This window comes from Streptomyces sp. NPDC050085, assembly GCF_044460595.1.
GTDB lineage: Bacteria > Actinomycetota > Actinomycetes > Streptomycetales > Streptomycetaceae > Streptomyces.
The window spans coordinates 1-57,671 of record NZ_JBITJZ010000013.1 but is presented as its reverse complement, the minus strand read 5'-3'; the positions used below and the strand labels follow the sequence as shown (position 1 = coordinate 57,671).

Genomic DNA, 57,671 nt, shown 5'->3' with positions numbered 1-57,671 from the left:
GACCGTCCGCGCTCGGCTTGGCTCGCTGACCCCGAGCGCCGATGAGACGGTCCTGTCGCTGCCTGGTACGGCGAATTCGGCCGTCGCCATCCGCTACAGCAAGGAGAGCAAGCGCTGGCAGCTGGCGCTCAGCGAGCAGGACACAACAGGCGCGGTCCTCACTCAGTCGGTCGCGACCGGGTTCATTCCTCGCACCGAGGGCGACGGGGACCATTTGGCGCTCGCCTATAACGCCCTGTTCGGCGAGGTGCGGCTGTTCGTCAACGGCACCTGGACCGGCCAGGTGATCAACTGGCCCAACAACTGGGACCTGTCGAAGGCCGGGCTGCAGGTGGGCCGTTCCGGGGTCGGAACCGGCGGCTCCCAGTACTTCTCCGGTGCGATCGACGAAGTGCGTGTCTTTGAAGGGGCACTGGACGAGCAGCTGGCCTCGATGGTGGCCGGCCTGGAGTCCGGCACCAGCATCGTCGGGACGACGTAGCGGCCCGCTTGCGGGCGGGCGACCGATGGGGTTCGCCCGCCCGCAGCCGACACCGCCGTGCACCGAATCGCCTGTGTTCCCAAAGGAATCCGCTATGACTTCACCCCGTTGGCTTCGCACGTCGTCCCGTCTGAACCGCCGTGGACTGCGCCGCGGCATCGTCACCACGGTCGGCGTCGCGCTCACGGTCGGCCTGCTCCCGCAGTACGTCCCTGAGGCCGAGGCCGCCGACAAGGGCCGTACCAGGCCCGAAATTCAACACGAGCTGAGCGATCCGGTGGAGGGCAAGTCGCTCAAGCCGAAGAAGCACCGCGCGAATCCAGTGGACAAGGCCAAAGTCACCTCACCCGCCAAGGTCACCTGGCCTGCGCCGGGCAGCAGCCAAGTCAGCCTGAGCAGCACCAAGCCGGTCGCGGCCAAGAGCCTGCCCATAGAAGTCGGACCACCCAAGAAGCGGACCCGCTCCAGACCACCTGCCGAAGCCGTCCGTGTCTCGGTCGTCGACCGTAAGCGGACCGAGGCGGCAGGCTTTGACGGTGTGCTGATGACCGTGGCACCCGCCAGCGACGCGAACACGGCTGGCGCTGCCCGCCTCACCATGGACTACGCGGGATTCGCCGACGCCTACGGTGCGGGCTACGGCTCACGCCTCCGCCTGGTCCAGTACCCGGCGTGTGCGCTGACCACCCCGGACAAGGACGGCTGCAGGACCGGCAAGCCGCTGGCCACCGTCAACGACACGTCCGAGCAGACGCTGAGCGCCGATGCACCGGTGGCCGCGACGCGGCAGGGCGAGACCGCCCCGATCACGGTGCTCGCAGCCGAGGCCGGCGCCTCCGGCGACCAGGGCAGTTTCGGCGCGACTTCGCTGGCCGCGTCCGCCGAGTGGAGCGTGTCGAACTCCTCGGGTGCTTTCAACTGGTCGTACCCGCTGCGCACTCCGCCGGCCCCGGGCGGCCTGGCCCCCTCCATCGCTCTGGGCTACAACTCCCAGTCGGTGGACGGGCAGACTGCGGCCACCAACAACCAGGGCTCGTGGATCGGCGAGGGCTTCGGCTACGAGCCGGGCTTCATCGAGCGCCGGTACAAGCCGTGCGCTGACGACGGCCACGACAAGGCCAACGGTGACCAGTGCTGGGCGTTCGACAACGCCACCATCCAGCTTGCGGGAGGTCCGTCAGGCCAGCTGATCCTGGACGACACCACCCACGAGTGGCGGCTGAGCAGCGACGACAACTCGAAGGTCGAGAAGCTCACCGGTGCCGCGAACGGCGACAACAACGGCGAGCACTGGCGGCTGACGACCACCGACGGAACCCAGTACTACTTCGGCCTGGACGACCTCCCCGGCTACACCTCCGGCAAGGAGCAGACCGGCTCCACCTGGACCGCGCCCGTCTACGGCGACGACCTCGACGAGCCCTGCTACAAGTCCACGTTCGCCGACGCCTTCTGCGACCAGGCCTGGCGCTGGAACCTGGACTACGTCGTCGACCCGCACGGCAACGCCATGTCGTACTTCTACGGCAAGGAGACCAACTACTACACGCAGGGCCTGAAGACCACCGAGAACGGCAAGCCCTACGTGCGGGGCGGCTACCTCAAGCGCATCGACTACGGGCAGCGCGACGGCAAGGCCTACGACACTCCGGCCTCGGCCCGCGTCAACTTCACCACCGACGAACGATGCCTGGCCGCGGCCGCCGACTGCGAACCCGGCGACCTCACCGATGCGACCGCGACACGCTGGCCGGACGTGCCCTGGGACCTGAACTGCAAGGTCAGCACCAAGTGCACGGGCCAGAACTCCCCGACGTTCTGGACCCGCAAGAAGCTGTCCAAGGTCACCACACAGATCCGCAGCGGCACCGGCTACACGGACGTGGAGTCCTGGACCCTGGGCCATCAGTTCAACGACAACGGGGACAGCTCCAAGTCGCTGTGGCTGAAGACCATCAAGCAGACTGGGTACTCCGGTTCGACCAGCGCTGACATGCCGATCGTCGAACTGCTCGGCCAGCAGTTGCCGAACCGCGTCGACAAGGCGGGCGACAACATCCAGGCGATGAACCGCTTCCGCCTCTCCGGCGTCGACAACGACACCGGCGGCACTCTGGACATCATCTACCGGGACGCGGATTGCTCGGCCGGCAGTCTGCCCGCCACCGACGCCTCCACCAAGGCCTGCTACCCGGTCAAGTGGAGCCCGCCGGGCGTCACCGACCCGATCACCGACTGGTTCCACAAGTACCTGGTCCGTAAGGTCACCCAGACCGACCTGACCGGTGGCGCCCCCGACATGGTCAGCGAGTACGACTACCTCGGGGACGCGGGCTGGAAAAAGGCCCGCGCGGACGGGATCACCAAGGACGAATACCGCACCTACAGCGACTGGCGCGGCTACGGAAAGGTCCGCGTCACCAAGTCCGCGGGCACCGTCAGTGACGCCAACCAGCGCTCCGAGCACACCTTCCTGCGCGGGATGGGCGGTGAAGTCACCGACTCCGAAGGCGTCAAGCACACCGATGCCGACGAACTCTCCGGCCAGGAGTTGGAGACCGCGACTTACAACGGTGCTTACACCGCAGACAAGATCGTCGACAAGAGCATCAGCACGACCTGGCAGCACACCACAGCCACCCGCAAGCAGGACTGGGGCACCAGTACCGCCCGTTACGTGCGCCCGGAGACCACCTCCTCGTACACGAAACTCGAAACCGGCAGCTGGCAGGTCAGCGCCTCCACCAGCCGCTACGACGACACCACGGGTCGACCGACGCAGACGGACGACTACGGCACGGTCGGCGACGGCAGCGACAACCAGTGCACCCGTACCCAGTACGCGGACAACGCGGCCAAGAACATGTTCGCTCTGGTCTCCCGCGTCGAGAAGGTCGCGGTCTCCTGCGGCGACACCCCGGACCGCAAGTCCCAGGTGATCTCCGACGACCTGACCTTCTACGACGGCAAGGCCCTGGGCGAGGCACCCACCAAGGGTGACACCACCAAGGTGCAGCGGCTGGCGTCGCACGACGGCACCACGGCCACCTACGAGACGGTCACTTCGGCGGCGACCACGGACTTCGACGCATACGGTCGACCGCTCAAGGCCACCGATGCCGCAGGAACCGCCACCTCGACCGCCTACACCGAGACCGACGGCCTGACCACCAAGAAGGTGGAGACCAACGCTCTGGGCTGGAACACCACGACGGAGTACGCCCCCGCCTGGGGTTTGCAGAGCGCCCAGACCGACATGAACGGCAAGCGCACCGACCTCGCCTATGACGCGCTGGGCCGCCTGACCGCCGTCTGGATGCCCGACCGTCCCAAGTCTCTGGATGCCACGCCGTCGATCAAGTACACGTACCTGATCCGCAGCAACGCCGTCACCGCCGTCAAGACGGAGAAGCTGGAGAAGGACGGCCAGTCCTACGGCACCGAATACGCCCTGTACGACGGCCTGTTGAGGCCGCGCCAGCAGCAGGCGGAAGGCCCGGACGGCGGCCGGATCATTGCCGACACCTTCTACGACGGCCTCGGCAATGTGGTCGATGCGTACACCGACTACTACACAACCCAGGCACCGTCCGCGACCCTTTTCACACCCACCGCCGAGGTGCGGGGCGAGACGGTCAGCCAGTACGACGGCGCAGGCCGCAAGTCCGCCGAGATCTTCAAGGTCGCCGACGAAGAGAAGTGGCGCACCACGTACACGTACGGCGGTGACCGCGTCCACACCGACCCGCCCGCCGGCACGGCGCCGACCACGACCATCACCGACGGCCGCGGCCAGACCAAGGAGGTCCGCCGCTACAAGGGCGACAAGCCTCTCCCGTCCGGCACCACCAGCGACTACGAGTCCAGCACTTACACCTACACACCTGCCGGCCAGCTCAAGACCTTCAAGGACCCGGCAGGCAGCACCTGGACGTACGACTACGACCAGCGAGGCCGCAAGACGTCGGCGACCGACCCGGACACCGGTAAGTCCACCCTCACCTACGACGTACTGGACCGCCTCACCAGCACCACGGACGCCCGAGGTAAGAAGTCGTCGACCAAGTACGACGTGCTCGGCCGCCCCGTCTCCACCTGGGAGGGTGAACCGGACACCGGTGTCAAACAGACCGCCACGGTCTACGACCGCGTCGCCAAGGGGCAGGTGTACGGAACGTACCGGTATGCGGGCGGAGTGGCGCAGTCCGCTGCGCTCAACGTTCAGCTCGACGAGCTGTACCAGCCCACGATCACCCAGGTGGTGGTGGACGGATCCGAGGCGACGGAACTCAAGGGCGTTTACGAGTTCGGCACCCAGTACAACGAAGACGGAACCGTCAACTCCGTACGTATGCCGGCTGCCGGAGGCCTTCCCTCCGAAAACCTCACCTATGCATACGATGATCTGCAACGGCCTACGTCGCTGCGGTCCTCACTGGGCACGTCCTCCTACTACGTCAGCATCGCCAGCTATTACCCGACGTCCCAGCTCCAGGAGCTCGTGCTGGGACAGCTGGACAGCGACGGTCAGGAACCCTGGCTCGAGTACGAGTACGAACCAGGCACCGATCGCCTGACCAATTCCCGGGTGGAACTTGACGGCAAGCCCCCTGTTTACGACGCGCACTACACCTACGACCCTTCCGGGAACGTCACCTCCATTGCCGATGCCCCCGTCGGCGGCCCGAGTGACGTGCAGTGCTTCACCTACGATTGGCAGCAGCGCCTGAAGGCGGCCTGGTCCACCTCCAACTCCTCGGACGGCGCTGCCGGTTCGGGCAAGCAGAACGCCGCCTGCGCGAGCGGGGCGACCAGCAGCACCATCGGCGGCGAGGCACCGTACTGGCAGACTTTCGACTACGACACCGCGGGCAACCGCAAGTCCCAGGTCCTGCACGGTAAGGGCGGCAGCCCGGACACCACCCGTACCTACACCTACGGCAAGGACGCGGCCGGCAATGGTGGTCCGCACACTCTGACCAAGGTCGTCCAGAACACTCCGGCCTCCGGCACCGACCCGGCCGTCACCCGCCAGGACACCTACGCGTACGACAAGGCCGGCAACACCCAGCAGCGCATCCTCAACGGCACCACCCAGGACCTGACGTGGAACGCGGAGGGCCAACTGGCCACGGCAGGCGGTGACGCGTCCTACGCATACGATGCCGGCGGTAGCCGCCTGCTGCGCAAGGAGAAGGACAAGCAGACTCTCTATCTGCCCGGTATGGAGCTGACCCTCAACACGGCCACCCGGGCGGTCGAAGGCACCCGCTACTACAGCTTCGGAGACCAGACGGTCGCCCTGCGCACACCCAAGGGCGTTCAATTCCTGGCCGGTGACCACCACGGCACCATGTCGGCCGCCGTCGACGCGAAGACCGGGGAAGTCACGCGGCGCCGCATGGACCCCTTCGGCAACGAACGGGGCACTGCCACAACACCGTGGGTCGACGACAAGGGCTTCCTCGGCAAGCCCAAGGACGCGAGTGGCCTGACACACATCGGGGCACGCGAGTACGAACCGGAGAACGGCCGCTTCATCTCGGCCGACCCGATCCTCGACCTCACCGACCCTCAGCAGATCAACGGCTACGCGTACGGGGCCAACAACCCGGTCACGCGCAGCGACCCGAGCGGCATGAAGCCCGACGGCTGCATGCTGATGGGCGTCTCTTGCAGCATGAAGAGCAACGGTGGTTGGGACGTCAAGGCGACCAAGACGTACTACACCTACTACCAGGTCTACGACACCCCGGCCCAGAAGAAGGCCACCGCGGCCCGCGCCAGGGCCGATGCCACCGAGACCCGGATGAAGCGTGCCGCCAAGGAACTCGCCGGCATCATCGCCGACGAGCTCGGCATCACCGACGCCCTGGACTGTTTCACGACCGGCAGCCTCGGCGCATGCGGAGCGACCATCACCAACATCGCCACCAGCATGGTGGGCGGCATCCTCGGCAAACTCGCCAAGAAATACGGCATGCCCTGGAAGTGGAAGAAGGGCGTCGCCCTGGCCAAGAAGGTCGGTGGCCTGGTCAAGGGCTTGTTCAATGACTTCAAGGCCTGGCTGAAGCTGGAGAAGAAAGCCGACGACCTGGCGGAAGCGGCCGAGGACGGCGCCAGTTGCGCCCTCAAGAACAGCTTCACACCAGATACCAGAGTCCTGATGGCCGACGGCACCACCAGAGCCATCAAGGACATCCGGATCGGCGACAAGGTGATGGCCACCGACCCCAAGACCGGCAAGACGTCTGCGCAGACGGTCACGGCCGAGATCAAGGGATCCGGGGTCAAGCACCTCGTCAAGGTCACGATAAAGACAGGCGATCAGAAGTCCAAGGCCAGTGCCGACAAGGAGCGGACGGCCTCGGTCACCGCCACCGACGGACACCCCTTCTGGGTCCCGGAGTTGGGCAAGTGGATCGACGCCACCGACCTGCAGGCGGGCGAGTGGCTGCGCACCAGCGCTGGCACGCACGTGCAGATCAGCGCCGTCCAGCGGTGGACGGTCCCACAGGCAACCGTCCACAACCTCACCGTTGCTGACGCCCACACGTACTATGTGGTGTCGGGGGCCACGCCAGTTCTGGTACACAACTGCGGCGGCGGGGCTGCCGACCTAGGTCATCTGACCGATAGGGCCGACGACTTGCATTCTCTGATTCCGTCAGGCGGCCAGCGGTACAGGACTACCGGGGTGTTGCACGCCGACGGCGTTGGTGGAGGCATTGATCTGTCTGCTGTTGGAGCGAGGAGTAACCTCACTCTGATCCAAAGGGCTGATTCTCTTGACGCTGGAGAATTGGCTATATCGATGAGTAATGGTGCGCATGCTGAAGTGAAGCTAGTAACTGCAGCTCAGCATCTAGGTCTTAGTCCTGGTGGGATTGCAGCCAGTAGGCCTTTCTGTCCTGCTTGTTCTCAGTTCCTGACAAACCAGGGTGCGACGCTTGTGAGCCCTAGGGCCGCTCTCTGGCTTCCGCCCGGCGTAAGGTAACTCTCGATCGTGGCGGCATCGGAAGGGGTGCAAATGCTCACAAAGGAAGAGATTGGCCGGATCGAGGCAGCGTGTGGCGAGCTGGCCCTGGAGAGAGTCTTCGTGCTCTCTCTGGCCGCAGCCCACCGGACTCTTCCCGTCTATCAGGCGTACAGCGAGGCCCACGCCGAGCTGGAAGGATACGGATTGGTTCACGATGGCCTGGTGGGGGCGTGGCGAGTTCTGCGCGCCAGGCCGGGCGCCTCTGTCATCGAACTTGCTCCCAGGCTTGAGGCTGCGATCAGGAGTGCAGAGTCAGACCTTGAGTCGATCAACACGGTTGATGAATTTGGCCTCGCGCAAGCTTTGACTGTGGAGTCAATTTCTGCCGCGACTCTGGCGTTGCGCGCCTACCTCGAAGAATCGCGAAGTGGCGCATTCAATGCCGTTATTGGCGCTCTTGAGGTTGATTCTGTTTGGGCGGAAGGCGAGGCCGAACGTCCAGGCGCCGAAGGCGACGTTTCGTGGGACAGGTTGATGACTCACTACCGGCAGCAAGTGCGGGATATTGCCCTCCTGTCTGGTGCTGATGAGTCTGACAAGAAGCTCCTGTTCCGTGATGTTGCGATGCGCGCCGAAAGGGAAGGTATGCCTTTCCTGGTCCGGATGAGGGAATTGGTGTCGACCGCGACCCCTTGATCTCATAGGGGGTCGTGAAAGACCGCGCATTTCATCAACAAAGTGCCCCGCCGGATTGATTCCGGCGGGGCACTTCGGCTGTTTGATGGCAACGGTGACGGCAACGTCAGCGGACGACGGCTGTGACGGACGGGTTGTCGGGGGCGTCGTCGGTTGATCCGAGGACGCCCCCGAGGGTGTCGATGGCTTGGCGTTGGAGGCGGAGTCGGACGTGGGCGTAGACGCCGATGTGGGCGTGGCCGAGGAGTTCCTTGATGACGACGAGGTCGACGCCCTGTTCCAGGAGCAGGGTGGCGGTCGAGTGGCGGAGGTCGTGGAAACGGATCGTCCGGAGTCCTGCCTCGTGGAGGAGGCGGCGGAAGCGGCGGGTCAGGTTGCCGGGGTCGAGCGGCCTGCCCTTCGGGGTGGTGAAGATGAGTCCGTTGTCCGTCCAGCCCGTTCTGGCCGCCTGGCGCTCTTCCTGCTGCTGTTCCTGGTGGATCTTGAGGGAGCTCAGGCATTCGGTGGGCAGGGCGATGCGCCGCTCGGAGGCCAGGGTCTTGGTGTGCAGGACGGTCAGGCCCTGACTGCGGGTGCGCTGGAGGGAGCGGTGAATGGTGGCGGTGCCGCTGTCGAGGTCGAGGTCTTCCCAGTGGAGGCCGAGGAGTTCGCCCTTGCGGAGTCCGGTGCGCAGGGCCGAAGGAGAAGACGAAGGCCAGGGCCGCGATGACCGCCATGATCACGGTCACGGTGCACCGGGTGAACCGTTCCTCCGCCATGTCCTCAACCTCCTTGCCGGTGTGGGCTTTCGGGGCTACTTGGCGAGCGACGGCCGGGGTGCCGTGGTCCGGCCGGTCGAGGCGAGGAGGGCGTCCAGGCACAGGTCCGGATCGGCGGTCAGGTGCGAGGTGGGTTCGGCGACGCGGGCGGCCTCGGCGTCGGAGACGTAGGGGGGCGGATGCGGGCGTAGCCGGGGCGGCCCTGCATCGCCATCACCGCGACGCCGACGTAGGCGGGGTCCTGCAAGGTGACCGGGCTGGCATCGGGCCAGTTACGGATGTCGTCGCCCAGCGCGGCCACCGCGGCTTCCACGGTCTTCTGCGCGAATGACAGCCCGATGGGGCAGACGTCACGGATGAACGTGGGGATTGCGTCGCCCGTGGTCTTCTGGCTGATCAGGATCACCAGGATGCCGATACTGCGGCCCTTCTTGACCAGGTCCTCCACCAGCCGGGCGTTCTCCGCCGTCAGCGCGGCCAGCCGTTTCGTGGCAGGGTCGCTGCCCTTGTACTCACGGAAGTACGTGTGCGCCTCATCAATGATCAGGACCGTGAGCGGCCACTGCGGCGAGGGCCCGACGTGCCACATGTTCTTCACGCCCAGCACATCCCGGATGGTCGCCGAACGCCGCTTACGCAGCTCCACCAAGCGCTTGAACAGCGCGTTCGCTTCACCGAGATCGTCTCCGCAGAACGCGAACATCCGCTTCACCAGGGCGGCGTAGTCGCCCTCCGAAGCCCGCGACACCTTCCCGTCCGCCGTCACGAACTGCACGGACGCAGACGGCGCGAAGTCACAGACGAACTTGCTGACCCCCGAGGTCTTTCCCGCACCCGGGACGCCGGCCACCGTCACACCGGGCACGTTGGCCAGGGACACGCACACCTTCGCGGCGCACTCGTCGATGCCCAGCTCCCAGCGCGTCAGGTCCACGGGTGGGAGGCCGGTGGGTCGGTGCGTGGTCGGCGTGGTCAGCGGGTCGGAGCGCATGCCCCGGATCACCACCCTGCCTGGGCCGTCCGGCAGCACGGAGACCCGCGTGCACTGCCAGGCGTCGGCGAGGAACCGCGCAGACTTCTGGTACTCCTCCAGCCCCACCTTCGGCAGCGTGCGCGCCCGCACGACCACGCCGAACCGGTCCGGCGTCACCTTGATCCGAGGTGTCAGCACCCGGGGCGCGGGGGTGGGGCCGTCCTTGTGCGCGGTGATCTGGGCGAGCAAGCTCGGGGTCTTGTCGGTGACCGTCAGTCCGGCCATCCGCGCGAGCCGTACCCAGCCCCAGCGCACCCGCACTGCCTGCTGCATGCTGACCCGCGTGCCCCGGTCGGCTCGCACGTAGCGCACCACCGTCACCAGCAGCCACACACCGACCAGCGCAGTAGCGATCGGCAGCGCGTACGACGCGTATCCCGTGATGGCTTCCACGTTCATGCCCCCTCTTCGCATATCAGGCGGAACACGTGGCCCAGGTCCAGGCGGGCCGCCTGCTCCGGGCTCAGGCCGAGCAGATCGAGTACCGCAGACGAGGCGGAGAACGTGGCCTTGCCCTCGGTCCCCGGCAGGGGCCGGAGCGAGTGCAACTCCCGCTCTGGAGCGGCGTTTTCGAAGCGGATCACTGGGCCGCCTCCACCGTCACCAGCTCCAGGCGGGCGGCGCGGTAGGCGACGCCGTCGGAGAGCTGACCGTTGAAGATCCGCGCCCACGGGGTCGCGAACAGTTCCACCGGCCGCACCATTGCCCCCGGCTTGAGCCCGGCCGCCAGGCCCGTCTCCGGGACGGTGATCTTCAGGACTTCGGCGCGGCCGTCCTCCATGAGCATCACGGTCACCGTGTAGAGCGACGCGCCGGTCTTCCTCCGCGTCCGGCTCGCGGTCGGGCTGGAGCGTCCAGGTCTCGTAGCGCAGGACCGAGCGAGGGGTCACCGTCCCCACCTCCGGTTGGCCACGGCCACCTTCGCGCTCAACTCCTCCGTCGGAGTCGGTGGACGTACGTCCTCGGGCGGCACGTCCCACTCCCGGCCACCGCGCGGCGGCCGAAGCTGCACGTACGTCCCCACATGCCCCATCACCACGCCCACCTTGCCGTTCCGCCGGTCGACCACCAGGGCGCCGGCATCGGGCGAGACGGTGTGCCCGTCGGCATCAGGGGTGGGGGCCGTCATCGTGACCACCCCGGCGAGGCGGCTACGCTCCCCTCGTTCTGCTCGACTTGCACCCTGAGGGCGGGTTTGCTCCCCCTGGGGAACTATCAGCAACTAACTCGCATTCTCATCTCATTGGTGAGCTTCTAGAGGGGTTTCCGCTGATGAGTTCGCAGGAGGTATTTGGCCGAGGGGGCGGACTAGCGCTCTGACCTCCAAGCCGGGGCCAGGCTGCCTCGTAGCCGGCTCCTGGGGGCAACGGGCGCGCCGCTATCGCTACCCGCTGTCGGAGCCGTTCGGATCCGGTCGGAATGCTGGATCCGTTGAGCCGGCGAGCGAGTAGATCAACCTTGTCGCAGCGCCCTTCGGCGGGCAGCAGCCCGTTCGCCCCGCCCGCCGAGACGACGCTAACGTAGGGACTTAAGTTCAATCGCCGGGCACCGGTTCATGACCATGTCCACCCCGGCCGCCCGCGTGCGCTCGTACGCCGCCTCGTCGACCACGCCGAGTTGGAACCAGACCGCCTTGGCGCCGATGGCGACCGCCTCGTCGGCGACGTGGCCTGCCAGGGAGCTGTTGACGAACACGTCCACGACGTCGACCGGAAAGGGAATGGCGTCGAGCGAGCTGTACCCCTGCTCGCCGTGGACCGTCTCGGCCTTGGGATGTACGGGAACGACGCGTTTGCCGAAGCGCTGCAGGACCTCGGCGACCCCGTAGGCGGCGCGCTCGCGGTTCGAGGACAGTCCGACGACCGCCCACGTGTCTCCCGACGTGGTGAGGATCTTGCGGACGATCTCCTGGTCGGTCTGCATGGTGGTCTCCCTGTGTTCCCGTCTGCCTGTCTCGGTGGTCGGTGGTCGGTGGTCGGTGGTCGGTGGTCGGTGTCTGTGTCTCGGTGTTCGTGGCTTCTTGCGACTGCTGATGACATCAACCGCGCCGGAACTCCCCGAATTTCCGCGGGGCGAGACGTCTCGCGAAGGGTGTGATCAGGCACACCTTCAGCAGCTCCCCGCCCGGTGCTAGTGTGTCGCTCGATCGATCCCGATCACAGGATTGTTACTCCCCACGAGGACGTCACGAAGACGTCGCCGTCGTCGTGTGGCGAGGCAAGGCCTGGGTAGCGCCGTTGGCGCGACCCAGGCCTTTTTTGTTGCCCCGAGCCGGGCGGGACCGATCGCGAACCCATGCGAGACAGCAAGAACCGAAGGATGCGAGGAAGCATCATGAGCACAACCGCGCCGGGCCCCGATGCGCTGGCGGAGGACATCCTCCGTGGCGTCGGCGGACCCGAGAACATCGAGAGCCTCACGCACTGCGCGACGCGGCTGCGCTTCCAGCTCCACGACGGGGCCAAGGTCGATCAGGCCGCCCTCGACGCCCTCGACGGCGTCATGGGCACCGTGCCCCAGTCCGGTGACCGCTTCCAGATCGTGATCGGCGGGGCCGTCTCCCGGGTCTACTCCACGATCATGAACCTGCCGTCGATGAGCGGCGGCGGCACGCCCCGGCCGCAGTCCGACGCCGAGGTCAAGGCCGCGATCCGGGCCAAGGGCCGGGGCCGCTTCGCCTGGGTCGACAACTTCTTCGAGTACCTCTCGGACTCGTTCCGCCCGCTCATGGGCGTACTGCTCGGCTCCTCGCTGATCATCGCGATCGCCTCCATGCTCGACGCCTTCGGCGTGATGGACTTCCGGGCCACGGACAAGTCCGCCACCTGGGTCTTCGTCGACGCCATGTGGCGCTCGGTGCTGTACTTCCTGCCGATCTTCGTCGCCTACAACGCGGCCAAGAAGCTGAAGATCGACCCGTGGGTGGGCGCCGCCGTGATGGCCGCGGTGATGACCCCGAACTTCACCGGCATGCTCAACAAGGACTCCGGCATCCCCGGCGTCACCTGCTCCACCAACGCGACCCTGGGCACCCAGGAGTGCGTGGCGCACGTCTTCGGGCTGCCGATGCAGCTGAACGACTACGGCGGCCAGGTGTTCGTGCCGCTGCTGATGGTCGCCGTGCTCGCCCTGGTCTACAAGGGCCTGCAGCGCGTCTTCCCCGAGAACGTGCACATGGTCTTCGTGCCGTTCTTCAGCATGCTGGTCATGATCCCGGTCACCGCCTTCCTCATCGGCCCGATGGGCATCTGGGCGGGCAACGGCCTCGGCGAGGGCCTGTCCTGGCTGAACAACAACGCCCCGATCGTCTTCGCGATCGTCATCCCGCTGCTGTACCCGTTCCTGGTGCCGCTGGGCCTGCACTGGCCGCTGAACGCGCTCATGCTGCAGAACATCAACACCCTCGGCTCCGACTTCATCCAGGGTCCGATGGGTGCCTGGAACTTCGCCTGCTTCGGCGCGACCGCCGGCGTGCTGCTGCTCTCGCTGCGCCACCGCGAGAAGGAAATGCGCCAGACCGCGACCGGCGCCCTGGCCGCGGGCCTGTTCGGCGGCATCTCCGAGCCGTCCCTGTACGGCATCCACCTGCGCTTCAAGCGGATCTACCCGCGCATGCTCGTCGGCTGCCTCGTGGGCGGCGTGATCGTGGGCGTCCTGGGCGGCGTGGACACCAAGGCCTTCGCCTTCACCTCGCTCCTGACCATCCCGGTCTTCTCCCCGGCCGTCGTGTACGTCATCGCGATCACCGCGGCCTTCTTCACCTCGATGGCGCTCGTGTACTTCTCCGACTTCCGCACCAAGGAGGAGCGCGCCGAGGCCAACGCCCAGCGCGATGCGGCCGAGGCCGCGGCCCGCGGCGAGGACGCGCCGGCCGACGACCGCGAGCTCGTCTCCGTCGGCGCCGCCGCCGCACCGGCACCCGCCAAGACCGTGGCGGCCGCGAGTGCCGCCGCCGGGTCCGGCTCCGGTGCGGGCCGTGAGCTCACGGCGCCGGTCGCGGGCCGTGTCGTCGGCCTCGACGAGGTCGGGGACCCGGTCTTCGCCTCCCGCGCACTCGGCGAGGGCGTCGGCATCGAGCCGCTCGACGGCCACGTCGTCGCCCCGGTCGACGGTGAACTGGTCACCGTCGTCGGCACCGGCCACGCCTTCGGCATCCGCACCGAGGACGGCATCGAGGTGCTCGTCCACGTCGGCATCGACACGGTGCAGATGGAGGGCAAGGGCTTCGACGTGCGCGTCGAGTCCGGGCAGCGGGTCTCTGCGGGCGACCTCCTCGTCGAGGTCGACCTCGACGCCGTGCGCGCCGCGCAGCACCCGACCGTCACCCTCATGACCGTCACCAACACCGCGGACCTCGCCTCGGTCGAGCCGCACACCGGGACGGACGTCGCCACCGGCGACGCCGTGGTGACCGTACGGCGGTGACGATCCGCGATCGGTCCGGCGCGCGCCCCTCTGTGGGGCGCGCGCCGCGCGTCGGCGATGACGAGGATGAGGCGCGCATGGCGGACAATACGAGATCATCGGGCCGGAATCGGATCACTGACGGGAAGGGGCGCTGACGGTGGAGGCGCTGCGTGTCCTCAACAACAACGTGGTCCTCGCGCGCGACGACAAGGGCCAGGAGGTCATCCTCACCGGGCGCGGCATCGGCTTCAGCTCCCAGCAGGGCAAGCCCATCGACCCCGCGCTGATCGTGCGCGTCTTCGTCCCGGCCGACGGCCGCGACCCCGACCATCTGGCCGAGGCCCTCTCCCTCATCGGCGAGGAGGTCCTGCGGGCCGTCGTGATCGCCCTGGACGAGGCCGGCATCGAGGGACGGGAGTCCACCCGCCCCACCCTCGCCATCGCCGTCGCGGACCACGTCGCGGGGGCCATCGACCGGGCGGGACGGGGCATCGTCCTCGAGTATCCGCTGCGCGCCGAGACGCAGACCCTGTACGCCGCCGAGTACGCCCAGGCGCAGCGCCTGCTGGCGGCCATCAACGAGCGCGTCGACCCGAAGCTGGACGAATCCGAGGCGACCGCGCTCGCGCTGCACCTGGTCAACGCGGGATTCGCCTCGGGCGACCTGTCGTTCACGTACACGATGACCGGGGTCATCCAGCAGATGCTCGCCGTCGTGGGGGAGAGTTACGGGCTCGACGTCTCGCAGGAGTCCGTGAGCGCGGCGCGGTTCATCACGCACGTGCGCTACCTCTTCGTCCGCATCGAGCAGCATCGGCAGCTGAAGGGCCACGAGTCCACGATCGGCAAGGGCATCCGCCTTCACTATCCGGAGGCGACCCGCACCGCGCAGAAGCTGGCGACGATCGTCGAGCTGCGCCTCGGGCAGCAGCTGAGCGAGGACGAGGTGTCGTACCTGGCGCTGCACGTGGCCCGCATGACCATGGAGGTCGACGGCACCGCCGCGTGAGACCGGCCCGTGGCGGAAGGTGCTGCCGCAACCGTTGACGCGCAAGGGGTTCGATTCTACGGTCCCGTCCGAAGTTGCGAATGGCATTCGAAATTTCGGACATGACGTGACCGTCGTACCGTCCGCCGTCCCTTGAGGAGCCTTGCGTGAGCCGCACCTCCCGCCGCACCGGGATCACCAGCCGCACCCAGACCACCAGCCGCACCCGGATCACCCGCCGCACCGCACGCCGCACGCGCACCACCCTGCTCGCCGTCCCCGCGGCCGTCGTGCTGGCGCTGATCCCGCAGACCGCGTCCGCGTACCCGAATCCGGGCCGCGTCACCGGGGACACCGTCGTTCACGATCCGACCATGATCCGTACGTCCGCCGGGAAGTACCTGCTGTACGCCACCGGCGGCGGCCTCGCCGAACGCTCGTCGACCGACCGGGTCGCGTTCACGGCGGGCAGCGACGCGTTCACCACGAAGCCGTCGTGGTGGTCGTCGTACGCGACCGAGGCGTGGGCGCCCGACCTCTCGTACCACGGTGGCAAGTACCTGATGTACTACGCCGTTTCGACGTTCGGCACCAACAAGTCGGCCATCGGGCTTGCCGGTTCGAGCACCGGTGAGCCCGGCTCGTGGACGGACTACGGCGTCGTCTACACCTCCACCACGTCCAGCGACTACAACGCCATCGACCCGAACCTCTTCGTCGACGACGACGGCAAGTGGTGGCTGTCGTTCGGCAGTTGGTGGACCGGGATCAAGATGATCCGGATCGATCCGTCCACCGGGAAGGGCTACGCGGGCGACACCACGCGGTACGCGATCGCCGCCCGGCCGACCGGCACCAAGGCCGTCGAGGCCCCGTACGTCGTCAAGCGGGGCGGCTATTACTACCTGTTCGCCTCGTACGACGTGTGCTGCTCGGGGACCAGTTCCACGTACAAGGTGAAGGTGGGCCGGGCCACCTCCGTCACCGGCCCCTATTACGACAAGAGCGGCGTCGCGATGACGAACAACGGCGGCACCGCGGTCCTCGAGTCGCACGGCAGCGTCATCGGCCCCGGCGGTCAGTCGATCATGAACGACAGCGACGGGGACCTGATCGTCTACCACTACTACGACGGCGCCGACAACGGCACTCCGAAGCTCGGCGTCAACCTCCTTGACTGGAGCAGCGGTTGGCCCGTCGCCTACTGAGTACGAACGGCGCGTACGAACGGTGCGTACGAACAGTGCGTACGAACGGCCGCTCTCAGCCGACGTGCACCCGCGGCCTGCGCTCCGGATCGGGCTCCGCGCGCCGCAGCACCTCACGCGTCACCGGGGCCACCTCGCCGTCACCGAAGACGAGGAAGCGCAGCAGGTGACTGACCGGGTGGCCCTCGGTCCAGTTGAAGTACGCGTGCGGGACCTGGCCCGTGCGGTCGCGCAGGTTCATCAGGACCGCGGCCACCGTGTTGGGGACGCCCGGACCGTGCACGCGCAGGCGGCGCACCCCGTGCTTCTCGTCGCCGTGCACGGTCAGGTCCTCGGTGAAGTCGGAGGAGTCCTGGATGAAGACCTCCAGGAACAGCACGGGCCCGCCCTCGGGGATGTGCGTGTCCTCGCGCTGGCAGTACTCCTTCTCGCGGTACGCGGCGGTGCTGTGCTCCTGCGGCTCGTTGGCGATGATCCGCAGCGGGCCCTGCGCCGCCGCCTCGTCGATGATCCGCACGGCCGCGTCGTCGAACGTGACCGCGCCCGCGCGCAGCTCGAAGGCGCGGTGCACCCGGGAGGCGAAGGAGGAGACGAGGATCGCCACGATGAAGATCAGGGCGATCTTGATGCCGTCGGGGCGCTCCACGACGTTCGTGACCAGGGTGTACGCGAAGACGGCCGTGATCGCACCGAACCCGATCGCCGCCTTGAGGTGCCCGCGCCGGTGCACGGCGACCGTGGAGGCGAAGGAGGCGGAGAGCATCAGGACCAGCACGCCGGTCGCGTACGCGCCGGACTGGTCGTCGACGTTCGCGTTGAACCAGAGCGTGATGGCGACCGCCGCCGCCATGAAGGTGAGGACGAGCGGGCGCACGGCCCGCGTCCACTCGGGGGCCATGCCGTAGCGCGGCAGATAGCGGGGGACCAGGTTGAGCAGGCCCGCCATCGCCGAGGCGCCCGCGAACCACAGGATGGCGATCGTCGACACGTCGTAGACCGTGCCGAAGGCCTCGCCCAGGTACTCGTGCGCCAGATAGGCGAGCGCGCGGCCGTTCGCCGAGCCGCCCGATTTGAACTCGTCCTGCGGGATCAGGATCGTCGTGGCCAGGCTGGAGAGCAGCAGGAAACCGCTCATGATGAGCGCGGCCGTGGTCAGCAGCTTGCGGGTGTCGTGGATCCGGCCCGTCGGCTTCGCGTACGTGTCCGTGGGGGCGCCCTTCACCTGCGGCATCACCGCGACCCCGGTCTCGAAGCCCGACATGCCGAGCGCCAGCTTCGGGAAGACCAGCAGTGCGACGCCGACCATCACGAACGGCGAGGAGTGTTCCGCCGTCATCGCGTCCCACCAGTTGGTGATCTTGACCGGTTCGGTGAAGACGTGGGCGGCGGCCGTGACGAGGACGACGACGTTCAGGGCGAGGTACGCGGCCACCAGCACGACCGCGACCCGGATCGCCTCCTGGAAGCCCTTCATGAAGACCGCGCCGAGCGCCGCGAGCAGCACCAGCGTGATCCAGGTGTTCGCGCCGTGCAGTGAGGCGGGAGCGAAAGGATTCTCCACCACGTGCGCCGCGGCGTCCGCCGCCGAGAGCGTCATGGTGATCATGAAGTCGGTGGCGGCGAAGCCCAGCAGCACCAGGACGAACAGCTTCCCCGCCCACCACGGGAGCAGCCGCTCCAGCATCGCGATCGAGCCCTCGCCGTGCGGGGACTCCTTGGCGACCCTGCGGTACACCGGCAGCGCGCCCAGCAGGGTGAGCGCGATCAGCACGAGCGTCGCGAGCGGCGACAGCAGGCCCGCCGCGAGGGCGGCGATGCCGGGCTGGTAGCCGAGCGTGGAGAAGTAGTCCACGCCGGTCAGGCACATCACGCGCCACCACTTGTGGCCCTGGTGCTCCTCCGGGACGTGCCCGTGCGGCCCCTGGTGGCGTGCCGTGCGGTCGGTCAGCCCCTCCAGGAGCCAGGACCGCAACCGGTGTGTGCGTGCAGGCGCGACGGCCGGGCTCTGTGCCTGGGTGCCGGTCATGTACGGATGCTTCCTGTCGGACGGCTCGGACGACTGTCGGTGACGACGGTTCTCTGTGACGACGCTTCTGTGACGACGTGCGAGTATCCACCACATCCTCACCCGGTCATCGGGCGGGGGCGAGCCCAGTGTCACGTGCACATACGCTGGGGCGATGCAGGACGAGTACCGCACCGTGGCCCACGAGGGCGTGCACGAGACCGAGATCAACCGCTCCCGGTTCCTGTGCGCGCTCGCGCCCGCCGCGACGGAGGAGGAGGCCCAGGCCTTCGTCGCCCGCATCCGCAAGGAGCATCCGACCGCCTCCCACAACTGCTACGCGTACGTCATCGGCGCCGACGCCTCCGTGCAGAAGGCGAGCGACGACGGGGAGCCGGGCGGCACCGCGGGCGTACCGATGCTGCAGATGCTCACGCGGCGCGAGATGCGGTACGTCGTCGCGGTCGTGACCCGCTACTACGGCGGGGTGAAGCTGGGCGCCGGAGGACTGATCCGTGCGTACGGCGGCGCGGTGGGGGAGGCCCTGGACACCCTCGGCACCGTCACGCGGCGCCGGTTCCGCCTGGCCACGGTGACCGTCGACCACGCGCGGGCCGGAAAGATGGAGAACGACCTGCGGTCCACCGGCCGCGAGGTGCGCGACGTCCGCTACGGCGAGGCCGTCACGATCGAGATCGGGCTGCCCGAGGGCGACGTGGAGCGGTTCCGGGCGTGGCTGGCCGACGTCAGCGCGGGGACCGCGGGGTTCGAGCTCGGCGGAGAGGCGTACGGCTGAGGTGTGCGGCTGAGGCAATCCGGCCCGGGTGTCCGCGGATCGGGCAGGGCTCGACGGATCGGCGCGCCGCCTGGTTGAATCGGCGCATGGACGCAGGACGGCAGGACCTCACGCGGCGACGTCACGTCGACCTCGCACGGGTCAGCAGCGCCTCCTGTCGCATCTCCCGCTGAGCCCAACTCCGCGGACACGCCTCTGACTTACCCGGTCGCTGGTCCGTCGGCGACTGCTGCCCGGTGGGGCTTCTCGCGCCCCGCGGCGGAGCCGCTGATCGGCACAGCCCCGCGCCCCTGAAACGCAGGCGCTTCGCGCCGCATTTTCCCGAGGAGATGCCGCAGGCATCTCAGGGGCGCGGGGAGCTGCGCGCAGCAGGACCACCGGCGCGCACCCGGCGACCAACCAGTGACTCCCACGGCGCCTCCGCCCCGCCGTACCTCCGCACCCCGCAAAGGACTCCTCGTGGCCCTCCTCGTCACCGTCACCGGCAGCGCCTCCGCCCCCGGCACCTCCCGCACCGCCCACCTCGTCCACGACCTCGGTCGCGGGCTCGCCTCCCAGGGCCACGACATACGTCACCTCGACGTCCGCTCCCTGCCCGCCGAGGCCCTGCTGTCCGCCGACACCACGCATCCCGAAGTCGCCGCGGCCGTCGGCCTCGTGGCCCGCGCCGACGCCCTGATCGTCGCCAGCCCCGTCTACAAGGCCGCGTACTCAGGAGTCCTGAAGACCTTCCTCGACCTGCTGCCCCAGTACGCGCTGCGCGGCAAGACCGTGCTGCCGCTGGCCACCGGGGGTTCGCCCGCGCACGTGCTCGCCGTCGACTACGCGCTGCGGCCCGTCCTCACCTCGCTCGGCGCAGACGTCGCGCAGGGCTGGTTCGTCCTCGACCGGCACATCGCGGTCGGCGTCGACGGCACCGTCACCCTCACCCCCGAGACGCGCGAGGCGCTCGCCCCGGTCCTCGACCGCTTCCGTGCCGCCCTGCCCGCCGGCCCCCGGCTCGCCGCGGCCTGAGTTCCCGGATCAGGAGAGGACCTCCATGTCCCTGACCTTCCACTGGTTCCTGCCCACCAACGGCGACAGCCGCTCCATCGTCGGCGGCGGCCACGGCGTTCCCACCGGCTCGGCGGGCGGCGACCGCCCCGCGTCGCTCGCCTACCTCGGTCAAGTGGCCCGTACGGCCGAGCAGTTGGGGTTCGAAGGAGCGCTCACGCCCACCGGCGCCTGGTGCGAGGACGCCTGGCTCACCACCGCGATGCTCGTCGAACGGACCGAGCGGCTGAAGTTCCTCGTCGCGTTCCGGCCCGGCCTGCTGAGCCCCGCGCTCGCCGCGCAGATGGCCGCCACCTACCAACGCCACTCCGGCGGACGGCTGTTGCTCAACATCGTCACCGGCGGCGAGGACCCCGAGCAGCGCGCCTACGGGGACTTCCTCGACAAGGAGGCGCGCTACGCCCGCACCGACGAGTTCCTGCACGTCGTGCGCACCCTGTGGCGCGGCGAGACCCTCGACTTCAAGGGGGAGCACGAACACGTCGAAGGGGCGCGCCTGAACCGGCTGCCGGACCCGGTCCCGCCCGTCTACTTCGGCGGCTCCTCGCCGGCCGCGGGGCCGGTCGCCGCCCGGCACAGCGACGTGTACCTCACCTGGGGCGAACCGCCCGCACAGGTCGCCGAGAAGATCGACTGGATACGGGGGCTCGCCAAGGCCGAGGGGCGCGAGATCCGCTTCGGGATCCGGCTGCACGTCATCGCGCGCGACACGGCGAGCGAGGCGTGGGCGCAGGCGGAGCGGCTGCTGGCGGGCATCGACCCGAAGGTCGTCGCCGATGTCCAGGCGGGGCTTGCCCGTTCGGGCTCCGAAGGGCAGAAGCGGATGCTCGCCCTGCACGGCGGACGCGCGGACAATGCAGCCGGCCTGGAGATCTACCCCAATCTGTGGGCCGGGGTCGGCCTCGTGCGCGGCGGCGCGGGCACCGCGCTGGTCGGCTCGCACACCGAGATCGCGGACCGGATCGCCGAGTATCACGCCCTGGGCATCGACGAGTTCGTGCTCTCCGGCTATCCGCACGTCGAGGAGGCGTACTGGTTCGGCGAGGGCGTGCTGCCGGTGCTCGCCGCGCGAGGACTGTGGCAGCACCCTTCTTAACACGCCTTGAATTAAGTACTGTTGGAGCCCCCGGTGCGCTGACCGGGGGCTTTGGCGTGTTCAAGTCCTTGCGAACGCAGGACCGTTGATGCCCTTCTTGGCTTCATCTCTTGACGGCTTTGGTGCAGACCTTTAGGTTCCCGTTCGCCACAGCTTCATGAATGCACCTGCTGTTCATCTCCATGAACATCCGCACCCCCCCATCGACGGCTCCCCATGAAGGGCTGTGAACCCCCCTATGCCTTCTGTGCCTTCTGTGCCTTCTGCACCCTCCGCGCCCACGGCGTCTGCCGTGTCCCGCATGTTCAGACCCGCCGCCGCGCGCTCGACCGTGATACGCGGCGCGCTCGCCACCGCGCTGCTCGCGGCGTCGGCGGGCGCACTCGCCGCGACGCCCGCCTCCGCCGCCACCGGCACGATCACCGGCCTCGGCGGCAAGTGCCTCGACGTGGCGGCGGCGAACTCCGCCAACGGCACCGCCGTCCAGCTCTACGACTGCAACGGCACCGCCGCCCAGCAGTGGACGGTCGGCACCGACGGCACGATCCGCGCGCTCGGCAAGTGCCTTGACGTGACCGGGAATTCGACCGCCAACGGAGCCCGGCTCCAGCTCTGGGACTGCGCCGGCAGCGCCAACCAGAAGTGGACCGTCTCCGCGGGCCGCGACCTCGTCGGCCAGCAGTCCGGCAAGTGCGCCGACGTCACCGGCAACACCTCCGCGAACGGCACCCCCATCCAGATCTGGAGCTGCACCGGCGCCGCCAACCAGAAGTGGACCGCGCCCACCGGCGGCGGCACGCCCCCCACCGCCGCGCCGATGGCCGTCGCCCCCTACCTCTACAACGGCTGGGGCAGTCCGCCGAACCCGACCACCGTCATGAACGCGACCGGCGTCAAGTGGTTCACCCTCGCCTTCGTCCTCAGCAACGGCAGCTGCAACCCGCAGTGGGACGGCGGCCGCCCGCTCACCGGCGGCGTCGACCAGCAGACGATCAACACCGTGCGGGCAGCCGGCGGTGACGTCATCCCGTCGTTCGGCGGCTACAGCGGCAACAAGCTGGAGAGCTCCTGCACCAGCGCCGCCGCGCTGGCCGGCGCGTACCAGAAGGTCATCGACGCGTACGGGCTCAAGGCCATCGACATCGACATCGAGGCCGACGCGTACAGCAACCCGACCGTGCAGCAGCGCACCGTCGACGCGCTCAAGACCGTCAAGGCCAACAACCCCGGCATCAAGGTCGTCGTCACCATCGGCACCGGCCAGTCGGGACCCGACACGAGCCTCATCAACCGGGCGGCCAACTCCGGTCTGAGCGTGGACAGTTGGACGATCATGCCGTTCGACTTCGGCGGTGCGGGACAGAACATGGGGACGCTGACCCTGCGGGCCGCCGAAGGGCTCAAGAACGCCCTCAAGAGCGCGTACGGCTACAGCGACGACCAGGCGTACCGGGACATGGGCATCTCGTCCATGAACGGGATCACCGACAACAACGAGACCGTCACCACCGGCGACTTCGAGACGATCCTCGGCTACGCGCAACAGCACCACCTGGCGCGGCTGACGTTCTGGTCGTCCAACCGCGACCGGCCCTGCCCGGCCGGCTACCCGAACGACGACACCTGCTCGGGCGTGGCCCAGAGCGCCTGGCAGTTCACCGGCATCTTCGCCCGGTACACCGGCTGAACCCCCCACTCGGGCAGGAGAGTTACGTGTTCAGATCAGCGTCAAGATCGGTGTTCGGATCCGTGCTCGGACATCGCACGACCAGAGTGCTCACCGCGGTCGCGCTCGTGGCGACCACCGCGACCGGCATCGAGTTCGCCGTGCAGGGCTCGGCGAGTGCGCAGCCGACCGCGGCCGCCGCGCTGCCGACCGGCTACACCACCGTCGTCAACAAGGGCAGCGGCAAGTGCGTCGACGCCCGCGCGGCCGCGAGCGCCGACGGCACCGCCGTCCAGCAGTACGCCTGCAACGGCAGCGCCGCCCAGAACTGGCAGCTCGTGGCGACCAGCGGCGGCTACTACCGCGTGAACAGCAACCTGGACGCCACCAGGGCCTGGGACGTCACCGGCGTCTCCACCGCCGATTCCGCGCCCGTCCAGCTGTGGACGTACTCCGCCGGCAACAACCAGCAGTGGCTGCCCGTCGCCGAGTCCGACGGCTCGTACCACTTCGTCAACCGCAACAGCGGCAAGTGCCTCGACGTCCCCGGTGCCTCCACCGCGGACAGCGTGCAACTGGCGCAGTACACGTGCAACGGGACGGCCGCGCAGTCCTTCACGCTCGGCGGCGGGACGACGAACCCGCCCGGCACCCCCGACTTCGGCCCCAACGTGACCGTGTTCGACCCGTCGATGCCGGCGTCGAGCATCCAGTCCAAGCTGGACGCGGTCTTCTCCCAGCAGCAGACCAACCAGTTCGGCTCGGCGCGCCAGGCCCTGCTGTTCAAGCCCGGTACGTACAGCGCCAACGCCAACGTCGGCTTCTACACGCAGGTCGCAGGGCTCGGTCTGTCGCCCGACGACGTGACCGTCAACGGAGCCGTGCACGCGGAGGCCGACTGGTTCCAGGGCAACGCCACGCAGAACTTCTGGCGCGACGCCGAGAACCTGTCGGTCAACCCCACGGGCGGGAGCGACCGTTGGGCCGTCTCGCAGGCCGCCCCGTACCGGCGCATGCACGTGCGCGGCAACCTCGCCCTCGACGACGGCGGCTGGTCCAGCGGCGGCTTCATCTCCGACACCGTGGTCGACGGGCAGATCCGGTCCGGCTCCCAGCAGCAGTTCCTCACCCGCAACGCGCAGATGGGCAGCTGGTCGGGGTCCAACTGGAACATGGTCTTCGTCGGCGACCAGGGCGCACCCGCCCAGTCCTTCCCGACGTACACCAACGTCGCGAGCTCCCCGACGATCCGCGAGAAGCCGTTCCTGTACGTCGACGGGGCGGGCGCCTACAAGGTGTTCGTGCCCGCGCTGCGGGCGAACGCCGTCGGCACCACGTGGAGCGGGAAGACCCCGGCGGGCACGTCCCTGCCGCTCGACCAGTTCTTCGTCGTCAAGCCGGGCGCCACCGCGGCCGACATGAACGCGGCGCTCGCAGCGGGCAAGAACCTGCTGGTCACCCCCGGCGTCTACCACCTCAACCAGACCCTGAACATCACGCGCCCCGACACGATCGTGCTCGGCATGGGCCTGGCCACCCTCGTGCCGGACGGCGGGATCACCGCGATCTCCACCGCCGACGCGGACGGCATCCAGCTGGCCGGCCTGCTGATCGACGCGGGCACCACCAACTCCCCGACCCTGGTGCAGATCGGCCCGGCGGGCGCCTCCGCGAACCATGCGGCCGACCCGATCCAGCTGACCGACTTCTTCGTCCGGATCGGCGGCGCCACCGTCGGCAAGGCCGCCAACTCGGTCGTGGTGAACAGCGCGAACACGATCATCGACCACACCTGGATCTGGCGGGCCGACCACGGCAACGGCGGCACGGTCGGCTGGACCACCAACACGGCCGACACCGGGCTCATCGTGAACGGCGCGAACGTGACGGCGTACGGCCTGTTCGTCGAGCACTTCCAGAAGACCCAGGTCCTGTGGAACGGCAACGGCGGCCGCACCTACTTCTTCCAGAACGAGATGCCCTACGACCCGCCGAACCAGGCCTCCTGGATGAACGGCGGCGGCAAGGGATACCCCGCCTACAAGGTCGCCGCCTCGGTAACCAGCCACGAGGCATGGGGACTTGGCAGCTACTGCTACTTCAGCAGCAACTCCGGCGTGGTCGCCGACCGCGCCTTCGAGGTGCCGAGCGTGTCCGGGGTCAGGTTCCACGACATGGTGACCGTCTCGCTCGGCGGCACCGGCACCATCAGCCACGTCATCAACAACACCGGAGGACCGTCCAACTCCAGCACCAACGTCGCGTACCTCACCAACTACCCGTAGGGACCGCGGAGTTCAGAGCGCACGGAAAGGACCGATCAGCTGATGCACACCACGCACGGCATGCATGCCGTCAGATCCGGATCCGGCCGCACCGCCCTGCGGATCCTCCTCCTGCTCGCCGCCCTGTTCGGGCTCGCGGCACCACCCGCCGCCCACGCGAGCACCGCGGCGGCCCCCTTCAAGGTGCTCGGCCTCTACAGCGGCACGTGGGACGCGGCGCACATCGACTTCGAGAAGGAGGCGAACGACTGGTTCCCGAAGCAGGCCGCCGCGAACGGCTTCACCTACACCGCGAGCAACGACTGGAACCTGCTCGCCAACGGCGGCGTCAACGCCTACCAGGTCGTCCTGTTCCTCGACGACCTGCCGCAGACCGCCGCCCAACGCAGCGGATTCGAGAGCTACATGCGCGGCGGCGGCGCCTGGATGGGTTTCCACGTCTCCGCCTTCACCACGGACGCGGCGAGCTGGTCCTGGTACCACAACCAGTTCCTCGGCAGCGGCAACTTCAAGTCCAACACCTGGGGCCCGACGTCCGCGACCCTCAAGGTCGAGGACCGCACGCACCCCTCCACCGTGAACCTGCCCGCCACGTTCACCTCGTCGGTCAGCGAGTGGTACAGCTGGAGCAACGACCTGCGGCAGAACCCGGACATCAAGATCCTCGCCTCGGTCGACCCCAGCAGCTTCCCGCTGGGCACCGACCCCAACCAGTCCTGGTACAGCGGCTATTACCCGATTCTGTGGACCAACACGAAGTACAAGATGCTGTACGCGAACTTCGGCCACAACGCGATGAACTACGACACCAACACGCGGCTGTCGTCGACGTTCGCCGGCGCCACCCAGAACCGGTTCCTGCTGGACGGCCTCAAGTGGCTCGGCGGCGGAGGCAGCACCACCCCGCCGGACGACTCGCTCTCCGAGGCGTCCTGGTACTCGCTGCAGAACGTCGGCAACGGCACCTGCGTGGACGCCCGCGCGGCCGCCACGGCCAACGGGACCGCGATCCAGCAGTACGCCTGCAACGCCACGCAGGCCCAGCAGTTCCGGCTCGCCTCCACCGACAGCGGATACCGGCGCATCGGCGTCCGCCCGAACCCGCAGCAGGTGATCGACGTGACCGGCGTCTCCACCGCCGACAACGCGCCGCTCCAGCTGTGGGCGTACGGCGGCGGGAACAACCAGCAGTGGCTCCCGGTGAAGGAAGCCGCCGGGCGCTACCACTTCACCGCCCGGCACAGCGGCAAGTGCCTCACCGCTGCGGGCACCGCCACGAACAGCACGCAGCTCACGCAGCGTGCCTGTGACGGGTCGGCGGCACAGAGCTTCACGGTGACCGCACAGCCCTGACCGCTCTGACCGTTTGTGATCGAGGTCACGGAGCGGGGCGTCTGATCAGGGCGTTCCGCACGTGATGTCCGACCCAGCAGTTAGCCTCGTGTGCCATGAGGCTCCTGCACACGTCCGACTGGCATCTCGGCCGCGCGTTCCACCGCGTGAGCATGCTCGATGCCCAGGCCGCGTTCATCGCCCACCTCGTCGCCGTCGTGCGCGAGCGGGGCGTGGACGCGGTCGTCGTGTCGGGCGACGTGTACGACCGTGCGGTGCCGCCGCTCGCCGCCGTCGAGCTGTACGACGACGCGCTGCACCGGCTCGCCGCGCTCGGGGTGCCCACCGTGATGATCTCCGGGAACCACGACTCGGCGCGCCGCCTCGGCGTCGGCGCCGGACTCATCGGCCGCGCCGGCATCCACCTCCGTACGGAGGCGAGCCGCTGCGGCGAGCCGGTCGTGCTGGCGGACGCGCACGGCGACGTCGCCTTCTACGGGCTTCCCTATCTCGAACCCGCCCTGGTCAAGGACGAGTTCGCCGTCGCCAGGGCCGGACACGAGCAGGTGCTCGCCGCCGCCATGGACCGGGTCCGCGCCGACCTCGCCGAGCGCGCACCCGGCACCCGGTCCGTCGTCCTCGCCCACGCCTTCGTCACCGGCGGCGCCCCCAGCGACAGCGAGCGCGACATCACCGTCGGCGGCGTCGCGGCCGTCCCCGCCGGAATCTTCGACGGCGTCGACTACGTGGCGCTCGGACATCTGCACGGCAGCCAGGTCATCGCCGAGCGCGTCCGCTACTCGGGCTCGCCGCTGCCGTACTCCTTCTCCGAGGCCGACCACCGCAAGAGCATGTGGCTCGTCGACCTGGACGCCGACGGCGCCGTGACCGCCGAGCGGATCGACTGCCCGGTGCCCCGGCCGCTCGCCCGGATCCACGGCGACCTGGACGACCTGCTCGCCGACCCGGAGCTCACCGTCCACGAGGAGTCCTGGGTGGAGGCCACCCTCACCGACGAGATCCGGCCCGACGACCCCATGGCCCGGCTCATGGAGCGCTTCCCGCACACGCTCAGCCTGCTCTTCGAACCGCGCCGCACGGACACGCAGCCGGACGCCACGTACGCCGAGCGCCTCAAGGGGCGCGACGACCACGAGATCGCGGAGGACTTCGTGACGCACGTCAGGGGCGCCGGGCCCGACGACGAGGAGCGGGCGGTGCTGCGGGCCGCCTTCGACGCCGTGCGCGTCGACGACGTGGTGGCCGAGGTCGCCCGGTGAGACTGCACACCCTGCGCGTCACCGCGTTCGGCCCCTTCGGCGGGACGCAGGAGATCGACTTCGACGAGCTGTCCGCCGCCGGACTCTTCCTGCTGCACGGACCGACCGGCGCGGGCAAGACCTCCGTCCTCGACGCGGTCTGCTTCGCCCTGTACGGATCCGTGCCCGGTGCCCGGCAGAGCGGTGGCGGCCAGGGGCAGGGGCTGCGCAGTGATCACGCCGAGCCGGGTGTGCGCACCGAGGTCGCCCTCGAGCTGACCGTCGCCGGGCGCCGCCTGGAGATCACGCGGCAGCCGCCGTTCGCCCGCCCGAAGAAGCGCGGCACCGGCTTCACGACGGAGAAGGCGCAGAGCTGGCTGCGCGAGCATGACGCGGTCACGGGGGAGTGGAAGGACCTGAGCCGCTCCCACCAGGAGATCGGCGAGGAGATCACCCAGCTCCTCGGCATGAGCAAGGACCAGTTCTGCCAGGTCGTGCTCCTGCCGCAGGGCGACTTCGCACGGTTCCTGCGCGCCGACGCCGAGGCCCGCGGCAAACTCCTCGGCCGCCTCTTCGACACCCACCGCTTCGCCGCCGTCGAGCAGCGGCTCGCCGAGGACCGGCGCGGCGCCGAGCGCCAAGTCGCCGCGGGCGACGCCGAGTTGCTCGCCGACGCGCACCGGATGCAGCAGGCCGCGGGCGGCATCGTGGAGCTCCCGCCGGTCGACGCGGCGCCCGGTGACCCCGCCCTCGCCGACGCCGTCCTCACCTGGGCAGCGACCGCCCGCTCCACGGCCCGCGAACACTTCACGCACAGCCACCTCGCCCTGATCGCCGCCGAGGCGGCCCGCGCGGCGGCCCAGAGCGACCTCGCCGAGGTGACCGAGCGGAGCCGCCTCCAGCGCCGCCACGCCGAGGCGCAGACGCGGGCGGCCGCGCTGGCGGAGCGGGCCGCCGAGCACCGCGAGCTCGAGGAGCGGATGGAGCGGGCCCGCAAGGCGGAGACCGTGGCGCCCGCGCTGGCCCTGCGGGAGGCGGCCGAGGCCGAGCACCGGGACGCGCAGACGCGGGAGGAGCGGGCGCGCGGGGCGCTGCGGGCCGACTCCGGCGGAGCCGACCTGGCCGCGGGTGCCCCGCCCGAGGCCCTCGCCGAGGCCGCACGGCGTGTTGCTCTGGAGCTCGGCGGGCTCGACGCGGCGCGGCGCGCCGAGCGCAGGCTCGCCGGGCTCGACCAGGAGCGGGCCGGGCTCGACCGCGAGGAGCGCGCCGACGCCGAACTCCTCGACGAGGCCGGGGCCTGGCTCGCCGCCTGGGACACCCGCCGCGCCGCGCTCCAGAGCCGGGTCGACGACGCGCAGGAGGCGGCCACCCGCGCCGAGCACCTCGCCGGACAGCTGGAGCCCGCGCGGCACCAGGCCCGCGCCGCCGTCGAGCGCGACCGGCTCACCGCCCGGGCCGAGGAGGCCGGGGCCGTCGTGCTGCGGACCCGCGAGGAGGCCGCCGCCGCGCACGAGCACTGGCTCGGCCTGAAGGAACAGCGCCTGCGCGACGTCGCAGCCGAACTCGCCGAGGGCCTCGTCGACGGCGCCCCCTGCGCAGTGTGCGGCGCGAGGGAACACCCCGCGCCGATGCGCAAGTCGGAGCGGCACGTCGACCGTGCCGCCGAGGAGAGCGCCCTCGCCGCCTACCGCACGGCCGACGCGCGCCGCAGCGACACGGAGCGTGCCCTGGCCGGCGTACGGGAGGAACTGGCCGCGGCGAAGGCCGCCGCCGGGGACGGGCCCGCCGTGCAACTCGCCGATTCCGTACGGGAACTGGAGGCGCGACACGCCGAGGCGCGCACCCTCGCGTCCGGGCTGCACGCCGCTCGCGAGACGCTCGCCCGCGCGGAGAGCGAGCACGGGCGCCGGCTCACCGCCCGCCAGGAAGCCGCGACGCGCACCGCGGCCCGGGCCTCCCTGCGGGACGCCCTCGAACGTGAACAGGCTGGCCTGGAGCAGGAGTTGACGCAGGCGCGCGGCACTGCCGCCAGCGTCGAGGCGCGTGCCGCCCAGCTCGAGCGGCAGGCCCGGCTGCTCACCGACGCGGCCGACGCGGCCCGTGCCGTCGAGGACACCGCGACCCGACTCAAGGACGCGGACGCGCGGCTCGCCGACGCCGCGTTCCGCGCCGGGTTCGACACGCCGCGGGCCGCGGCCGCCGCCCACCTCGACGACGCGGCGCACCGCGCGCTCCAACTCCGCCTGGACGCCTGGCAGTCGGAGCAGGCCGCGGTGCGCTCCGTCCTCGCCGAGGAGGACACCGCCGCGGCCGCCCGCCTGCCCGCGGCCGATGTCGCCGCCGCCCACGCCGCGGCCGAGGCCGCCGACGCGCGGGTGCGCGGTGCGGGCTCCGCGCGGGACGCGGCGAGCCGGCGCTGCGGCGAACTCGACCGGCTGTCCCGGCGCGCCGCCACCGAGGTCCGCCGCCTCGGCCCGCTGCGCGACACGTACAACCGGATCGCCCGCCTCGCCTCCCTCGCGGCGGGCACCTCCGCCGACAATGAACGCAAGATGCGCCTGGAGTCCTACGTCCTCGCCGCCCGTCTCGAACAGGTGGCGGCCGCGGCGACCGCCCGCCTGCGCCGGATGTCGTCGGGGCGCTACACCCTGGTGCACTCCGACTCCCTTGCCGGGCGCGGGCGTTCGGGGCTCGGGCTGCACGTCGTGGACGCGTGGACGGGCCGCGAGCGCGACACGGCGACGCTCTCCGGCGGCGAGACGTTCTTCGCCTCGCTCGCCCTCGCGCTCGGCCTCGCGGACGTCGTCACCGACGAGGCGGGCGGCGTCCGCCTCGACACCCTCTTCATCGACGAGGGCTTCGGCAGCCTCGACGACCAGACCCTCGACGAGGTCCTCGACGTCCTGGACTCCCTGCGCGAACGGGACCGCAGCGTCGGCATCGTCAGCCACGTCGGAGATCTGCGGCGCCGGGTGCACGCCCAGCTGGAGATCGTGAAGGGGCGGGCGGGATCGGTGGTGCGGCAGCGCGGGGCGGGTCCGGAGTAGGGGGGCGGGCTTCGACCGGCGGTCTGCGGGGCCGCGCCGCCGACGCAGCGGACCTGGGCGGAACGGCGCGACGCCGATGTCTGACGCGCGGGATCCAGACCTGAGGACTCGGGAGGTTCAGTCGGCCGGCCCGCCCCGCCCGGAGGGCCTCAGTTGCCGATCGCCCGCCGTGGCAGCGGCGACGAATACACCACGCTCGTCGTCACGGACCCCAGCGTGCCGATCTTGCCGGAGACCTCCTCCAGGTGGCTCATCGAGCGGGCCGCGACCTTGATGACGAAGCAGTCGTCGCCCGTGACGTGGTGCGCCTCCAGGATCTCGGGCGTCGCGGCGACCAGGTCGTGGAAGGGCTTGTAGTTCCCGTTCGGGTAGCGCAGCCGCACGAAGGCCAGGATCGGCAGCCCGAGCCGTTCCGGCACGACGACTGCCGCGTACCCCGCGATGACCCCCGCCTCCTCCAGCCTGCGCACCCGCTCGGTGACGGCGCTCGCCGACATGGACACGGCGCGCGCCAGCTCCGCGTAGCTGGCCCGGCCCTCGCGCTGCAGGACCTGCAGAATGCGCCAGTCGGTGGCGTCCGGCACGTAAACGGAAGCGGTTGTGGAATCGACGGTCATGGCGCAGAGCTAACAGGGGAATCCCCGGCCGATCAAGAGGGATGCCGGGAAACACCACTTCAGGAAGTGGATCACTGCCCGTAGATTTCTGGCCATGGGGACGGCGCGCCGCACCGGCCCCGAAGCGACCGGACGAACGAACCGCAGGAGGGCACCATGACCACCACCACGACCGCCACCAACCCCGTCCTGCGGGTCGCCCCCGCCTCGCCCGCCGCCGCTGCCGCGTACTTCGGCGCGAGCCTCGCCTTCCACGCCGACGTCTCCGACGTCGCCGCCGCGATCGCCGCCGACGGCGACCCGGGCTTCGTCGTCATCGACTCGCGCAACACCGCCTCCTGGGACCAGGGCCACGTCCCCGGCGCGGTCCACCTGCCCACCGCGCTCATCGCGGAGCAGGCCGAGCAGCTCCTCGACAAGTCGGTGCCCGTCGTCACGTACTGCTGGGGCCCCGGCTGCAACGGCGCCACCCGCGCCGCCCTCGCCCTGGCCCAACTCGGCTTCCAGGTCAAGGAGATGCTCGGCGGGTTCGAGTACTGGGTGCGCGAGGGCTTCGCGTACGAGACCTGGGAGGGGCCCGCTCGCAAGGACGCCGACCCGCTGACGGCGCCCGTCGACTCCGACGACTGCGGCTGCTGACGCAACCGACCGGTCACACCCGGTGCGGCGACGCCCGCAGGAAGCGCGCGTCCCGGTGGCCGACGCAGTCCACCGGCAGCGCGGCGCGCAGCACGACGTCCAGCACGCGACCGGGCTCGCACGCGTAATGCCCGCTGGCCCAGGCCGCGTTGGCCTCGACGACCGCCCAGGAGCCGTCCGTCAGCCGCCCGACGTCGACCACGATCGCGCTCGGCAGCTCCGTGGGCGCCAGCCGCGCCGCGAGGTCCAGGACCTCGGCGTGCCAGGGATCGTCGTGCAGCGGCGCCACGTCCAGCGCGCCCCGCCGGGCGTACCGACTCGCCGTGTGCACCGCGCCGTCGAGCAGGAACAGCCGGTACTCCACGTCGAAGGCCACGATGTCGCTGACCAGGACGGGCGTCGTGTCGTCCACCGCGTCGGGACCCGGGAGCCGGCTGCCGTCCGGGTAGACGCGCGCCGGGAAGCTCTTGTCGTTCGGCGGCTTCACGAACGCCGGACGCCGCAGTGCGCGGGCCGCGCGGATGGTGGTCAACTCGACGTCCCGGAGCGTGAGTTCGTACGGGAGCGTCGCCAGCCAGCCGGGAGCGGCCTCCAGCAGTCCGATCCCCAGGTCCCGCCCGACCGCGTCGGCGAAGAGCGGCCCGGCGTACAGGCCCGCGCCCGCAAGCGCGCGCCAGTCGTCGGGCGTGCGCCACGTCGCGTACGTCTCCACGCGCAGCCCGCGCCCGCGCGCGGCTGCGGCGAGCGCCTGCCCGGTGGCGGTGACGCGGGGCGAGAGGAACAGCGTGCGTGGTGTGGCCATGTGGTGAGGATGGCCGGGCCGGGGCGCCACCGGCCACCGGTTTTCGTGGGGCGGCACGCGGCTGCCGCGCACCGCCCCACCCCACGGACTACAGCTTGGACAGCTCGTCCACCAGGTCGTCCAGGCCCAGCGACCCCTGCGACAGCGCGGCCATGTGCCAGGCCTTCGCGTCGAAGGAATCCCCGTGCGCCGCCTGCGCGTTGGCCCGGCCCTGCAGCCACGCCCGCTCGCCCAGCTTGTAGCCGATGGCCTGGCCGGGGATGGACAGGTAGCGGATCAGCTCGCTCTCCACGAAGTCCGCGGGGCGGCTGCTGTGCGCGCCGAAGAACTCCTGCGCCAGCTCAGGCGTCCAGCGCTCGCCCGGGTGGAACGGCGAGTCCGCCGGGATCTCCAGCTCCAGGTGCATGCCGATGTCGACGATGACCCGCGCCGCGCGCATCATCTGCGCGTCCAGGTACCCGATCCGCGTCTCGGCGTCGGTGAGGAAGCCCAGTTCGTCCATGAGCCGCTCCGCGTACAGCGCCCAGCCCTCCGCGTTGGCGGAGACACCGCCGAGCGACGCCTGGTAGCGGGAGAGGTCCTCGGCGACGTGCGCCCACTGCGCGAGCTGCAGATGGTGGCCGGGGACGCCCTCGTGGTACCAGGTGGACAGCAGGTCGTAGACGGGGAAACGGGTCTGGCCCATGGTGGGCAGCCAGGTGCGTCCCGGGCGGGAGAAGTCCTCCGACGGCGGCGTGTAGTAGGGGGCCGCGGCGCCGCCGGGCGGCGCGATGCAGGACTCCACCTTCCGTACCCGCTCGGCGAGTTCGAAGTGGGTGCCGTCGAGCGCCTCGATGGCCTCGTCCATGACGCTCTGCAGCCACTGCCGCACCTCGTCGACGCCCTCGATGTGCCGCCCGTGCTCGTCGAGGTGGGCGAGCGCCACCCACGGCGTCTCGGCGCCGGGCAGGATCTTCTCCGCCTCGATCCGCATCTCGGCGAGCAGCCGGTGGAACTCGCTCCAGCCGTACGCGTACGCCTCGTCGAGGTCGAGGTCCGCACCGTTGTAGTAGCGCGACCACAGCGCGTACCGCTCACGGCCCACCACGTCGGGGGTGCCCTCGATCGCGGGCGCGTACACGTCGCGCATCCAGTCGCGCAGCTCGACCGTCGCGGCGTCCGCCGCCTGCGCCACCTCGGTCAGTTCGGTGCGCAGCGCCTCGGGGCCGTCCGCGGCGAACTGCCCGAACCAGCCCTCCCACTCGGTGAGTTGACCGATGACCGTCGCCGTCGGACGCGGACCGGCGTACAGCTTGCGCTCCAGGCCGAGCGCCAGCGTCTCGCGGTAGCCGGCGAACGCCTTCGGCACGGCCCGCAGCCGCTCGGTGATCGCCGCCCAGTCCTCGTCGGTGTCGGCCGGGGTGACCGTGAACACGTCCCGCACGCTGTGCACGGGCGAGCTGAGATTGGACACGGCCCGCAGGTGTTCCTCGGCGTCGTGCACGGCCAGTTCGGCGGTCAGGCGCTCGCGCAGCAGCCGGGCGCAGCGCCGCTCGACGTCGCTGTCGGCCCCCGGCGTGCGCTCCGCGTCGGCCAGCCGCGCCAGCGTCCGGCGGGCCAGCTCGGCGACGGCCTCGCTGCCGGCGGGGGAGAGGTCGGGCAGCTTGCTGTGGGACTCACGGACGCCGAGATACGTCCCCTCCACCGGGTCGAGGGCGACGAAGGCGTCGACGTACGCGTCCGCGACCTGCCGGGGCAGCAGGCCGTCGGTGTGCTGGGTGCTCGAGATGTCTGACATGCGGACATCCTCGTACGAGTCAGGGGGCCACGTCATCACCCGGTGGCAGCAGCGGTCCGCACTCCCACTGCTGGAAGATCAGCCGCGTCTCGACGCGTGCCACCTCGTGCCGCGCGGTGAACTCGTCGAGGACGAGCCGCTGCAGGTCCGTCATGTCCCGCACGGCGACGTGCACCAGGTAGTCGTCGGGGCCGGTCAGATGAAACACGGTGCGCGCTTCCGGCAGCGCCCGGATCCGCTCCACGAACGGACCCACCAACTCCCTGCGGTGCGGCCTCACCTGCACCGAGAGCAGCGCCTGAAGGCCCCGGCCCAGCTTGGCCGGGTCGAGCCGCAGCACGTGCCCGAGGATCACGCCCGAGCGGCGCAGCCGGCCGACCCGGTCCAGACAGGTCGAGGCGGCGACGCCGACCCGGTCCGCGAGGTCGCGGTAGGTGATACGGGCGTCGTTCTGCAGCAGCCGCAATATCTCCAGGTCGACCGGATCGAGTACGACGGAATCGGTCATCTGCCGAACGTAGCACGGGAATTACCCGCCCCATCCCGGTCCCTGTTCAGACTTTCGGCATGGACATCAATGAGGACGTGACGTATCCCCGGAGCCACCCTCGCCCCCGGGCCCTCGCCACCGAAGCCGTGCACGCGGGCCGCGACGACCTCGCCGCCCTCGGTCTGCACGCCCCGCCGATCGACCTGTCCACCACGTACCCGTCCGCGGACAGCCGCGCGGAGGCGGCCAGGATCGACGCGTTCGCCGCCGACGGCGTCCTCGACGACGGACCGCCCGTCTACGGCCGACTCGGCAACCCCACCGTCGCCCGCTTCGAGACGGCGCTCGCCCGTCTCGAGGACACGGACGCGGCCGTGGCGTTCGCGAGCGGCATGGCGGCGCTGACCGCGGTGCTCCTCGTACGCCTGACCGCGGGCCTGCGTCACGTCGTCGCCGTCCGCCCGCTGTACGGCTGCAGCGACCACCTGCTGACGGCGGGCGCGCTGGGCTCGGAGGTCACCTGGGTCGACCCGGCGGGCATCGCGGACGCGATCCGGCCCGACACCGGCCTGGTGATGGTGGAGTCGCCCGCCAACCCGACGCTCGCCGAGGTCGACCTGCGCGCCGTCGCCCACGCCTGCGGCTCCGTGCCGCTGCTCGTCGACAACACCTTCGCGACTCCCGTGCTCCAACGGCCGGTCGAGAGCGGGGCGCGGCTGGTCCTGCACAGTGCCACGAAGTATCTGGGCGGGCACGGGGACGTGCTCGGCGGGGTCGTGGCGTGCGACGAGGCGTTCGCGCGGGAACTGCGCAAGGTGAGGTTCGCGACCGGGGGCGTGCTGCATCCGCTCGCCGGATACCTGCTGCTGCGCGGCCTGTCCACGCTGCCGGTGCGGGTGCGCGCGGCCTCGGCGAGCGCGGCCGAACTCGCCCGGCGCCTCGCGGGCGACCCGCGCGTCACCCGCGTCCACTACCCGCGCATCGGCGGCGCCATGGTCGCCTTCGAGGTCACCGGGGATCCGCACGCGGTGATCGCCGGGGTGGAACTGATCACCCCGGCGGTCAGCCTCGGCAGCGTCGACTCGCTCATCCAGCATCCGGCCTCGATCAGCCATCGCATCGTGGCCGAGGGCGACCGCCGGGCAGCCGGCGTCAGTGACCGGCTGCTGCGGCTCTCGGTCGGCCTCGAGGACGTGGAGGACCTGTGGGACGACCTGGATCAGGCCCTCGGCTGTGGCACGGCGGCGGCCGAGGTCGAGGCCGCGACCGCGACTGCGACCGCGACCGCGACCGCGGTCAGTGCCGGTCGGCCTGCTCGTACGTCTCCTGCTCGTACGTCTCCTGCTCGTACGTAGCCTGCTCGTACGGAGGTCGCGATGTCGCCGGGGTCGCCTCGAGCCGGGCGGTGATCACGAGCGTGCCCTCCTCGATCTGGTAGTCGAGCGGCAGGCCGAGGGCGCGCATCGCGGCGACCATGCCCGTGTTGGACGCCTGCGTCACCGCGTACACGCTCTCGCAGCCGGCCTCGACCGCCATCGCGACCAGCCGGCCGAGGAGTTCGCCGCCGACGCCGCGGCGCTGCCAGTCGTCCTCGACGAGCAGCGCGATCTCCGTCTCGTCGCCGTCCCACAGCAGATGGCCGAGCGCCACGATCCGGCCGGAGGCGGTGCGGGCCGCGAGGGTGCGGCCGAAACGGGGGCTGAGCAGGTGGTGCAGATAGCGGTCCGCGTCCGCGACCGGCCCGTGGTACCGCATGCTCAACGTGCGCTGCGAGCACCGGTCGTGCATCGCCTTCGCCGCGTCGACGTCCGCGACGTCGGCACGGTGCACCGTGATCTCGTTGCCCTCGGGCAGCGTGAGGACGTCCTGGCCGCGCGGCACCCGCGGGCCGAGCCGGGCGTCGAGCTCCACGAGGGCGCGGGCCCGCGCGAACTCGGTCGGGGTGAACGGCAGATACGGCCGCTCCACCGTGATGACCCCGCCCTCCGGAGTGCGCAGCCGCATCTCGGTCCCGTCGAAGCGGCCCTCGACCGGCCCCGACTCGTCCTGCGCGGCGGCCGTCGCGGGCAACGACCTGATGGTGCAGCGGCCCAGCAACTGGCGCAGCGCCAGCGGCAGTTCGGCCGCGTCCAGGGCGGTGCGGGTGGCCAGGCCCAGGATGCGGGTGGGGGCGTCCACCAGGTCGTGGGCGTCGGCCCGCTCGATCCAGGTGCCGGATCCACCGGCCCCCGCCACCGCCCGGGACAGCTCGGCGGCGGGCAGGTCCCGCGGGGCGCGCAGCAGGAACTCGTCCACGGTGCCCTCGGCCAGCGGGTGCGTCTGCAGGCTGAGGATGTCCACCTCGCGGCGGGCGAGCGCGGTGCACAGCGAGGCGAGCGAACCCGGCTCGTCCCGTACTGTCGTCCGCATCCGCCACAGCGTGCTGCCCGCGGGGTCGGTGTCCGTCGCCGCGTCGCCCTGTCGCCCGGCCGTCGCCTCGTCCTCGTCGTCGGAGGCGGCCGGCCGGGCGCCGGTATCGGAGGTGGGCGGCGCATGGCCGGGGCGGCGTGACCACCACACGTGGAACGCGGCGGTGGCGAGCAGCACCACCGCCGAGACCACGAGCAGCGCGGGCCCGTCCGGGCCGTGCCCGATCATGTTCGCCACCGCGTCCGCCACCGCGACCGCCGTGAACAGGGCGGCGAGCTCCACCAGATCCCTGCGCCAGTGGTGGATCGGGCGGCCGTGCTTCACTCGCGTCACATCAGACATGTCTGGACTCATGCATCCACTGTGAAGGAACGGTGTTGCGTGATCACGAACGGTTTGTGACCGATGGGTAAAGAGTGCTTATGCCGGGTTTGTTCACTCTTTGATCATCAGTGCCTCCGCTCAGGCCGCCGACTTCACCGCCGATGCCGATGCCGATGCCGAGGGCGAGCCCAGGGCGGTGTGCAGGCGGCGGGCCTGTGCCACCAGGCGCGAGGCGCCCTTGCGTGCGGCGACCTCGGCCAGCCCGGCTATGGGCAGGGATATCGCCTGCCCGCTCCCGGTGCGCTCCGCGCAGTCCGCCGCCACCGCGAGCAGATCACCCAGCCCGCGCAGCGCCGACGCGCTCTCCTTGCTCGTGAGCAGCGCGGGCAGCAGCGTCCGCAGCACTCCGAGCACGCTGGCGTACGCGCCCGTCGCCGCCGCCGTCCCCAACGCCTCCGCCAGCCGCGTGGCCTTGACGCCGTCCAGCTCCCACAGCCGCGCGGCCAGCGAACCGAGCAGGGCGCCGTCGAGTTCCCCGCGCGCCGCGAGGGTCAGCAACGCGTCCACACCGGCGAGCCGGTCCTCCGGGTGGCGGGCCGCCAGACCGTAGACCACCGACAGATGGACGGCCTGGCCCGCCGGTCCCTCCGCCTCCGCGAGCATCGGCAGATAGGCGGCCGCGCCCCGCGTCTCGTGCACGACGGCGAAGGAGACGGCGCGCAGCAGCCGCGCCGCCACGATCTCCCGCTGCCCCGGCAGCGTCGCCAGCCACTGGGCGTGCTCCTGTCCGCCGCCGTGAGCGTCCGACCAGTACGGCGTCGCGGTCTCGCGGGAGGCCCAAGCGCGGCCGAGTCGGCGGAAGGGCTCGGGCAACCCCTTCTGCAGGTCGAGCTGTTCGCCCAGATCGACCAGCACGTGAGCGGAGTCGTCCCGCAGGGTCTGCCGCGGCGCCGACCACTGCGGCGCGGTGAGCCAGGCCGCAAGCCGCGCGCCCTCGCGGGTGCCCAGGGCGGCCGCCTCCGCCGCCGCATCACCCGCCCGTCCGCTGCCGCGGTCGACCCGGAGCAGTGCCTGGGCGAAGTCGGCCTCACCGGCCCGGGCTCCTTCGGTGGCGTACACCCGCAACCGTGCCACCAGTTCGTCCGGCTCGATGAAGCCCGAGCTCCACGTCGGTGTCGCCAGCAGCAGGGGCACCGGCTCGGTGCGGATGCGACGGGCCGCCTCCCACAGCCGTACGTCGTGACAGGTGCGCAGCACCGCCTCCTTGTGCCGCCACCCCCGAGGAGACCCCTGCGCGCTCGCGTCGCGCAGCGTCCGCGTCGACACGGCGTCCAGGACCGAGGCCGCGACGACTTCGAGCCCGGACGGGGAGTCCAGGAAGTAGCGCTGGATGAACTGGGGTTGATCCGTCCGGACCCACCAGCACCGGGAGACGGCCGGGACCAGCGCCTCCTTGAGCGCCTCCCGGTCCCGGTACGCATGGCGCACCAGACCGTCGAGGGCCCGTTCGAAGGTGGTGAGGCCACCGCCCGACGCGAGGATCGCGCCGACCTCCTCGGCCAGTTCGGCAGCGCTGTCGGGCGCGGGCGGCACCCGGTACGGCTCCGGCGCGGGCGGCAGCACCTCCTCATGGGGTCCGTCCTCGGCGAGGGAGACGCCGAACACGTCCTGTGCGCGGGTGCGCAGTCCAGGACTCAACTGTTCGGCACAGAGCGCCAGTTGCTCCCTGGCAGCCCGGCCCGCCTCGTCGATGTGGTGGCCTACGAGCTTGAGGGCGCGCTCCTGGACATCGGTGTCGGCATGCCCGAACGCCTCGCCCACGGCGGGCAGCAGCTCGTCGACCGCCGACGGATCACCCTGCACCGTACGGCCCTTGAGGACCTTGCCGAGCAGCACGAGCTGGCCGCGCACCAGCTTCTTCTCCGGGCGGAACAGCACCGCGGCCGACGTCTCGGCCAGCAGCCGCGCGGTCACCTCGCCGTCTCCGGCGAGCGCGCCGAGCACCTTCTGGGCGAACGCCGCGGCCGGGGCCGCTCCGTCCGCGCACAGCGCCGCCCAGTCGGCCGACCGCTCGCGCTCCTCGGCGCGGCTCAGCTCCAGCGCGTCGAGAACCTTCAGGAACACCCGGAGATCGGATACGCGCCCGCCGCGCAACAGCCTCGCGACACATGCGTCGACCAGGACCTCGCGGTCCACGACGCCCTCGGCCGCCAAGGTCGCCAGGCCCCGCGTCCAGCTGTGCGGGCTGTCCGGATCGAACGAATGGAGGCGGCTGCCGATGTCGTCCGTCTCGAACAGCGCGACCGCCAGCTCGGCGGCGTGCGGCTCGATGCGCAGCAGATCGGTCAGCGAACGGTCGTACCTGCGCGTCGAGTTGAGCTGGTCCACCCAGCCCGTGACATACGTCTGCGTCGTCGGCACCGCGCAGCCCGACAGCGCGACGAGCCCCGAGACCAGCGGATACGGGACGGCGCGCGAGGCCGGAAGCGCCGCGAGGCGATGGGCCACATCGGCAAGCCAGGCCGTCTCGCGGTCACCCAGCACATGCAGCAGCACCTCGGCGGGTGCCTGCCGCGACCAGCGCCAGTCGGCTGCGCCGATCCAGGCCGCTGCCGCCGCCGCACCCGTGTGGCACGCGGCACCCGCGACGTGGAGCGCGGGATACGCGCGGGCGGCCGGTGCTCCCCACGGCTCCGCCCGCAGTTCCTTGCGGAGCGCCTTCAGCGCGGGCAGACAGGCCCGGCGCTCCGGGTCCGTCAGCCCGTCGAGGAGATCGGCCAGCTCCGCGAGCCGGCCGGCGCGCACCGCCTCCAGTACGACGTCCCGGCTCATCGCGCCTCCTCCGCCACCGCGACCGTCCAGCCCGTGTCCGCGCCGGGAGCGGCGGCGCCCCTGCGCACCATCCGCACCGCGAGCGCGTGCTTGCAGGGCCCGCGCCCACCTCGATACCTGGCCCACCACATGCACGTACAACTCAGCTTCCCCCCGTCCTCCCGGACGCGGTGCACATGACCGTCGTCCGCCGTGACCGTGCCCAACTCGCCCTGCAGCGCGACCGATCCCGCGCTCACCAGGGCCCGTGCGTCCCGCAGCCGCGGGTTGTGCCGCTCCACCCGGTCCGCGTCGTACGGCAGTTCGCGGTGGAAGTACGCCGCCTCCGCCGTGTCGTAGCCGACGCGCCCCGATGTGCCCAGCCGCACCAGCGCGGCCCGCACCCGCGGCACCGGCAGCCCGGACGACGCGGCCAGATCACCCAGGTCGATCCGCGGCTCCCACGCGAGCAGCACGGATATCAACTCGGCGTCCTGGGCCGCCTCATCGGTGGCGAGGGCCTCCAGCACCCCGCCCTCGCCGGAGAATCCGCGTGCCGCGTCGGGGGACAGGGTCAGCGTGAGCCGCATTCCGGGAAGCACCGCCTCCCAGGCGCTCGCCACCGCGGCGCCGGTTGCCGTCCCCGGGCCGAACACCCGCAGCGCCGTCGCGTGGCGCAGCACGCGCTGCAGCGCCACCAGCCGCTCCGGACCCGGCAGGCACACTGCGCCCGGCACCGCGCGCGTCGTGGGCCGCAGCGTCCGCCCCGCCGGTACCACCCACCGAGGGGCCCGGCCCGAGCCGCGCGGCAGGGCGCGCAGGAACCGCACCGCGTCCGCCGCGGACAGCTCGGCCCGCAGCTCGAAGCCGGACGCGATCACCTGGGCCTCGGCGAAGCCGCGCAGCCAGCGGTCCGGGAGCGGCACCTTCTTCTCCACGACCGGGCCGTCGAGCGTGGTCACCGTCAACTCCTCGGGCCCCACGCGCAGATGCAGCGGATCGTCGGAGCCGATGCGCGAAAGCGCCTCGCGCAGCGGATTGTTGACGTCGACGTTCGTCGTGCCGTGCCGGATCTCGTCGCCGTCGAGGCCATCGGCCAGCACATCAAGCCGTGCGTACACCCCACCGCAGCCCGAGAACGACTCGAAGCGCAGCCGGTCCGTGCTGCCCGTGACGACCGGGTCGAGGGACGCCCGCAGCTGCGGCTGGTAGTAGCGGGCGGCCGCCACGTCGGCGACCGCGAGAAGCCCCGCGGACGCCACCTGTGGCGCCGTCAGGAACCCGGCGAAGAACCGCGGATGGTCCTGCGGCCCGGCGGGGGTCGCACCCCGCGAGGTCTCGAGTCCCAGCTGCCGGGAGCCCGCCGCGGACTCCAGCGCGGAGGGTCGACGATAGGTCACGGCCTGTGTTGATCGCGTCATGGGAAAACCGTAGAGGCGACCACTGACAATCGGCTCTGACCTGCTACTTCGCCTGTTTCGGCGGGAGTTGGCGGCGGCCGCGGACGGTCACGGTCCGCGGCCGCCGCGAGGTCACTGGCCGACGCGGCCCGGCTGCAGCGTCTTCGAGAACAGCACGGCTCCGCCCGCCCCGTTCTCCTCGCGCAGCCGCACCGTCAACTCACCGCTGTGCCCGTCGATCTCGACCTCGCCGAAGTTCGGCGGCAGCTCGGCCGGCGACGCGTTCGCCGTCGTCGGCGCCTTGACGAACACCTGGTCGGGACCGAACGTCCCGTCCAGCGGCACCGCCGGGAAGCCGCCCGCCGCGAGTGGACCCGACACGAACTCCCAGAACGGCGCGAAGTCCTGGAACGCGGCCCGCGACGGCTCGTAGTGCTGCGCCGACGTGTAGTGCACATCGGCCGTCAGCCACAGCGTGCCCGTGATCCGCCGGTGCTTGATGTGCCGCAGCAGCTCGGCGATCTGCAGCTCGCGGCCGAGCGGAGCACCCGGATCGCCCTGCGCGACCGCCTCGAAGTTCGCCGTGCCGTCGGCCACCACGAGCCCGAGCGGCATATCGGCGGCGATCACCTTCCACACCGCGCGCGACCGGGACAACTCCCGCTTGAGCCAGCGCAGTTGCTCGGCACCCAGGATGCCGGTCGTGTCGTCGGGCTGCCGGTTCGGCGAGTTCGCGTCGCGGTACGTGCGCATGTCCAGCACGAACACGTCGAGCAGCGGGCCGTGGTGCACCACCCGGTACACGCGGCCGTCGGCGTCGCCCGGCGGCAGCGTCGAGATCGGGAAGTACTCGCTGAACGCGCGCAGCGAACGGGCCGCCAGCACGTCGATGTTCTTCTCCGTGTACCGGACGTCGTCCAGGATCTGGCCCGGGTACCAGTTGTTGCGCACCTCGTGGTCGTCCCACTGCGTGACGGTGGGGACCTGGGCGTTGAACCGGCGCGCGTTCTCGTCGAGCAGGTTGTAGCGGAACGCTCCCCGGTACTCGGCGAGCGTCTCGGCGACCTTCGACTTCTCCTCGGTCGTCACGTTGCGCCACACCCGGCCGTCCGGGAGCGTCACGCTCGGCAGGATCGGGCCGTCCGCGTAGATGTTGTCCCCGCTGCACAGGAAGAAGTCCGGGTCCAGGCGGCGCATGTCCTCGTAGACGCGGTTGCCGCCGCGGTCGGGGTTGATGCCCCAGCCCTGGCCCGCGATGTCGCCCGACCACAGGAACCGCACGCCGTTGCGACGAGACGCGGGGGAGGTGCGGAACGTACCGGTGACCGGCTCGCTCGTGCGGCGCGGGTCGTCCGGGTCGGCGAGCAGCACGCGGTAGTGGATCTGTTCACCGGCCGGCAGGCCGCGCAGCTGCGTGGTGCCCGTGAAGTCGGTGCCGGGGCCGACCAGCGGACCGTGCCATCTGGTGGCCCGCCGGAACGAGTCGGTGGCGGAGGTCTCGACGACCATCCGGGCGAGCCTGTCCGCCCGCACCCACACCAGACCGGAGTGCGTACTCACATCGCCGACCTGCACTCCCCACGCCGCCCGTGGACGTCCGGACAGGGCGAACGCGGGGGCCGCGAGCCCGGTGGCCGTGGGCAGCGCGAGCGCCGCCGACGCGGCGAGCGAGCCCTTGAGCACGCCACGGCGGCCGGGCGGGGGACTCGGCGGACGGTGGGACATGAGCGCCTCCAGGGACGGTTCCGACGACGGTGCGGTGCCATGGAGTGCGCGGCCCCGCGCAGCCACACCTACTGTTTCACCGCGGCGCGCACACGAACCCCAAGTGAACAACTGCCCCTGCGGTCAACGGTTCCGGGCGCGCGGGCGGCACCGTCCGTGGTCCTAGGGCGTGTCTTCAAACTCCCGTCTGCCTCACGACGCCTGGCACGCACTCTCGCCGCACCGGGCGTAAGGCCAAGTACATCCAGTACGAGGCCTTGCACCCGGCACGCCGAGAGCACGCACCAGACGCCGCAAGGCCGCCCTCCGGGCGACGACGGGAGTTTGAAGACACGCCCTAGGACCCGGGACCGACGCGGGACGGACCGGCGCCCGATGCCCGGGAGATCACCGCCGTCCTAAGGTCGTGGCACGCCGACGAAAGGACCTCCCGTGACCGCATCGCCGCTGTCCACCGCCCACATCCGCATCGCGCGCCCGTCCGCCGACCTGGCCGCCGCCGAGGACTTCTGGACGCGCGGGCTCGGCCTGGACGTGCTCTACCGCGCCGAGGGCGGCACCACTCCCGGCGAGCACGACCTGCTGATGCTGGGCTGGCCCGACGCCGCCTGGCACCTCGAACTCGTCCACGAACAGGCGGCCCCGGTCGCCCCGCGGCCCACCGAGGAGGACCTCCTCGTCGTCTACGTCGACGGGCCCGTCCCCGACGACCTCGTGGCCCGCATCGAGGAGCACGGCGGCAAGCGCGTCCCCTCGCCCAACCCGTACTGGAACGAGTGGGGCGTCACCGTCGAGGACCCCGACGGCTACCGCCTGGTGCTGTGCACGCGCGCGTGGTCCAACTCCTGAGCGGCGCGCGCCAGTAGGCGTATCCCTTCGGTGATGCGGGCGGGCGTCAGGTGCGCGTACCCCAGCACCAGGGGGATCGCGTCGCCCGCCGCGTCGCCTCCGTAGTGCCGCAGCGGACGGACGGCCACCCCACAGGCGGCGAGCTTCCGCAAGAGCGCCTCCTGCGGGCCGTAACGCGCGGGCAGCGTCGCGATGGCGTGCAGGCCGGCCGCGATCCCGGAGACCTCGGTACCGGGAAGGTGCGCCTCCAGAGCGGCCGCCAGGGCGTCCCGCCGCTCCTTGTAGGCACGTTGGCAGCGTCGCAACTGCCGGTCGTAGTCGCCGCGCTCCACGAAGCGGGCCAGCACCGCCTGGTCGAGGGCGGGGTTGCCGAGGTCCATGTACCGCTTGCGTGCCACGATCTCCTCGGTCAGTCCGTCCGGCACCACCAGCCAGCCCAGCCGGAGCCCGGGCGCCAGCGACTTGCTCACCGAGCCCGTGTACGCGACGTGTTCCGGGTCGAGCCCCTGCAGCGCGCCCACCGGCGCCCGGTCGTACCGGAAGTCGCCGTCGTAGTCGTCCTCCACGACGAGGCCGTCCACCTCCCGCGCCCAGTCCAGGAGGTGGGCCCTGCGCGCCGCCGAGTACGCGATGCCCGACGGGAAGTGGTGCGACGGTGTCGTGACCACCGCGCGTACACCCGACCCGCGCAGCGGTTCCATCACCAGCCCCTCGTCGTCCATCGGCAACCGCACCGCCCGCGGCCCCGCTGTCGCGAACAGCTCCTCGTACTGCGGGCTCCCGGGGCTCTCCACGCCGATGCCGTCCTGCCCGCGCGCGTGGAGCACGATGCCGAGGAGGGTCACCGCCTGCGTCACCCCCGAGCAGACGATGATCCGCTCCGGGTCGGCGACCACGCCACGGCGTCGCGCGAGCAGCTCCGCGAGCGCGGTGCGCAGCCGGGGCAGACCACGCGGATCCGGGTACCCCAGGTCCTGGTGCGGCAGTTCGGCCAGCACGCCGCGCTGCGCCGCCGCCCACGCCGCCCGCGGGAACAGCGACAGGTCGGGGCTGCCCGCCACGAAGTCGGCCCGCACACCGGCCGACGGACGCGGAGCCAGATCGCGGACACCGGGAGCCGCGGCCCGCACCGCCGCGCCCACCCAGGTCCCGGCACCGCGCCCGGTGCGCAGATAGCCCTCGGCGGTCAACTGCTCGTACGCCTCGGTGATCAGGCCGCGCGACACACCGAGATCGCCCGCCAGATCCCGGCTCGACGGCAACCGCGTCCCCGGCGCGAGCCGTCCCGCGCGTACCGCGTCCCGCAGCGCCTCCTGAAGCGCACGGCCACGCGCGCGTGCCGGAGCGGAAGCCGCGGGCACCAGCAACTCCCATGCGGCGGAAGGGGGATTCGGCGACGACGTCATACGCAAGGACCCTAATGCGACGCCGTGCGCGACGGCCGCGGATTGGTCCCCGATGGTGCCCCTTCGGTGGACCTCCAACGGGACCACCCCTCCTCCTAGCGTCGATGCCATGAACGCCACCTCCTTCAGAGGCGCCCTGCTCGCCGCACTCGCCTGCGTCCTCGTAGGCGGTTCCTTCACCGCCAACAGCGTCCTGGGCCACTACCCGTACGCGGGCGGCCAGTTCCTGCGTTACGCCCTCGCCTGCGTGCTGCTCCTGCCGCTTGTGGGCCGGGGCGGCACGGCCCCGCTCCGCCGTCTGCCGCCGCGTCTGTGGGGGCGGCTCGCGCTGCTGGCCGCGCTCGGCATGGTCGGCTTCAACCTCGCGGTCCTCGCCGCCGAACGCACGGCGGAACCGGCCGTACCGGGTGTCTTCGTAGGCTGCGCGCCCGTGGTCGTCGCCGTCCTGGTGCCGGCCCTGTCCGGCCGCAGGCCCCGGCGGATCGTCCTCTATGGAGCCCTGCTCGTCGCCGCGGGCGCGTTCACCGTCCAAGGGTGGGGCCGTACGGACGCCGTCGGGATCGCCTTCTCCGTATGCGCACTGGCGGGCGAGGTCGGCTTCGCCGTGCTCGCCGTCCCGGTCCTTGAACCGCTCGGCCCGCGGCTGCTGTCGTGCGTCGTCTGCGCGATCGCCGCACTGGAAGCGGCAGTCGCGGGGATCGCCGTCGACGGCGCGTCCTGGCTGCGGATGCCCGACCCGGCGGAGGGCGCCGCGCTCGTGTGGCAGGCCGTGATCGTCACCGTGATCGGGTTCGTCTGCTGGTACATGGGCATGCAGCGGCTCGGCGCGGAGCGCGCCACGCTCTTCTCCGGGCTCATCCCCGTCGCGGCGGCCTGCACCGCGCCCCTGGTCGGTTCGGGGGCGTACGGCCCCGCCCAGGGCGTCGGCAGCGCGCTCGTGGGCGCCGGGGTCGCCCTGGGCTCAGGGGTGTTCAGCCGACCGTCAGCGCGTCGTGTCCAGGATGACGCGCGCCACGAGAGCCGGGTCGTCGTTCATCGGCACGTGGCCGCAGCCGGGCAGCCTGACCAGCCGGGCACCCGGCAGGACCTGCTTGGCGCGGATGCCCTGCCGACGCACGAGAAGCCGGTCGCGGTTGCCCCACGCGATCGTGACGGGGACCTCCGCGACGTCGTCCTGGAAGAGCACCCGCCGCCCCGCCTCGAGCGTCGGACGGAACCCGGTGGCGTCGCGCAGCGCCAGCGTCTCGGCGACCACCGCCTCCGGTGAGCGCCGCCCGGGCCGCGCGTAGATGGAGCCGGTGAGCGCGGCGCGGCCCGCCGCGGACCGGGACAGCCGCTCGGCCATCGGCAGCGGCAGCGCCCGCGCGCCCTTCCGCATGGCGAGCAGTATCCCGAAGGCGTACCAGCGCTCCGCCTCGCTCCAGAACCCGGCGGGCGACAGTGCGGTGACGGACCGTACGAGCTTCTCGCGGCCCAGCTCGAGGGCGAGCAGCCCACCCAGCGAGTTGCCCGCCACGTGGGGCCGCTCGATCCCGAGGTGGCGGCAGAAGGCGTCCAGGACCGCCGCGACGCTCGTCAGGTCGTAGGCGATTCCGTCCGGCAGGGCGGGGGAGGCGCCGAATCCCGGCAGGTCCACCGCGATGACGTCGCGCTCGCCCGCCAGGATGTGCAGCACCGGCTCCCAGGCCTGCCAGTGATGGCCGATGCCGTGCAGCAGGAGCAACGGCTCGCCGGCGCCCGCGCGTTCGTACGTGAGGCTCACGTCGCGCGGGCCGCCGGGGCTCTCGATGGTGAAGGACGCCTGTGCCGCCATGTCGCTCGCTCCCTGTCCCCGCCACGCGTCGACGGTTCCTTAGACTCCTTGTCAGCAACAATTACCGCCGAGTAGCGTCCAGTTCAAGAGGGCGAGCGAAACCCTGACCGTCCGAGGTCCGTCAATCCATCGCCTGCACCTGCCAGTTGAAGTTCCCGTGCCCGAAGTTCCCGTACAGCGTGAGCCACATCGGCATCATCAGCTCCACACCCCGCGCCGTCTCGATGCCACCGAGGTCCAGCACCCGCTCCCCGGGCCAGCCGAACTCGCCCAGAAGCGCCCGCACCTGCTCCTTGGCCGCCGCGTCGTCGCCACTGAGGAACACCTGGTGCGCACCCGGCGCCGCGGCCGGATCGGTCATCACCCCGAAATTGAGCGTATTGAGCGTCTTGACCACCCGCGCGCGCGGGAACTCCCGCTGCAACTGCTCACCCACGCTGCCGATGTCGTCGAGCGGGGCCAGGCGCATCCCGCCGCCTTCCATGGCCTCCAGCTTGTTCGACGTGTCGATCACGACCTTGCCGTCCAGGTGCTCGGCCCCGGCCGCCTGCAGCGCGGCGAGAGCGACGTGGCCGCCGACGGCCTCGATGATCAGTTCCCCGAACCCGGCCGCGTCCGCGAACGTGCCCGTGCTCGCCCCCGGCCCCGCCTTCTGCGCCCACTCCAACGCCGCGGGGTTGTCCTTCGACCGGGACCCCATCCGCACCTCGTGCCCCAATGAGACCAGCTTCCCCGCAAGTGCCTGTCCCACTACGCCTGTTCCCAGAACCGCGTACCGCACTGGACCCTCCCGACGCGCACCGCCGACTCTCGGCGGTCGCCCGCCCATTGTGCTGGGGGAGGGGGCGATTCCGCCTGGACACCGGTCCGCCGGTCGGTTGGGATGGAACGGTGGCCCCCGACGCGGACCCCGATGCCGAGACCGGCCCCCGGACCCCTCCCCGGTCCGGCGAGCCCGACGCCCTCGAGGTCTTCGAGCAGCACCGCGTCGTCCTGATGGGTGTGGCCTACCGGATGCTCGGCCGCGTCACCGACGCGGAGGACGTGCTCCAGGACGCGTGGCTGCGCTGGTCGGCGGTCGACCGGGCCGCTGTGCGTGAACCCCGCGCCTACTTGGTGCGCATCACCACCCGACTCGCCGTCGACCGCCTGCGCAGGGCCAGGTCCCTGCGCGAGTCCTACGTGGGCCCCTGGCTGCCCGAACCGCTCGTCACCGACTTCGGCCCCACGGTCGCCGACACCGCCGAACGTGCCGTGCTCGCCGACTCCGTGTCGCTCGCCGTCCTCGTCGTCCTCGAGTCGCTGTCACCGCTGGAACGCGCCGTGTTCGTGCTGCGCGAGGCGTTCGGCCTGCCGTTCGCCGAGATCGCCGCCACGCTGGAGCGTGGCGAGCCCGCGGTGCGCCAACTGGCCGCACGCGCGCGTAGGCACATCGACGAGCGGCGTCCCCGCTTCGACGTCGACCCGGTGCAGCAGCGCGCTCTCACGGAGCGGTTCCTCGCCGCCGCGACCGAGGGCGACCTCGACGGACTCATGGCGCTCCTCGCGCCGGACGCGCGCCTGGTCGGCGACGGCGGAGGCAGGGTCAAGGGGCCGCGGCGCGTCATCGAAACCGCCGACAAGGTGGGCCGGTTCGTCGTGGGCGTCGCGGGTCAAGGAGCCGCGGCCGGCCTCGAGTTCCGCCTGGTGGAGCTCAACGGCACCCTCGGCGTGGTCGTCCTCGCCGGGCTCGATCCCCTCGCCGTTTTCCAGCTCGGGGTCTCCGAAGGCACAGTGCAGTACATCTATTTCGTAGGCAATCCGGACAAGTTGGCGACGCTCATGCGGCCGCCTGTCCAGCCGCCCATGTAGGCGCGGCGTCAGGCGCCTTGAGGTGGTTCGCGGCGCCTTGCGAACAGCGCGTGAACGCTCTGCGGCAAGGCCCCTGTGCGGGCGGTAACCGATCGAGGATTGGTCTTGACCAAGCTCGGGGGCGGCCCTACGCTCGCAGAGTTAGTGCAGGAACCTTTAATAAACAAGGGCGCTAAAAAGCCGCCGGGACACGGCTGTTGCGGAGGACAGGGTGGGGACCACGCAGTTGGAAGCGGCGCCGGAGCCGAAGTACTGGCACCTCAAGACCGTGCTCAGCGAGGCGCTCGACTCCGAGTTCGCGGTGGGGGAGATCCTGCCGAACGAGCGCGACCTGGCGGCCCGCTTCGGCGTCGCCCGCGCCACGCTCCGTCAGGCGCTCGAGCAGCTCGAGCTCGAAGGCAGGCTGCAGCGCCGCCGCGGTGTCGGCACCACCGTCGCGCCGCCCCGGATGGGTGTGGCCGTCGCCTCCACCGACCAGGACTGGCCGGGTGCCAGCGGGGACGCGTGGCAGGCCGTCGACTGCGCTCCGGACGTACCGCCCGCCGCGGTCGCCGCGATGCTGGAGACCGGCCCGGGCGAGAGCGTGCACGTGCTGCGCCGTACGCGGGTCTCGCACGGCCAGCCGGTCGCCGCCGAGTTGCTCTACGTCCCCTCGGCCTCGGTGCCTGACCTCACCGGCATAGACGCCCCCGCGGGCGCCGCACGCGCGCGTGCCGTGCTCCGCGAACTCCAGCGCTTCGGCCTGGACGGACAGGACCGCGCGGTCGAACTGGGCTCGGCCCGGGCCGACGACGCGAAGGAACTGGACCGCCTCCCCGGAGCCCCGGTCCTGGTCGTGACGACCCGCTACTTCAGCGAGGGCGTCACCGCAGCGGTGTCCGTGGCCACGTACCGGGCGGACACCTGCCGCCTCACCTTCGGCGACGCGGCAGGCGTGGAGATCCACCACACGCCGCAGACCCAGGCCTCCTGACCCGGCACAAGAAGCAGCCCCGTAGGCACAAGAAGCAGCCCCGTAGGCGTACGACGCTTACGGGGCTGAGTACTTCACGAGGGCGGGGAACTGCACGCGCCCCGTTCAGCGGCGAGCCGTAACGGTTCCCTCCGTGGCGAACAGCTGCTCCTCCACGTGGTCCAGCGCGAGGCGCAACGCCCCGGTCGCCACGGCGGCCTCCCCCAACATGGACAGGGCCACCCGCGGCGGCCGCAGACAGTACCTCTCCAGCTCCCTGCGGAGCGGATCGAGGACCCCGTCGAGCCCCGCCGCCCACCCGCCGACCACGACGAGCTCCGGGTCGAGGGCCAGCGCCAGCGCCGCGACGTCGTGCACGAGCCGCTGGATGAACCGCTCCATCGCGGCACCGGCCCGCTCGTCGCCCTCCCGGGCCAGCGTGAACACCTTCGCCACGGCCTGCTCGTCCAGCGGATGCAGCGGCTCGTCCGTCGTCGACAGCAGCGTCTCGGGCCGCGCCTCACGGCCCAGCAGATGCAGCGCCCCGATCTCCCCGGCGGCGCCCCCGAACCCCCGGTGCAGCCGCCCCCCGATCAGCGCCCCGGCCCCGGGGCTGAGGCCCGCCAGCACGAACACCATGTCGTCGGAGTCGACCCCGGCGCCCTTCCAGTGCTCGGCGACGGCCGCCGTGTTCGCGTCGTTCTCCACCAGCACAGGGCACTTGAAGGAACGCCGCAGCCGCTCACCGAGCGGCAGTCCGGTCCACCCGGGCAGCGCCGTACCGAGACGCACGGTCCCGTCGGCCTCCACGATGCCCGGGCTGCCCACACCGACCGCCCGCAGCGAACTGCGGGCCACGCCCGCCCGGCGCAGCAGATCCGCGACGGTGCCGCGCAGCCGCTCGATGCGCTCCTCCGCGGGAGCGGTCTCGTCGACGTCCTTGGACGCCGCCCCGAGAATCCGCCCGTCGAGCGCGGAGAGCACCGCGGCGACCCGGTGCGGCCCGATCTCCAGGCCGAGCAGATGCCCCGCCTCGGCCCGGAAGCGGAACTTCCGCGCGGGCCGTCCCTGGCGCCGCGCGCCGGGCTCCTCGACGGTGGTCTCCACGACGAGTCCGGCCTCGATGAGTCCCTCGACGACGCCTTCCACGGTCGGCCGCGACAGACCCGTCACCCGGGTGATCTCGGTGAGCGTCGCGAAATCCGTGGAGCGCAGCGCATGCAGCACCACAGCCGAATTGATCCGCCTGAGCAGAGAGGGATCCCCGCCGGTCAGCTGCCCCAACGTCCGTCCTCCCAGCAGTTGCGCGTGTTCGCCGGATGGTACTCGCCGAGGCCGTCACCGGCGAGGGCCGGGTGCACTTCTGTACCGCCGACCGCTCACCCGCGCGAGCGTCGAACCGGAACATAACGGGCCTCAGGCCGGCGCGACGAAACCGGATTCGTACGCGGCGATCACCGCTTGGGTCCGATCGCGGGCCCCGAGCTTGGCGAGCACGGCGCTGACATGGGACTTGACCGTCTCGGTGCCGACCACGAGATCCGTCGCGATCTCCGCGTTCGACAGCCCCCGCGCCATCAGCCGCAGCACCTCCGCCTCCCGCTCGGTCAGCGCGGCCCGCTCCATCGCGGCCCGGGCGGGCGCACTGCCGTACTCGGCGGCCAGCTTGCGCACCGCGGCCGGAAAGAGGAGGGACTCACCGGCCGCGACGAGCCGCACGGCGTGCACGATCTCGGCGGGCCGCGCCCGCTTCAGCAGGAACCCGTCCGCGCCCGCCCGCAGGGCCCCGTACACGTACTCGTCGTTCTCGAAGGTGGTGATGACCACGATCTTCGGCGGACGGTCCACGGTGCGCAGCACCGCGCGCGTGGCCTCGATCCCGTCGAGCAGTGGCATCCGCACGTCCATGGCAACGACGTCGGGACGCAGCTCGCGCACGAGCGGCACGACGGCGGCGCCGTCCGCGGCCTCGCCGACCACGGTGATGTCGGGCTGCGCCTCCAGGACAGCGCGCAGGCCCGCACGGACCAGGGGTTCGTCGTCGACGAGGAGCACGGTTAGCGGCACCCGGCCAGCGTAGATCAGGCGACCGGCAGCTCGACGTGCACCTGCCACTGGTCGCCGAGCGGCCCGCTGCGCGCCCGCCCGCCGAGCAGCGCCGCCCGTTCCCGCATCCCGCGCAGCCCGCTGCCCGTGCCCCCGGTGCCCGAAGCCGCACCGCCGGGCACGTCATTGCGCACGTCAAGACTGAGCTGCCCTTCGGTGACCGTGAGGCAGACCCGGACGGGGACGGTGCCGCAGTGCCGCAGCACGTTCGTGAGCGCCTCCTGAAGGATGCGGTAGCCCTCGCGGGAGACCGGACCCGGCACCGTCTCCAGCGCGCCGGACACCGTCACCTCCACTTTCGCCCCCGACGCCCGCGCCGAGTCGAGCAGCCGGTCCGCGTCCTGCAGCGTGGGCCGGCTGCTCGCCGGCCGTTCCGCCTCCCGCAGGACCACCAGGACCCGCTCCAGGTCCTCCAGAGCGGCCCTGCCGGTCTCCTCGATCGCCTCCAACGCCCGGTCCGTGAACGCCGGATCGCCCGCCGCCCGGGCCGCGCCCGCCTGCACCACGGCCACCGTCAGCGCGTGCCCGATGGAGTCGTGCAGCTCCCGCGCGATGCGATTGCGCTCCAGGAGCTGCTCGGTGCGCTCCTCCAGGGCGGCGAGCCGCTCGGCCGCGGACGGCCCGAGCAGCACGGGCGCGGCCCGCGCCATCACCCACCCCGAACCCACCACCACGTACGCCAGGGCGAGCAGCACGACGGGCACCAGCAGGGCGTACCACCACGCGTGCCCCGGCAGCGGCAGCGACGACACCGTGCCGATCGGCCGTCCCGCTGCCCTGCCGCACAACTCCAGCACCAGCGCCATCAGTTGACCCGTCAGCAGCGCCACGGACAACCCCAGGAACACCCGCAGCACCAGCCACACCGCGGTCCTGCCCCGGTCCCGCCACGACGCCGACGGCTCGACCGAGACCCTGCCCTCCTCGCCGCCGCCCGCCACGCGCGCGTGCCCGCCGGGGAACAGCATCAGCCGCGCCTGCAGCCCCTCCGCCCGCCGGACCGAGGGCACCAGGGCGGCGAGCACGAGCAGCGGCACCGGAACGACGTAGATCGTGATCCAGTCGCGCAGCGACGGCGAGCTGAGCCCCGGATAGATCGCCGCGCACACGAACGCGAGCGCCGCCGCCGACAACAGGTGCAACCAGCGGGTGTACGTGACCGTACGCGTCAGCGGTCGCAGGATGCGGGGCATCAGGGGGCGGGTCGCCAGGGGACGGGTCGCCAGGGGGCGGGGCCTCAGGGGGCGGGGCCTCAGGGGGTGGGGCATGCCGTCATCGTGCCAAACCGTCCGGCCCCGGCGGTTCCCCCTCATGGGGGAGACGCTCTCCACCGGCGGGGGAGGCCCCGCGCACGGCGTGCGAGCCAGGCTGACGTCATGACCAGCATCGACGTCCAGGACCTCACCAAGGAGTACGGCACGAAGCGCGCCGTGGACCGGCTGACCTTCCGGGTCGAGCCCGGCCGCGTCACCGGCTTCCTCGGCCCGAACGGAGCCGGGAAGTCCACCACCCTGCGCCTCGCCCTCGGTCTCCACCGACCCACCTCCGGGAGCGTCCTCATCGGGGGCCGCCCGTATGCGACGTACGACGAACCGCTGCGCCTGGTAGGAGCGTTGCTCGACCCGCAGGCCGCACACGGGGCACGCACGGCACGCGACCACCTCCGGGTGCTCGCCACCGCCAACCGCATTCCCGCGAGCCGCGTCGACGAGGTCCTGGAGCGGACCGGGATCGGTGCGGTGGCCGGGCGGCGCGTGAAGACGTTCTCGCTCGGCATGCGCCAGCGCCTGGGCATCGCGGCGGCCCTGCTCGGAGACCCCGACGTGGTCCTGCTCGACGAGCCGTCCAACGGGCTCGACCCCGAAGGCATCGTGTGGATCCGGGAGTTGATGCGCGACCTCGCGCGCGCGGGACGCACCGTTCTCGTCTCCAGCCACCTCATGAACGAGACCGCGACCTTCGCCGACCACCTCGTCGTCCTCGGCCGGGGCCGTCTCCTCGCCGACACCTCGATGCCGGACTTCATCGCCGCGCACAGCACCCGCAGCGCCCGGGTGCGCACCACGGAGCCCGACCGGCTGCGCGCGGCACTCACGCGCGCGGGCCACACCCTCGCGCCCGCCGACGACGGCCGCTGGTCCGTGGCCGGCGCGACCGCCGCGGACGTGGGCGCCCTCGCCGCGGCCGAGGGCATCCCCGTCCTCGAACTCGCCGACGAACAGGCCTCGTTGGAGCAGGCCTATCTCGCCCTGACCGCGAGCGACACCGAGTTCGCCGCCACCGCCACGCCCCTCCAGGAGGCCTGACCGTGTCCACCACCGTGTCCGCCACCGTGTCCACCACCGCGTCCACCACCGCCGTGCTGCACTCCGAATGGATCAAGATCAGGTCACTGCGCGGCAGCCTCGGTTCGCTGGTCGCGGTCTTCGTGGCCACGGTCGCTGTGACGACCCTGGTGTTCGCCACCGTCGGCCAGGCCGAGGCGGACGGCGGCGACGACCGGCTCCTCGGCGCCTTCTACGCCCTGAACTTCGGCCAGATCGCCGCCCTCGCCTTCGGCGCCACCACCGTGTCGAGCGAGTACCTGAACGGTGCGCTGCGGGTGTCCCTCGCCGCCGTGCCCGACCGGACGCTCTTCTACGCGGCCAAGACGGCGGTCGTCGGAGCCTGCGGCCTCGTCGTCGGCACCGCCACCACCTTCACCGCGTTCCTCGCAGGGCAGGCCTTCATGGGCTCCTCCGCGCTGCGCCTCGGCGACGAGGGCGCCCTGCGCGCCTGCGTCGGCGGTGGTGTCTACCTGGCGCTGATGGCGCTCTTCGCCGCCGGGCTCACGGCCGTACTGCGCAGCGCCGTCGCCGTGTTGAGCATCCTCGTGCCGTTCCTGCTGATCGTCTCGTTCGTCGTCGGCGACCTCGCGGGACCGGCCGCCGACTTCCTGCCCGACCGCGCGGGCCAACAGGTCCTGCGCCAGGACGCGGTGGGCTCCCTCGGCCCCTGGACGGGACTCGCCGTGACCGCGGCGTGGGCCGGGGCCGCCGTCCTCGCGGGCTGGTGGACGGTGCGCCGCAGGGACGCCTGACGCCCGCCCCGGCCCGTTGTCAGTGGCGTCCGCTTCACTGGATCCATGAACCTCGCCGAGCAGCTCGCGACGATCGACCTGCTGTGGTCCCGGCCCTTCCCGGACGACCACGGCGGGTCCGCCGCGGGCTGGGGCGGACCCGGATTCGCCATGGCCGGGCTGACCGAGCAGGGCGGCGCGCGCGACCTGGCCGAGGCCAGGGCGGACGCCGACCGCGACAGCCTGTCCACCGTCCTCACCGAGCGCTGGGGCGAGCCCTACCGGCTCAGCCTGTGGAGCCTGCACACGCGGGCCGTGGAGCACGGCGAGGAGGTGCCCGAGCCGTGGGGCTGGCTCAGCGCCTGCGCCCAGGACCTGCACCTGTGGAGCGTGGGCGAGCGCTGGGTGGCCCTCGCCGTGACCCGGCAGGGCGACGACCGGCCGTACGAGCTGCTCGCCGTGGTCACGGACCTCGCTCCGCCGTAGCGCACCGCACCCACGGCACGCGCGTACGGAACTCCCGTGCCAGTATGGGATCTTGGACCCGATCACCACCGGACGAAGCGATCACGGGAGTGCACATGAGCGACGACAGCGCGCAGCAGCCGAGCGAGCGGATCGCCGGTCACATCGCGCACAACGCCCGTGTGTGGAACTACTGGCTGGGCGGCAAGGACCACTACGAGGTGGACGAACAGGTCGGCGACATGGTCACGTCCATGTACCCGAGCATCGGCGAGGTGGCCCGGGCCGACCGTGCCTTCCTGGGCCGCGCCGTCACGTTCCTCGCGGGGCAGGCGGGCATCCGCCAGTTCCTCGACATCGGCACGGGCCTGCCGACCGTGGAGAACACGCACGAGGTCGCCCAGCGCATCGCCCCCGACGCCCGCGTCGTGTACGTGGACAACGACCCGATCGTGCTCACCCACGCGCGTGCGCTGCTCACCAGCTCCGCCGAGGGCGCCACCAGCTACGTGGACGCGGACGCGCACGACCCGCGGGCGATCGTCGCCGCCGCCTCCGACACCCTCGACTTCACCCGGCCCGTCGCCGTCATGCTGCTGGGCATCCTGAACTTCGTACTCGACACGGACGAGGCCACGGCCATCGTGCGCCGCCTCGTCGACGCGATCCCCTCCGGCAGCTACGTCGTGCTCACCCACCCGACGCTGGAACTGGGCGGGGAGGGCAACGAGGCGGCGATGAAGTTCTGGAACGAGAACGCGACACCGCCGATCACGGCCCGCACCGGCGCCGAGGTGAAGGCGTTCCTCGATGGCCTGGAGATCCTCGAGCCCGGCCTCGTCTCCTGCGCCCGCTGGCGCACCGAAGACACCGAAGAGGGCCCGCTGGTCGCCCAGTTCGGCGTCGTGGCCCGCAAGCCGTAGCCCTAGGGCGTGTCTTCAAAGTGGTTGCAGCCAGAGCAGTGTGGCGGCGAGGGTGATCACGGCTTGGTACGAGGTGGCGGTCTTGTCGTAGCGGGTGGCGATGGCGCGGTAGTGCTTGAGGCGGTTGAAGCAGCGTTCGACTACGTTGCGGCGCCGGTAGGAAGC

The 57,671-nt window shown here is 71.2% G+C and carries 44 protein-coding genes and 2 pseudogenes (1 of these 46 running past the window's edge); 24 read left to right on the top strand and 22 right to left on the bottom strand.

Annotated elements, in window-relative coordinates:
- The 3 genes from ACIBUY_RS34010 to ACIBUY_RS34000 all read left to right on the top strand — a co-directional run.
- Nucleotides 1-481 carry the final stretch of a LamG-like jellyroll fold domain-containing protein gene (locus ACIBUY_RS34010; protein WP_399154676.1) on the top strand. 3,119 nt of this gene lie to the left of the window's left edge, so only the last 481 of its 3,600 coding nucleotides appear in the window; its start codon lies beyond the left edge, outside the window; its stop codon occupies nt 479-481.
- Between the two features lie 94 nt (nt 482-575).
- On the top strand, nt 576-7,478 hold the full coding sequence (locus tag ACIBUY_RS34005) for a polymorphic toxin-type HINT domain-containing protein (protein WP_399154675.1): 6,903 nt from the start codon (nt 576-578) through the stop codon (nt 7,476-7,478).
- Nucleotides 7,479-7,487: 9 nt separating this feature from the next.
- Nucleotides 7,488-8,156 carry a hypothetical protein gene (locus ACIBUY_RS34000; RefSeq protein WP_399154674.1) on the top strand — a complete coding sequence of 223 codons (669 nt, stop codon included), beginning with the start codon at nt 7,488-7,490 and terminating at the stop codon, nt 8,154-8,156.
- 106 nt (nt 8,157-8,262) lie between these two features.
- Here the strand turns inward: ACIBUY_RS34000 and ACIBUY_RS33995 are convergent.
- The 6 genes and pseudogenes from ACIBUY_RS33995 to ACIBUY_RS33970 all read right to left on the bottom strand — a co-directional run.
- Nucleotides 8,263-8,832, bottom strand: a pseudogene (locus ACIBUY_RS33995) (tyrosine-type recombinase/integrase); the annotation flags it as partial.
- 200 nt (nt 8,833-9,032) lie between these two features.
- A complete protein-coding gene (locus ACIBUY_RS33990) occupies nt 9,033-10,346 on the bottom strand; it encodes a cell division protein FtsK (RefSeq protein WP_399154673.1) in 1,314 nt (437 codons plus the stop codon).
- A complete protein-coding gene (locus ACIBUY_RS33985) occupies nt 10,343-10,531 on the bottom strand; it encodes a hypothetical protein (RefSeq protein ID WP_399154672.1) in 189 nt (62 codons plus the stop codon). Before ACIBUY_RS33985 ends, ACIBUY_RS33990 begins: the two co-directional genes overlap by 4 nt.
- Nucleotides 10,528-10,737: a hypothetical protein gene (locus tag ACIBUY_RS33980; protein WP_360435670.1), complete on the bottom strand. Its 210-nt coding sequence runs from the start codon at nt 10,735-10,737 to the stop codon at nt 10,528-10,530. The genes ACIBUY_RS33985 and ACIBUY_RS33980 overlap by 4 nt, the downstream gene beginning before the upstream one ends.
- Nucleotides 10,738-10,833: 96 nt before the next feature.
- Complete coding sequence (locus ACIBUY_RS33975) at nt 10,834-11,085, bottom strand: hypothetical protein (RefSeq protein WP_399154671.1); 252 nt, start codon at nt 11,083-11,085, stop codon at nt 10,834-10,836.
- Nucleotides 11,086-11,462: 377 nt separating this feature from the next.
- Nucleotides 11,463-11,870, bottom strand: a complete 408-nt coding sequence (locus ACIBUY_RS33970; RefSeq protein ID WP_399154670.1) for a CoA-binding protein — start codon at nt 11,868-11,870, stop codon at nt 11,463-11,465.
- A gap of 411 nt (nt 11,871-12,281) precedes the next feature.
- Between ACIBUY_RS33970 and ACIBUY_RS33965 the strand changes: the two genes are divergently transcribed.
- The 3 genes from ACIBUY_RS33965 (at nt 12,282) to ACIBUY_RS33955 (ending at nt 16,550) form a co-directional block, all read left to right on the top strand.
- Nucleotides 12,282-14,372, top strand: coding sequence for a glucose PTS transporter subunit IIA (locus tag ACIBUY_RS33965; RefSeq protein ID WP_399154669.1), 2,091 nt, complete (start codon nt 12,282-12,284; stop codon nt 14,370-14,372).
- 139 nt (nt 14,373-14,511) lie between these two features.
- Nucleotides 14,512-15,363, top strand: coding sequence for a PRD domain-containing protein (locus tag ACIBUY_RS33960; protein WP_399154668.1), 852 nt, complete (start codon nt 14,512-14,514; stop codon nt 15,361-15,363).
- Between the two features lie 209 nt (nt 15,364-15,572).
- The gene (locus ACIBUY_RS33955; protein ID WP_365571633.1) at nt 15,573-16,550 is read left to right on the top strand and encodes an arabinan endo-1,5-alpha-L-arabinosidase; all 978 of its coding nucleotides are present in this window, start codon (nt 15,573-15,575) and stop codon (nt 16,548-16,550) included.
- Nucleotides 16,551-16,605: 55 nt separating this feature from the next.
- Here ACIBUY_RS33955 and ACIBUY_RS33950 read toward each other — a convergent pair whose 3' ends face one another.
- On the bottom strand, nt 16,606-18,576 hold the full coding sequence (locus ACIBUY_RS33950; RefSeq protein WP_365571531.1) for an amino acid transporter: 1,971 nt from the start codon (nt 18,574-18,576) through the stop codon (nt 16,606-16,608).
- 154 nt (nt 18,577-18,730) lie between these two features.
- On the opposite strand from ACIBUY_RS33950, the gene ACIBUY_RS33945 reads away from it, so the two are divergent.
- From ACIBUY_RS33945 to ACIBUY_RS33910, 8 genes are all read left to right on the top strand, one after another.
- Nucleotides 18,731-19,351, top strand: a complete 621-nt coding sequence (locus ACIBUY_RS33945) for a YigZ family protein (RefSeq protein ID WP_365571534.1) — start codon at nt 18,731-18,733, stop codon at nt 19,349-19,351.
- A 459-nt stretch (nt 19,352-19,810) separates the two neighbouring features.
- On the top strand, nt 19,811-20,365 hold the full coding sequence (gene ssuE / locus ACIBUY_RS33940; RefSeq protein ID WP_399154667.1) for an NADPH-dependent FMN reductase: 555 nt from the start codon (nt 19,811-19,813) through the stop codon (nt 20,363-20,365).
- 25 nt (nt 20,366-20,390) lie between these two features.
- Entirely contained in the window at nt 20,391-21,500 is a 1,110-nt protein-coding gene (locus ACIBUY_RS33935) for an LLM class flavin-dependent oxidoreductase (RefSeq protein ID WP_399154666.1), read from the top strand.
- Nucleotides 21,501-21,801: 301 nt separating this feature from the next.
- Nucleotides 21,802-23,187, top strand: coding sequence for a lectin (locus tag ACIBUY_RS33930; RefSeq protein WP_399154665.1), 1,386 nt, complete (start codon nt 21,802-21,804; stop codon nt 23,185-23,187).
- 107 nt (nt 23,188-23,294) lie between these two features.
- Nucleotides 23,295-25,451 (top strand): RICIN domain-containing protein, encoded by a 2,157-nt coding sequence (locus ACIBUY_RS33925; protein WP_399154760.1) that lies wholly within the window; start codon nt 23,295-23,297, stop codon nt 25,449-25,451.
- Nucleotides 25,452-25,511: 60 nt separating this feature from the next.
- Nucleotides 25,512-26,804 carry a ThuA domain-containing protein gene (locus tag ACIBUY_RS33920; protein ID WP_399154759.1) on the top strand — a complete coding sequence of 431 codons (1,293 nt, stop codon included), beginning with the start codon at nt 25,512-25,514 and terminating at the stop codon, nt 26,802-26,804.
- 95 nt (nt 26,805-26,899) lie between these two features.
- Nucleotides 26,900-28,063, top strand: coding sequence for an exonuclease SbcCD subunit D (locus ACIBUY_RS33915; RefSeq protein WP_365571545.1), 1,164 nt, complete (start codon nt 26,900-26,902; stop codon nt 28,061-28,063).
- Entirely contained in the window at nt 28,060-31,089 is a 3,030-nt protein-coding gene (locus tag ACIBUY_RS33910) for an AAA family ATPase (RefSeq protein ID WP_399154664.1), read from the top strand. Before ACIBUY_RS33915 ends, ACIBUY_RS33910 begins: the two co-directional genes overlap by 4 nt.
- A gap of 149 nt (nt 31,090-31,238) precedes the next feature.
- Here the strand turns inward: ACIBUY_RS33910 and ACIBUY_RS33905 are convergent, their stop codons facing one another.
- A complete protein-coding gene (locus ACIBUY_RS33905) occupies nt 31,239-31,706 on the bottom strand; it encodes an Lrp/AsnC family transcriptional regulator (protein ID WP_365571550.1) in 468 nt (155 codons plus the stop codon).
- Nucleotides 31,707-31,862: 156 nt separating this feature from the next.
- On the opposite strand from ACIBUY_RS33905, the gene ACIBUY_RS33900 reads away from it, so the two are divergent.
- On the top strand, nt 31,863-32,345 hold the full coding sequence (locus tag ACIBUY_RS33900; protein ID WP_365571553.1) for a rhodanese-like domain-containing protein: 483 nt from the start codon (nt 31,863-31,865) through the stop codon (nt 32,343-32,345).
- Nucleotides 32,346-32,358: 13 nt separating this feature from the next.
- On the opposite strand, the gene ACIBUY_RS33895 is transcribed toward ACIBUY_RS33900, so the two are convergent.
- From ACIBUY_RS33895 to ACIBUY_RS33885, 3 genes are all read right to left on the bottom strand, one after another.
- Complete coding sequence (locus ACIBUY_RS33895; RefSeq protein ID WP_399154663.1) at nt 32,359-33,147, bottom strand: ATP-grasp domain-containing protein; 789 nt, start codon at nt 33,145-33,147, stop codon at nt 32,359-32,361.
- Between the two features lie 88 nt (nt 33,148-33,235).
- Nucleotides 33,236-34,924 (bottom strand): DUF885 domain-containing protein, encoded by a 1,689-nt coding sequence (locus ACIBUY_RS33890; protein WP_365571558.1) that lies wholly within the window; start codon nt 34,922-34,924, stop codon nt 33,236-33,238.
- A gap of 19 nt (nt 34,925-34,943) precedes the next feature.
- On the bottom strand, nt 34,944-35,432 hold the full coding sequence (locus ACIBUY_RS33885) for an Lrp/AsnC family transcriptional regulator (protein ID WP_365571561.1): 489 nt from the start codon (nt 35,430-35,432) through the stop codon (nt 34,944-34,946).
- Nucleotides 35,433-35,491: 59 nt separating this feature from the next.
- On the opposite strand from ACIBUY_RS33885, the gene ACIBUY_RS33880 reads away from it, so the two are divergent.
- On the top strand, nt 35,492-36,769 hold the full coding sequence (locus ACIBUY_RS33880; protein WP_399154662.1) for a trans-sulfuration enzyme family protein: 1,278 nt from the start codon (nt 35,492-35,494) through the stop codon (nt 36,767-36,769).
- Here ACIBUY_RS33880 and ACIBUY_RS33875 read toward each other — a convergent pair.
- From ACIBUY_RS33875 to ACIBUY_RS33860, 4 genes are all read right to left on the bottom strand, one after another.
- Complete coding sequence (locus ACIBUY_RS33875; RefSeq protein ID WP_399154661.1) at nt 36,711-38,165, bottom strand: GNAT family N-acetyltransferase; 1,455 nt, start codon at nt 38,163-38,165, stop codon at nt 36,711-36,713. The two genes, ACIBUY_RS33880 and ACIBUY_RS33875, sit on opposite strands and share 59 nt — an antisense overlap.
- Nucleotides 38,166-38,285: 120 nt before the next feature.
- Entirely contained in the window at nt 38,286-40,979 is a 2,694-nt protein-coding gene (locus tag ACIBUY_RS33870) for a DUF6493 family protein (protein ID WP_399154660.1), read from the bottom strand.
- Complete coding sequence (locus tag ACIBUY_RS33865; protein WP_365571572.1) at nt 40,976-42,379, bottom strand: SWIM zinc finger family protein; 1,404 nt, start codon at nt 42,377-42,379, stop codon at nt 40,976-40,978. Before ACIBUY_RS33865 ends, ACIBUY_RS33870 begins: the two co-directional genes overlap by 4 nt.
- Nucleotides 42,380-42,490: 111 nt before the next feature.
- Entirely contained in the window at nt 42,491-44,083 is a 1,593-nt protein-coding gene (locus tag ACIBUY_RS33860; RefSeq protein WP_365571575.1) for an alkaline phosphatase D family protein, read from the bottom strand.
- A gap of 432 nt (nt 44,084-44,515) precedes the next feature.
- Between ACIBUY_RS33860 and ACIBUY_RS33855 the strand changes: the two genes are divergently transcribed.
- Nucleotides 44,516-44,932, top strand: coding sequence for a VOC family protein (locus ACIBUY_RS33855; RefSeq protein ID WP_365571578.1), 417 nt, complete (start codon nt 44,516-44,518; stop codon nt 44,930-44,932).
- Here ACIBUY_RS33855 and ACIBUY_RS33850 read toward each other — a convergent pair.
- Complete coding sequence (locus tag ACIBUY_RS33850; RefSeq protein WP_399154659.1) at nt 44,890-46,338, bottom strand: PLP-dependent aminotransferase family protein; 1,449 nt, start codon at nt 46,336-46,338, stop codon at nt 44,890-44,892. The two genes, ACIBUY_RS33855 and ACIBUY_RS33850, sit on opposite strands and share 43 nt — an antisense overlap.
- A gap of 52 nt (nt 46,339-46,390) precedes the next feature.
- On the opposite strand from ACIBUY_RS33850, the pseudogene ACIBUY_RS33845 reads away from it, so the two are divergent.
- Nucleotides 46,391-47,284: pseudogene (locus tag ACIBUY_RS33845) on the top strand (DMT family transporter); the annotation flags it as partial.
- A gap of 36 nt (nt 47,285-47,320) precedes the next feature.
- Here ACIBUY_RS33845 and ACIBUY_RS33840 read toward each other — a convergent pair.
- Together ACIBUY_RS33840 and ACIBUY_RS33835 are read right to left on the bottom strand one after the other, a co-directional pair.
- Nucleotides 47,321-48,151: an alpha/beta fold hydrolase gene (locus ACIBUY_RS33840; protein WP_365571583.1), complete on the bottom strand. Its 831-nt coding sequence runs from the start codon at nt 48,149-48,151 to the stop codon at nt 47,321-47,323.
- A 121-nt stretch (nt 48,152-48,272) separates the two neighbouring features.
- Nucleotides 48,273-48,932: an NADPH-dependent F420 reductase gene (locus tag ACIBUY_RS33835; protein WP_399154658.1), complete on the bottom strand. Its 660-nt coding sequence runs from the start codon at nt 48,930-48,932 to the stop codon at nt 48,273-48,275.
- Between the two features lie 110 nt (nt 48,933-49,042).
- Here ACIBUY_RS33835 and sigJ point away from each other — a divergent pair, with 110 nt between their 5' ends.
- Complete coding sequence (sigJ, locus tag ACIBUY_RS33830; RefSeq protein ID WP_399154657.1) at nt 49,043-50,002, top strand: RNA polymerase sigma factor SigJ; 960 nt, start codon at nt 49,043-49,045, stop codon at nt 50,000-50,002.
- A 211-nt stretch (nt 50,003-50,213) separates the two neighbouring features.
- Complete coding sequence (locus ACIBUY_RS33825) at nt 50,214-50,975, top strand: GntR family transcriptional regulator (protein ID WP_399154656.1); 762 nt, start codon at nt 50,214-50,216, stop codon at nt 50,973-50,975.
- A 105-nt stretch (nt 50,976-51,080) separates the two neighbouring features.
- On the opposite strand, the gene ACIBUY_RS33820 is transcribed toward ACIBUY_RS33825, so the two are convergent.
- From ACIBUY_RS33820 to ACIBUY_RS33810, 3 genes are all read right to left on the bottom strand, one after another.
- Nucleotides 51,081-52,238: an ROK family transcriptional regulator gene (locus ACIBUY_RS33820; protein WP_365571595.1), complete on the bottom strand. Its 1,158-nt coding sequence runs from the start codon at nt 52,236-52,238 to the stop codon at nt 51,081-51,083.
- 132 nt (nt 52,239-52,370) lie between these two features.
- The gene (locus ACIBUY_RS33815) at nt 52,371-53,021 is read right to left on the bottom strand and encodes a response regulator transcription factor (RefSeq protein ID WP_365571597.1); all 651 of its coding nucleotides are present in this window, start codon (nt 53,019-53,021) and stop codon (nt 52,371-52,373) included.
- A gap of 14 nt (nt 53,022-53,035) precedes the next feature.
- A complete protein-coding gene (locus ACIBUY_RS33810; RefSeq protein ID WP_365571642.1) occupies nt 53,036-54,253 on the bottom strand; it encodes a histidine kinase in 1,218 nt (405 codons plus the stop codon).
- A gap of 183 nt (nt 54,254-54,436) precedes the next feature.
- On the opposite strand from ACIBUY_RS33810, the gene ACIBUY_RS33805 reads away from it, so the two are divergent.
- The 4 genes from ACIBUY_RS33805 (at nt 54,437) to ACIBUY_RS33790 (ending at nt 57,506) form a co-directional block, all read left to right on the top strand.
- Nucleotides 54,437-55,366, top strand: a complete 930-nt coding sequence (locus tag ACIBUY_RS33805) for an ABC transporter ATP-binding protein (protein WP_399154655.1) — start codon at nt 54,437-54,439, stop codon at nt 55,364-55,366.
- Between the two features lie 2 nt (nt 55,367-55,368).
- Nucleotides 55,369-56,139, top strand: coding sequence for an ABC transporter permease (locus ACIBUY_RS33800; RefSeq protein ID WP_399154654.1), 771 nt, complete (start codon nt 55,369-55,371; stop codon nt 56,137-56,139).
- Between the two features lie 45 nt (nt 56,140-56,184).
- Nucleotides 56,185-56,604, top strand: coding sequence for a hypothetical protein (locus ACIBUY_RS33795; protein ID WP_365571606.1), 420 nt, complete (start codon nt 56,185-56,187; stop codon nt 56,602-56,604).
- Between the two features lie 95 nt (nt 56,605-56,699).
- Nucleotides 56,700-57,506, top strand: coding sequence for an SAM-dependent methyltransferase (locus tag ACIBUY_RS33790; protein WP_399154653.1), 807 nt, complete (start codon nt 56,700-56,702; stop codon nt 57,504-57,506).
- A gap of 15 nt (nt 57,507-57,521) precedes the next feature.
- Here the strand turns inward: ACIBUY_RS33790 and ACIBUY_RS33785 are convergent.
- The coding region (locus ACIBUY_RS33785; protein ID WP_399154758.1) for a transposase at nt 57,522-57,671 on the bottom strand (150 nt) is incomplete at its 5' end.

Bases quoted from the DNA above. Each gene is read 5' to 3' on its own strand.
- ACIBUY_RS33860 (WP_365571575.1), bottom strand. From the start codon at position 44,083: ATGTCCCACCGTCCGCCGAGTCCCCCGCCCGGCCGCCGTGGCGTGCTC.
- ACIBUY_RS34005 (WP_399154675.1), top strand. From the start codon at position 576: ATGACTTCACCCCGTTGGCTTCGCACGTCGTCCCGTCTGAACCGCCGT.
- ACIBUY_RS33890 (WP_365571558.1), bottom strand. From the start codon at position 34,924: ATGTCAGACATCTCGAGCACCCAGCACACCGACGGCCTGCTGCCCCGG.
- ACIBUY_RS33865 (WP_365571572.1), bottom strand. From the start codon at position 42,379: ATGACGCGATCAACACAGGCCGTGACCTATCGTCGACCCTCCGCGCTG.
- ACIBUY_RS33885 (WP_365571561.1), bottom strand. From the start codon at position 35,432: ATGACCGATTCCGTCGTACTCGATCCGGTCGACCTGGAGATATTGCGG.
- ACIBUY_RS33920 (WP_399154759.1), top strand. From the start codon at position 25,512: ATGCATGCCGTCAGATCCGGATCCGGCCGCACCGCCCTGCGGATCCTC.
- ACIBUY_RS33810 (WP_365571642.1), bottom strand. From the start codon at position 54,253: ATGCCCCGCATCCTGCGACCGCTGACGCGTACGGTCACGTACACCCGC.
- ACIBUY_RS33850 (WP_399154659.1), bottom strand. From the start codon at position 46,338: ATGACGTCGTCGCCGAATCCCCCTTCCGCCGCATGGGAGTTGCTGGTG.
- ACIBUY_RS33990 (WP_399154673.1), bottom strand. From the start codon at position 10,346: ATGAACGTGGAAGCCATCACGGGATACGCGTCGTACGCGCTGCCGATC.
- ACIBUY_RS33915 (WP_365571545.1), top strand. From the start codon at position 26,900: ATGAGGCTCCTGCACACGTCCGACTGGCATCTCGGCCGCGCGTTCCAC.
- ACIBUY_RS33945 (WP_365571534.1), top strand. From the start codon at position 18,731: ATGCAGGACGAGTACCGCACCGTGGCCCACGAGGGCGTGCACGAGACC.
- ACIBUY_RS33930 (WP_399154665.1), top strand. From the start codon at position 21,802: ATGTTCAGACCCGCCGCCGCGCGCTCGACCGTGATACGCGGCGCGCTC.
- ACIBUY_RS33790 (WP_399154653.1), top strand. From the start codon at position 56,700: ATGAGCGACGACAGCGCGCAGCAGCCGAGCGAGCGGATCGCCGGTCAC.
- ACIBUY_RS33875 (WP_399154661.1), bottom strand. From the start codon at position 38,165: ATGTCTGATGTGACGCGAGTGAAGCACGGCCGCCCGATCCACCACTGG.
- ACIBUY_RS33900 (WP_365571553.1), top strand. From the start codon at position 31,863: ATGACCACCACCACGACCGCCACCAACCCCGTCCTGCGGGTCGCCCCC.
- ACIBUY_RS33935 (WP_399154666.1), top strand. From the start codon at position 20,391: ATGTCCCTGACCTTCCACTGGTTCCTGCCCACCAACGGCGACAGCCGC.
- ACIBUY_RS33970 (WP_399154670.1), bottom strand. From the start codon at position 11,870: ATGCAGACCGACCAGGAGATCGTCCGCAAGATCCTCACCACGTCGGGA.
- ACIBUY_RS33840 (WP_365571583.1), bottom strand. From the start codon at position 48,151: ATGGCGGCACAGGCGTCCTTCACCATCGAGAGCCCCGGCGGCCCGCGC.
- ACIBUY_RS33950 (WP_365571531.1), bottom strand. From the start codon at position 18,576: ATGACCGGCACCCAGGCACAGAGCCCGGCCGTCGCGCCTGCACGCACA.
- ACIBUY_RS33870 (WP_399154660.1), bottom strand. From the start codon at position 40,979: ATGAGCCGGGACGTCGTACTGGAGGCGGTGCGCGCCGGCCGGCTCGCG.
- ACIBUY_RS33895 (WP_399154663.1), bottom strand. From the start codon at position 33,147: ATGGCCACACCACGCACGCTGTTCCTCTCGCCCCGCGTCACCGCCACC.
- ACIBUY_RS33795 (WP_365571606.1), top strand. From the start codon at position 56,185: ATGAACCTCGCCGAGCAGCTCGCGACGATCGACCTGCTGTGGTCCCGG.
- ACIBUY_RS33805 (WP_399154655.1), top strand. From the start codon at position 54,437: ATGACCAGCATCGACGTCCAGGACCTCACCAAGGAGTACGGCACGAAG.
- ACIBUY_RS33905 (WP_365571550.1), bottom strand. From the start codon at position 31,706: ATGACCGTCGATTCCACAACCGCTTCCGTTTACGTGCCGGACGCCACC.
- ACIBUY_RS33965 (WP_399154669.1), top strand. From the start codon at position 12,282: ATGAGCACAACCGCGCCGGGCCCCGATGCGCTGGCGGAGGACATCCTC.
- ACIBUY_RS33880 (WP_399154662.1), top strand. From the start codon at position 35,492: ATGGACATCAATGAGGACGTGACGTATCCCCGGAGCCACCCTCGCCCC.